This is a genomic window from Agrobacterium tumefaciens (genome assembly GCF_009649785.1).
In the GTDB taxonomy this organism is placed as follows: domain Bacteria; phylum Pseudomonadota; class Alphaproteobacteria; order Rhizobiales; family Rhizobiaceae; genus Agrobacterium; species Agrobacterium tumefaciens.
On the sequence record NZ_WJOK01000002.1, the window covers coordinates 114,244 to 168,919 of the forward strand.

Sequence of the window (54,676 nt, forward strand, 5' to 3'; positions counted from 1 at the left end):
GATCCCAGAAATGGGGTTTGCTGATGCCCGTGGAGACGTGCTTGCCGATCAGCTTGCCATGCGCGTCTTCGCCGTCAATTTCGTATCGCATCAGATCCTGGGTCACGATGACGTCGCCTTCCATGCCGATCACTTCGGTGATCTGCGTTATGCGGCGTGAGCCGTCGCGAAGGCGCTGGGCCTGAATGACGATATCGATAGAGCCCGAGATGATTTCGCGTACCGTCTTTGCCGGCAGGGTAAACCCGCCCATGGCAATCATCGATTCGATACGGCTGAGGCATTCCCGCGGCGTATTGGCGTGGAGCGTTCCCATCGATCCGTCATGGCCGGTGTTCATCGCCTGAAGAAGGTCGAAAACCTCCGGTCCACGCACTTCGCCGACGATGATACGTTCAGGCCGCATACGAAGGCAGTTCTTGATCAGATCACGCATGGTGATCTCGCCTTCACCTTCGATATTCGGCGGGCGCGTTTCCAGCCTCACCACATGCGGTTGCTGCAGTTGCAGTTCGGCGGTGTCCTCACAGGTGATGACGCGTTCATCCTTGTCGATGAAGCTCGTCAGGCAATTGAGAAGCGTGGTCTTGCCCGAGCCGGTACCACCAGAGATGACGACATTGCAGCGGACGCGGCCGATGATCTTGAGCAGGGTCGCGCCTTCAGGCGTGATCGCGCCGAAACGCACCAGCTGGTCTAGCGTGAGCTTGTCCTTCTTGAATTTTCGGATCGTAAGCGCCGGACCATCGATGGCGAGCGGTGGTGCGATGACGTTGACACGCGATCCATCGGGTAAGCGGGCGTCGCATATCGGGCTCGATTCGTCCACGCGTCGGCCGACCTGGCTGACGATGCGCTGGCAGATGGAAAGCAATTGACCATTGTCACGGAACCGTATGTCGGATTCGATGGTCTTGCCGCCGACTTCGATGAAGGTCTGGCCGGAACCGTTGACCATGATATCGGCAATATCATCGCGTGCGAGAAGCGGCTCCAGAGGGCCATAACCAAGAACGTCGTTGCAAATGTCTTCGAGCAGCTCTTCCTGCTCGGCGATGGACATGGCGAAATTCTTGATCGTGATGATGTCGTTGACGATATCACGAATTTCCTCGCGTGCGCTCTCCGCGTCGAGCTTGGCGAGCTGCGAAAGGTCGATCGTATCGATGAGCGCGGAAAAGACCTGGCCCTTGGTATTGTAATAATCTTCCGTGCGGGCACGCTTTTTCTGCGGCGATTGCATGGGAGATTGTGCCTGCCGCGTTGCAGGCGATTGGCCGGGCTCCAAAGTGTCGATCGCCAGAGATCGCGGCTCAGGTGTTGCCTTCACCTGCTGTATGGCAGGCGCGACAAAATCCGGCTTTATGGTTCTGGCTGGGCCTTCTGGCCCGCGTTTTCCGAACATCGGCGTTTCCGTCTAAAGGCCCAGAAAGGGAGCCTATTTGCGCTTGAGAATATTCTTGAGCTTGTCCAGACCGCCGCGCTTGTTTTTGCGCAGAATGGTACGGCCTGTAATGGTATGGGCAATTTGCGAGAACGTTTCCGCGATCTGGGATTTTTCGTCCATCTCGCTGATCATGCGACCGCTGTTGGCGGCATTTCCGAACAGCTGGGTGTCGAACGGAATGATGGCGACCGGCTCGATTTCCAGTGGGTCGAGAAAATCCGCAGGGGCGATCTCCGGGCGTTTCGGCATGCCGACCTGATTGAGAACGAGATGCGGTAACTTGTCGTTGGGTCTCAGTTTTATCAGCGCGTCGAACAGGTTCTTCGTATTGCGCAGGTTTGCGAGATCCGGAACCGCCGTAATGACCACCTCGTCGGCTTCCGCAAGCACCGCTCGCGTCCAGTCACACCATTGATGGGGAAGGTCGAGAACCGCGACGGGCGCACTGCGCTGCAGGACCTCAAGAATCGGCAGAAACGCCTGACGATCGAAATCATAGGTCCTGTCGAGGAGAGAGGGTGCGGCCAAAAGTGAGAGGTGGTCGGAACATTTCGTCAGCAGACGGTCGAGGAACACCTCGTCCAGCCGTTCCGGCGAAAACACCGCTTCCGCCATGCCCTGAGCGGGATCCTGATCGAAATCGATGTTGGCCGTGCCATAGGCAAGATCCATATCCGCCAGAATGGTTTCGGTGGAGAAGAGGGTGGAGATGCCGAAGGCGCAATTATGCGCGATCGTCGACGAGCCCACCCCGCCTTTGGCACCGATGAAGGCAATGTTGCGACCGAGCGGCTCCGCTTCCGGATCAACGAAGATCGTCGCGATCGAGGCCAATAGATCGGCCATGTTGATCGGTGCGACGAGATATTCGGAAATGCCGTTACGGATGAGATCGCGATAAAGCGTTATGTCGTTGTGCCGGCCAACGATGATGACACGGGTGGTGGGGTCGCAGACCTCTGCCAGAGGAGCGAGATCATCCAGCAGAGAAGACGGTGAGCTTGCTGTTTCGAGAACGATGAGGTTGGGCGTTGGTGAGGCGGAAAACATCGTCGCCGCCGCGTTGATGTCGCCCTTGGTTACCCGCAGGGTGACCTTGCTCATCCGCCTGTCACTGGACAAGGCATCCATCACGCGCTGCATGTTTTCGCTGACGCAGAAGGCATGGACGGATATGCGGGGCAAGGGCCGCAGGCGATCCATATCCGAGGCACGCGGCGCCGGCTGTTCGGCTTCCGCGTCGCCGCTTGACTTGATATCGTATTCTACAGCGCTCATTGTCTTTCCTGCCCTGACAATTGTTGGAACCGCGTCAATTTGGCGTCGCCGTGTTTTTGCCGCTGCGATAGGCGTCAATCACCACCGCTCGGCGCTCCGCGTCGATCGGACTCATGCCACGCGGGCCAACCAGATCCATGGGGTTGGCAACCTGTGCCGCGAGATTGCTCTGGGAGGCACATCCGAAATTGTACCAGTTCTTGTTGGCAAAGGTATTGTCGGAAAGGTCTTCGGGCCATTGACCGCATTGCCCGGTCATGGCGGTAACGGCCACATAACTCAGTCGAATGGGGGCGGCGTCGCCATTCGGGGATGCAGCGTAACGTGTTTCCATGATCTTGCCAGAAGGCACACCAGCGCCGGAAAGCGCGGAGCGGATTTGTCTCGCCATTTTTGAAGCCGCTGCCGAGTTGGCTGATCCCGATGGCATCTGGATGTTGACGATACCGGTCGACATCGAGGCGTAATTCTGGGCGAAACCACGGACATTATCCGCCATTGCCGTGGTCAGCCGGCTATCGCCTGCTGAAACCGGAATATCCAGCGAATGCTCGGCTTCCGAGAGGGTGATCGGATGGCGCGTGCGGTAGTCGTCAGGAATGGCGTTGGTCGTCATCGGGTCGCGTGCGCAACCCTGCAACAGGCCGGCGGCAAGCGCCACCATGGCGACGAGACCTGCCCGTCTGCCCGGCAGGCTTGAGGAAAAGGAAGAAGGGTTTTCCTGCATGACGTTTCCTGCCCGGACCGGGCTTGCTCTGAGGACGAGATTTCGTGCGTGTGTCGTCATTTGTAGATGAACCCCACTGATCCCTGATAGGGAGCCGCCTGAACCTGGTCCTTGCGGCCATAGACCTTGTTGACACGGTTCATGAAATACATGGCGGCATCGTTTTCCGGGTTGAAGTTGTCATCCGGCCGGGCGATCTGGTTGCGCGCAACAGGACGTACCAGATAGGGCGTTGCTATAATGACAAGCTCTGTCTCGTTGCGGATGAAATCCTTGCTGCGGAAAAGCGTGCCGAAGATCGGGACTTTGGAAATGCCGGGAAGTCCTGACATGGCCTGGCGAATATTGTCCTGGACAAGACCTGCGATCACAATCGAGCCACCGGACGGAAGTTCGACTGTTGTCGATGTCTCGCGTTTGCGGATCGACATGTAGGTGGAGCCTGGGATCGTGCGGCCCGCATTTCCGGTTACAACGTTGCCTTCATATGTCGGCTCGGAAACATTGGTCTCGATTTTAAGGCTGATCCGTCCCGGTGAAAGCACGACGGGCCTGAAGTTCAACGTGATGCCGTAGTCGACCGTGTTGGTGGTACGCGTTATGGTTGGCTGGCCCGTTTCCTTGTCGATGGTAACCTCCTGCTCTGCAGGCAGACGGAAATCGCCCCCCACGTAGAACTTGGCCTGTTCGCCGGAGATGGCGGTAAGACTTGGTTCGGCCAGAGTGCGCACGACACCCGCCTGTTCCATGGCGTTGAGATAGGAAGCAAAGTTGAGCGAGCCGGAGCCAATCGCGCCACTGGCTATTCGCGACGCACCGCTAATTGCATTTCCGAGATTGGACGGATTTGAAAATTCGAAACCGTTATTGCTTGTCGAGCTGCTGATGGAACCATTGAAGCCAAGCTGTTTCAGCACCTGCCGGCTAACTTCAGCTACGGTGACTTTCAGCGTCACCTGATCTTCGCCCTCAATCGTCAGCATATTGACGATCTGCGATGTCTGGCGGTTTTCGGCAAAAATCGCAGCGTCACCGCCGTTATTGCCGCCCGTCAGCGATATGTTGCGGGTAGTGGCTTCGCCGCCTTTCAGGAATGCTTCGGCAAGCTGGACAGCGCGTGCCGAATCCTGAGGTGTGCGCACTGATCCCGTGAGAACGATGTTGTCCGAAACGATCTCTACCTTGATGTCCGATTCGGGAATGAAACGACGGATATTGGCCTCAAGCCCGGAGATATCGCGCTCGACCTCAAGATCAAGACTGACGATTTCGCGCCCGCCATCTCCGAAAATGAAGATATTGGTCTGGCCCACCGTTTTTCCGAACAGATAGATGCGCTTGGACGTACGGGTTACGGCATCGGCAAGGCTCGGATCGGCGACGAGAATATCATGGGCATCCTCCGGCAGATCGATGACCAGTGCCTTGTTGAGACCGAGCTTCAGGCGCTTGCGAATGCCACTACCGCTTTCGGTGATCCGCACGATGCTCGCGCTTTGAGCCTCGGCTTCGCTGATACGCAAAAACGCGGGTGAGTGCTGACCCGGAATACCTGAAAAAGCCAGGCAAAATGCAAGGCTGCCCGCCATCGAGGAACGCAGGTGTTGTTTAATGCGCTTTGCCATGGAACCCCCGGTCATTGCGATGCTCCCTGTCCGGCTTTGACGATCGAACCGGATTTGATCACCTGAATCTCCGGCTGCCCGGAGCCGCCGTTGAGAAGGTAACCTGCTGAAAGCGTGTCGTTTTCCTGCGCATCGGCGACTGAGCGCAAAGCCAGCGTAAGGCGATCCGCCATCTGTTGCGCCACGGTGATGATTTTGGCCTGTTCGGGTGTGAGTTCGAGCGTTGCGGTTGCACCCACAACGGCTGAGGTGCCGTCCTCGCCTTCCTTGATCTGCTGGTCGATCGCCAGAACACGGACATTGTTCAAAACATTTTCAGTTAAAAAATGACCTGAATCGCCCTTGCGGACCATGATGACATCGACTCGGTCATTCGGCAGCACGAAACCGCCAGCACCTGTCGAGACGGAAATTTCCGTGGCGACGGCGCGTTTGCCGGCCGGCAAAAGCGAGGACATGATGCGGGTGCTGGAATCGACCACTTTTTCAGGCCGTACCGGCTCGCCCTGAAACAAAGGCAGCCGCACGACAGCGCCGGATAGTTCGGTTATGGCGTTCGGGTTTTTCGCTTCCGTTATGAAGCTGTCGATGACGTTACCAGTGGGCCAGGGCGTCCAGTGTACCGAACTATCGTTCAGGCGGCTGCCAACGGGTAGGTTGACCGAGGAAACGAGAACGTTAACCGTCGGTTCCTTCTCTATGATCGTTTCCGCTTTTTCGATGACCTGCTTCGCGCCGGAAATCTGCATGGCAACGATGCCGGCAAGACCGGCGGCGACCAGGGCAACGGAGAGAATGACGATACGCGACGGTTTCATGCTCGATCCTTGAGGGAATCAGATTCTTCTCCCGTCAGGATGGCCCGTCATTGGTATAATTATGGTTAATATTATGCTTGGATTTCTGGTTAACAAGCCTTTAACCTGCAGTGAACGCAGATTTCTCAGGAAAGACTTGCGATGGCGGCTTTCACAATTGGTGTTTCGCCATAGGTCAAAAGCCCGGCAATGGCGATGCCTATGCCATAGGGGATTTTCTTCGCAACCAGCAGGGAATCCGGAATGGGAATGCCGGCCGCCATGATTTCCTGCGAGCGCGATCGCAGAAGCAGGATTCCAAGCGTCAAGACACCGCCGATCAATGTCACTGCAAGTAGAAAGTCTACGAGAGAAATGTTGAAGCCGTACCACACTGCCGCTCCCGTCAACAGCTTGGCGTCGCCCCCGCCCATAACATTTGCAGCGAATAGGGTGAAACAGCCAAGAAAAACGGCCAATCCGGCAGCAAGACTCAAGCCGAAAGTGTGTAAATTCATTCCCGCCAGTGGCGCGACGAAAGCGAAAGAAAGCAAAAGCACGACAGCTATCACGTTGGGAATCGTCATGCTGAAGAGATCGTTAAGGGCAGCAAAACTCAGGCAAAGCGGAACGATGAGGAAAATCGCTGCGATAACCATAAGTAGAATTCCCTTGCGATTCGGTTTTGGTTCAATCCAAGAAAATACAGGTGATGTCCCAGCGGATCATCACCTGTATTGTACTGTCAGTAAAATCAAACGCCGCCGGTAGAAGCCTTGGAATTCGTAAACTGAGTACTGATGTAATCAAAGGTCGTCTTGAGTTTGCTGCCAACGGTTGTGGCGCCGCCAACGATAGCGACAGAAATAAGCGCAGCAATCAGGCCGTATTCAATTGCCGTTGCGCCGGACTCATCCTTCAGGAAGCGAGCGAAAATCTTGGTCATGGGTCTCTCCTAACTCTTGTGTTGTGTTCAGCACGCCGACAACTGTTTTCCGTTGTTCGGTTGCGTTCAAATTACAGGTGAGCGATTTCCAAGCGCTTAAAGAAGAGGATTAATCCAAAGTAAACGACAGGATGAGTTTCTCTTGGTAAACAAAACAAAAAAGTATTGTCTCTATTTTTATAGTTGCTGATAAACAAATATATTCCAGAGACTGTCAGTTTCTTATTTCCGGCAAAGTGTCCTCCCGGTGAGACATAGATGTTCAGTTTTGGTGCGGGACAGCGAGAGCCTCGAAAATATTGCCATGTCAGGCATGGTTACCGTTCACATTAGGGGCCTCTATCATTTAACGCTTCATTCACTAAAAACACGCATTCTGCTGCACAGTAAGTGCGGGTAGTGAGCAGGGGCGAAACGCGTGTCATCCGGAAAACTGGCGAAAATCGTGGTCGGCTTGTCCGTCATCCTATCGGGTTCGTTACAGCCTGTTTTTGCTCAGGAAGATATATTGCGCGTTTCGATGAACCACGCCCGTGTCCTTCGCCTCGACCGCCCGGTAAGCAAGGTTATTGTCGGCAACTCGAAAGTCGCCGATGCGACGGTGGCCGATGCCACCACGATCGTGCTGACCGGGCGCAGTTTCGGCACGACGAATCTTGTTCTTCTCGATGCCGAGGGCAATCCAATCGTCGATGAGCGCATTCTCGTCTCCATCGATGAGGGCAATACGGTTCGCGTTTTTCGACAAACGGAACGGACCGTGCTTTCCTGTACGCCGAATTGCGAACAGCATTCGCAAAACAGTGGCGACAAAGACGCCCAGCCTTAAGCGAACTACAACCCAATACCAGGTCTGAATATATCGGAATTCCGCGCGCGAGAATGGCTGGCATTTTGTCAAAGTGACAAAGGCTTAGTGCTCGTCCTGGGCAGTATTTTTATGGGAAAAATCGGGGTTGATCGCCAGCAAAACGAAAAACCGCAACATGTTCCCCTGCGTTTTGCAGGAGGACTGAATGTTGCTGTTTTTTCGTCTAAGTGTTTGATCTGGCTAAGATCAAAAATGGAATGGTGCCCAGAAGAGGACTCGAACCTCCACACCCTTGCGAGTACCAGCACCTGAAGCTGGCGCGTCTACCAATTCCGCCATCTGGGCGACGGAGAGCGATGTACGAGGGCAGCCGCCCGGTGTCAACAGACTTTTTGAACTTTTATGACGATCATTGATTTTAAAGGGAAAAAACTTGGTTAGACGCTGTTGAAACATGTTGCCGCGTCAATTGTCGAGCCCTTCATGCTTCGTCCTGTCGACGTGACCTAGGTCCCGTTCCGGGTCGATGACATCGCGGATTCTCTGTTTGAGCTCTTTTGGACCGGGGAAACCGCCATCGCGCTTGCGCTCCCATATGGTTTCACCATCAACGGTGATCTCGAACAGGCCACCCGTTGAGGGAATGAGGCTGACTTCGCCGATGTCAGAAGCGAAGGTTTGCAAAATCTCCTGCGCCATCCATCCCGCACGAAGCAGCCAGTTGCATTGTGTGCAGTAGCGGATGGTTATGCGGGGCTTGGTCTCGGCCATGATCACGTCTCCTTCAGCGCCCGATGACAATAATGCTCACGATAATGTCAACTATGACACTCATGTTTTTACCTGCGGCATGCTTGTTCTTATCATGCTGCTTTGCGAACAGATAAGCCATCGAAGGCTAAAACGCGGAGATCCCATGGCCCAGTTCGACAATAATCGTCAGCGTCTTTTCGTTCCGGCGGTCGCACCTCTTTATAATTCGACACATGATCTGGTGGAGACCGTTCTGCGCGTCGTGGCCGGGCTTCTTCTTGTCACCCACGGCTTCGGCAAGATCGCCAATCCGTTCGGGGCTGTCGGCATGGTGGAGAGCCTCGGCTTTTATCCGGGTGTATTCTGGTCACCTCTCCTGGCCGCCACCGAATTTTTCGGTGGAATTCTCGTGGCCATTGGGCTGTTCACGCGGCCGGCATCCTTTGCCGCAATGATCGTGCTTTTAGTAACGGTCTATTTTCACGGTATCGTAAAGGCGGAAGGTCTGGGTGGCGCGGAAAAATCAGTTCTCTGGGCAGCCATTTTCCTGTTCTTCGCTGTCCGTGGCGGCAACCGGCATTCCGTCGACGCGAAGCTGTCGCGGGAATTTTAAGATGCCACAGGCCGGCTTGTCCCCTTATTGCCTCGCTAACGATATCGCGCCTCTTGAAAATCCGTTTTTCTCGTGGTGAAGCTGAATTCGATCGGCGATACCGGCCGATCGAATTCCCCGTTGTCGGCAAGAGGCCCCATGCGCGTTGCAATTATCGAAAACATGGCGGGCACGCCGCATGGACAGATCGGCGTCGCTCTGGAAGAGGCAGGGGCTGACGTGCATGTCATCTGCGCCTATTCGGGTGAGCCTCTTCCTCTCGATGCAGCTGCACACGATGCGCTCGTCGTTTTGGGCGGGGAGCAGAACGCTCTTGACGACGTGCTTTATCCCTATCTTCCAGACCTCGCACTTTTGATGAAAGCGTTTGGCGATGCGGACAAGGCCGTGATGGGCGTCTGTCTCGGCAGCCAGTTGCTGGCGCGCGCCTATGGCGGAGAAAATATTCTGGCCGGCCCGCCCGAATTCGGCTGGGAAGACGTATCCCTCACGGAAGAGGGCGTGTCCGATCCGCTCTTGGCGGGGCTCGACAAGACATTTCCCATTTTTCAGTGGCATTGCGACACATTCACGCTTCCGCCCGAGGCAACGAGACTTGCGACCAATGGTGCAACGCGAAATCAGGCTTTTCGCGTTGGCCGCGCTGCCTATGGCACGCAATTTCATTTTGAGGCATCCACGGCCGTGGTCGACGGATGGTGTGAGGCATTCCCTGCTTCCGTAGAAAAAATGGCGCCCGGCTGGATGAACAATTACCGCGATCACCGTGGCGGGCGTGCCGATGTGGCCGATGCGACCGGTCTGGAAATTGCCCGTGCCTGGGTACGGCTTGTCTGATCTGGCAATTATCGGTTGCGAATATGGCCAAGGCCGCTCAGAATTGAGTGTGTTTCACCGACGTTTGCCAAGGAGGCACCAAGATCATGTATAAATTCGAAATCTATCAGGACAGGGCCGGGGAATATCGCTTCCGCTTCAAAGCATCCAACGGGGAAACGATGTTTTCCTCCGAAGGATACAAGGCCAAGGCATCGGCCATCCACGCCATCGAATCGATCAAGAAAAATTCCCCCGGCGCCGATACGGTCGATCTGAGCACGATGACCGCCTGAAGCTCTCCGTTTCGCGAAACCTCGAGGCATTCTCCTGCCAGAAATGACGGGCGCGTTGGAAGGTGTCGGCGTAAAGATAAGATTCAGTCTTTTTTGATAATCTTCCGTTAGCAATTGTATTTCGAGGTTCCCGGGCGGCGTCAGAGTGCCCCTGGATTGTTTTGCGTACGGGTTCTCATGCGTTCATCGGCTGTGCCAGCACTTCTCTTCGGTTGCCTTCTGCTTGGTGGCTGTACGTCCAGTTCCGGGCCGGAAAGCCTGATGGCCGGCCTGCCGTCGAAGGAAACCACGAGCTCGGTTACGCCATCCGCGCCGGTGCCGCAGGCAAGCGTGGGCAGCCAACCCATCACGGCCCAGCCGCGACAGGAAGTTCTGGCATGGGGCGGGCCGGTGCCCGAAGAGCCAAAGGCCTTTTCAGCCGTTACCCCACGGGCGCCCGTGCCGCAGAACGCGCTTGAAACCCGTTTGCCCTCACCGTCACAGGCAGGAATTGTACGACCGGCAGAGCGTCCGATGGAGCGTCCGGTACAATTGGCCATGGCTGCAGCCCCGGCGGCCAGTGCCGGTGCGCAGATCCGTTCGCGCATTTTCCGCTCCAGCTTCAGCGATGCCAAACCCATCAATTTCGGCAGGGTCCAGCCGCGCCATTTTCAGGTCCACGGGGTGGATGTCTCGCGCTGGCAGGCCAATATAGACTGGCCGCAGCTGCGCACACGCGGTGCCAACTTCGCCTTCATCAAGGCTACGGATGGCGGCGATCATCTTGACCCGATGTTCCGCACCAACTGGCAGCGTGCGAAGGAAGCGGGCATCCGTCGTGGCGCCTACCATTTCTTCTACTGGTGCCGGTCGGCCGGCGAGCAGGCGGATTGGTTCATTCGCAACGTACCGCGCGATCCGGATGCGCTGCCGCCGGTGATCGACGTGGAATATAACGGCGAATCGAGCTGCAAGATGCGCCATTCCCGTGAGCGTATTCTGGAAAAGATGCGCGTGTTCATGGATAAGCTGGAGCGCCATTACGGCCAGCGTCCGATTATCTATACGGCGCCCGATTTTTATAAGGACAATCTGACCGGCGAGTTCCAGGACTATCCCTTCTGGCTGCGCGCCGTTGCCCAGCATCCGTCCGTGGTCTATCCCGGCCGCAAGTGGTTGTTCTGGCAATATTCCGGCTCCGGCCTGTCGCATGGTGTCGATGGCCGCATCGATCTCAATGTCTTCAACGGCAATGAGGATGCCTGGCATCGCTGGGTAGACCGCCGCTCGAGTTGACGGGGCGGGCGTCAGCGCGAAAATTTTCGCGCGCCGGCAACGCAGAGCACCACCACGAGCGTGATGCCGATCATCGCAGGGCTGACCTCCTCGTGAAGCAGGGTTGCTGCAAGCACCAGCCCGAAGAACGGCTGCAGCAATTGCAGCTGGCCCACTGCGGCAATGCCGCCAAGCGCCAGCCCGCGATACCAGAAGATGAAGCCGATCAGCATGCTGAACAGCGAGACATAGGCAAGGCCGCCCCAGGCCTGCGGGTCGATGCCTGCGAGGGTTTGCGGCCCTGTGAAAAAGGCAAGCGGCAGCATCAGAGGCAGGGAGAGGACCAATGCCCATGAGATGACCTGCCAGCCCCCCAGTTTGCGGGAAAGGGCAGCACCCTCAGCATATCCCAGCCCACAGACGATAATCGCGCCCAGCATCAAGAGATCGCCGGCAAGTGAGGCTCCGAGCCCGGAGGCCAGCGAATTCGACAATGAAAAGCCGGCAACGAGGACGCTGCCCAGGCAGGAAAAGAACCAGAAGGCGGGCCGCGGGCGTTCTCCCCCACGCAGCACGGCAAAAACCGCGGTTGCGAGCGGCAAAAGCCCGACAAAGACGATGGAGTGGGCCGAGGTGATGTGCCGCAAGGCGAGGGCAGTCAACAGCGGGAAGCCAACCACCACGCCGAAGGACACGATGAAAAGGGATGCCATATCATCGCGCGCCGGGCGTTTTTGCCGGAACACAAAAAGCAAAGCGAGCGCCAGAAGGCCGGCTATGCTGGCGCGGGCGAGGGTCAGGAACACCGGATCGAAACCCGTTACCGCAACCCGCGTGGCGGGCAGCGAGCCGCTGAATATCACCACGCCGATAAGGCCGCTCAGCCAACCGCTTGTCGTCTTGTCCATGACCGTCTCCTGCAATTTCCCTTTCTTGATCCGGAACGGCTGGTGAAAACAGCGACAATAATATACAATTTCAAGAAACTGTTATGGTTGTTTGGACGGTACGGTTGGAGAGAAATGTGGACGGACACCTCGCGACGGGAACGCGCATAGAACAGGTGATGGCCAGCATGCGGCAACGCATCGCTTCGCGAAGCCTCGTTCCCGGCGCCAGATTGCCATCCGTTCGAGCGCTTGCGAAGGCCATGCAGGTCTCCACTTCAACCGTCGTCGAGGCCTATGACCGGCTGGTTGCCGATGGCACCATAAGCTCGCGACCGGGTTCGGGATTTTATGTGGCGGGTCCACTAGCGCCTCTGTCTCTGGCCGATATCGAGCCTCGGCTGGACAGGGCGGTGGATCCGCTCTGGGTGTCGCGCCAGGCGCTGGACGAGGGGGCGGCGCTTGCCAAGCCCGGCTGCGGCTGGCTTCCAGCGTCATGGATGCCGGAGCAAGCGCTACGGCGGGCGATGAGGGGGCTTGCCCGCGCGGATGCTTCCTTGCTGACGGATTATGCGAGCCCAATGGGGCTGTTGCCGCTACGCCAGCTTTTGTCCCGCAGACTTGCCGAACATGGCGTCCAGGCGGGCGCCAGCCAGATCATGCTCACCGATTCCGGCACGCAGGCGATCGATCTCCTGTGTCGTTTCCTGCTGCAGCCAGGGGATACGGTGATTGTCGATGATCCCTGCTATTTTAACTTCCGCGCTCTCTTGCGGGCGCATCGGGTGAAAACCGTTGGTGTGCCCTATACGCCGGCTGGACCGGACCTGCCGCTTTTCGAGCAGGCACTGAAAGAGCATCAGCCGCGCCTTTATATCACTAATTCCGCGATCCATAATCCGACAGGCGCAAGGCTTTCCGCCGTTTCTGCCCATCGCCTGCTGATGCTGGCCGAACAGGCGGGCCTCACCATCATCGAGGATGATATTTTTGCCGATTTTGAAACGCAGGCGGCACCACGGCTGGCTGCTTTCGATGGTCTGAACCGGGTCGTCCAGATCGGCAGTTTTTCAAAAACCCTGTCTGCTTCCGTGCGGTGCGGTTTCATCGCAGCGCCTCCGGCATGGGTGGAAGCCCTGACCGATCTCAAGATTGCCACTGCGTTTGGTGGAGCAAATTTTTCGGCTGCATTGATCCTGTCGCTTTTGACTGACGGTAGTTATCGCAAGCATGTCGAGGCTCTTCGACAGCGTCTCGCGGCGGCGGTGCCTGAGGCGGCGGCGCGTTTGAAAGCGCTTGGATGTGTGCCGTGGATCGAACCGCAGGCGGGCATGTTCTTATGGTGCCGCCTGCCGGAGGGGGTCGACGCCGCCGATGTTGCACGTCGGGCACTGGCGCAACAGGTGGTGCTGGCACCCGGCAATGTTTTCAGCTCCGCGCAGAACGCATCCGCTTTCATGCGTTTCAATGTGTCGCAAATGGCCGCTCCTCAGGTCATGGCGGTGCTGGCAGATGCCCTCAGGCAGAGCGCGTAATTGTCGCCCATATCGTGCTGGCCGAGGAGAATCGGAACAAAATCCCGTGAACGCCGTTTTCTTCTCAGAATGAAGAGGAGGAAATACCATGACATTCGATCCAAACAATCCGCGCCCGGACCGTGATCTTCGTCCGGAACTGAATATCAGCAATGAACCGCTTGCCCGCAAGTCTCCGTCCTGGATGCCATGGCTGGCGATTCTCGTTGTCGCATTGGTAGGCGTATTCGCCTGGTCGCAGATGAGCGGTCCGAACACCGATCCGGCCACGACATCCTCGACCATGCCGCCTGCGGCAACGCAACAGGCACCGGCGCCCGTGACTCCGACTGTCCCGGCAACACCGCCTGCCAACAATGCAGCACCGGCAAGCCCGAATACCGGCGGCACGCAGACGCAGCCGTAATGGGTTAGATAATCTGACAAAACCGCCTGCCTTCCGGCAGGCGGTTTTTTATTGCGCCAACTCTGCGGCGTTAGAGCTGATCCATCGCGGAGGGGTGGTTGGACAATCTGGACCAGCGGCTCATCGATTCCTCCGCCAGCACCGAAAGCGTAATGTTTCCGAAGCGAGACAGGAGAATGGTCTCCGCCTCGTTCATGGCGTCGAAAAGGGCAGCATTGACGGCCTGCTCTATGACGCAGTTAGGATTATCTCCTGCCAGCCCAATCGAGAACAATTCCGGCGCGCCAAGCGCCCGGTAAATATCGAGCAGCGTGATTTCGCTGAGCGGTCGCGCCAGAACCCAGCCACCGCCATGGCCTTTTTCCGACGACACGTAACCGTGCTCCCGCAAGCCCGCCATGGTTCTGCGCACCACCACCGGGTTCGTCTGCAACATCACCGCGATGCTTTCAGAGGTCGCCGCACCCTCGTGTTTCTCCATATGGATCAGAATATGCAGCACCCGTGAAAGGCGCGTGTCGTGTCTCATCGGTGAAATCCGCCTGTTTTTCGCGACATTACCAGTTAGCCTATGATGTAACAATATAAGTTGCGTGACTATTGACTCTAAAATTCATGTAACAATATAAGTGTCGTGAAACGAACGGGCGCTTCCGGCTCGGTGAACGATAGGTGCATCATGAAATACGACGTCATCATCATCGGCGGCAGCTATGCGGGCCTGTCCGCCGCCCTGCAGCTCGGGCGCGCGAGAAAAAACATCCTGGTGGTGGATGCGGGTGAGCGGAGAAATCGCTTCGCCAGCCATTCCCACGGTTTTCTCGGACAGGACGGCAAGGCGCCGGGCGACATCATCGCCGAGGCACGCCGCCAGATCGAGCGCTACCCGACGATACACTGGGCAAAGGGCAGGGTAACGAATGCCGAAGGATCATTCGATGACTTCGTTATCGAGATCGATGGCAATCGCCGCGAAAGGGCGGCCAGACTAATCCTTGCCACAGGCGTTACGGATGAACTGCCTGATATAGCCGGGCTGGAGGAACGCTGGGGCAGCGCCGTCTTCCATTGCCCCTATTGCCACGGATACGAACTGGATCAGCGCAGGATCGGCGTCATCGCGGCCTCACCGCTTGCCATCCACCATGCATTGATGCTTCCGGACTGGGGTGAAACGACCTTTTTTACCAATGGTATATTCGTTCCGGATGCCGAACAGAATGCGCTTTTGTCAGCCCGGGGCGTTCGGGTGGAAAAAGAGCGTATCAGAGAGATCGCAGGGCATGCGGATGTCGTTCTTGCGGATGGGCGTAGCATTGCTTTGGCCGGTCTTTTCACGCAACCGAAATTGCGGATTGCATCGGATTGGATCGAAAAGCTCGGCTGCACCGTGGAAGAAGGGCCGATGGGTTCAAGCATCGTGACGGATGCCATGAAACAGACGACAGTGCGCGGAATCTTCGCCTGCGGTGATGTGGCAAGGCCCGCGGGCTCGGTCGCTCTTTCCGTGGGCGATGGCGCCATGGCAGGGACTGCGGCTCACAGGTCGATCATGTTTCCGGAATGATCAGTGCGAAACAAGGCTTAGCCAGCGCCCCGGAGGCATTCCGAAGGCATTCTTGAAGTGGCGGGTAAAATGCGCCTGATCTGCAAAGCCGCAGGCAAACGCCGTTTCCGCAAGACCCGCACCCGCCCGCATCATGTCCTTGCATTTTTGCAGACGCCGCATGATGAGATAACGGTGCGGGCTCGTGCCAAACAGGGAGCGGAAGTGCCGAAAGAGCGTGAAGCGATCAAGCCCGCTTATTTGCTCCAGCTTCTCTGAGCTGACGGCAAGCGCGCTGTTCTCCAGCAGGTAATCGCGGCAACGGAAAACGGCGATTCGGTCAAGCCGCTTGATTGTTCTCTGGTTTCCGTTCGAATGCTTCCAGAGCAGATCCGACAGTCTCGATTGCCAGTCGGTCAGGAGCAGATTGTCCGGCTCGCCTTCGAGATTGCCGAGAGCCTCTATCAGGCATTGACGGAACTCATCGTCTTCGATGACGGGATTTTTTGCAAATGGCAGCGCGTGAAATCCGGTCGCCACCTCCATGGTTTTTTCCGGCGGAAGATAGAGCATACGGTAGCGCAGACCTTCGTCGGTGCCGGCACCACCATCGTGAACTTCGTCCGGATGCAGCACGATAACCTTTCCGGGCGTGCTGAAATGCGATGTGCCACGATAGGAAAAGGTCTGGACGCCAGAAAGCGTCACACCCAGAGCATAGGTGTCATGGCGATGGGGTGCATAGGCGTTGCCGTGAAAGCGCGCTTCGATGCGCTCGATCCCTTCGCTGGAAGGGGCCTGCACGATCCCCTCGAATTTGCACGAACGTTCAAGATCGCTCGTACCCTGAGGGGCTAGGGTCACTTCTCTTTCGTAACCACAGCCAGATTGAGTTCGCATGTTTGATACCAAGATCGCCGTCATCCTTCGTGATGACCTTGCCGTGTGGCAAAAACTGAACGTCACCGCATTTCTCATGTCCGGCATCGTCGCCCAGACCAGAGAGATCATCGGGGAACCATACCGCGACAGGGCGGGTAACGTCTACAATCCACTGTCCGTCCAGCCGATAGTCGTCATGGCCACGGATCAGGAGGCACTGCGCAAAATCCATCAGCGATCCCTGGAGCGCGAGGTCACGACATCGCTCTATATCGAGGAAATGTTCGCAACCGGTCATGATGTTGCCAACCGCCAGGTGTTTTCGGAATTTTCTCCCGACAATGCAAAGGTCGTCGGCATGGCGCTTAGGGCGGACAAGAAAATCGTCGACAAGATTACCAAGGGCGCGAAGCTGCATGCCTGAGCAGCTGCCGTGAATGTAAAAAGGGAGGCCGTGAGCCTCCCTTGTCAAATCAGCGACGATTTAGCGGCCGCTTATTCGTCGTTCATCTTCAGCGCAGCGATGAAAGCTTCCTGCGGAATCTCCACCTTGCCGAACTGGCGCATGCGCTTTTTGCCTTCCTTCTGCTTGTCCAGAAGTTTGCGTTTACGCGTCGCATCGCCACCGTAGCACTTTGCCGTCACGTCCTTGCGCAACGCGCGCACGGTTTCGCGGGCGATGACCTTGCCGCCAATGGCCGCCTGGATCGGGATCTGGAACATGTGCGGCGGAATGAGTTCCTTCAGCTTTTCGCACATGCCGCGTCCGCGCCGGTCAGCCGCCGAGCGGTGGACCAGCATGGAGAGTGCGTCCACCGGGTCGCCGTTCACGAGGATCGACATCTTGACGAGATCGCCTTCGCGATAGTCGATGATGTTGTAGTCGAACGAGGCGTAACCCTTCGAGATGGATTTCAGGCGGTCGTAGAAATCGAACACCACTTCGTTGAGCGGCAATTCATAGGTGATCATCGCGCGGTTGCCGACATAGGTCAGCTCCGTCTGCAGGCCGCGCCGGTCCTGACAGAGTTTCAGAATACCACCGAGATATTCGTCGGGCGTCAGGATCGTCGCCTTGATCCAAGGTTCGCGGATTTCCTTGATCTTCACGACATCAGGCATATCCGCCGGGTTGTGCAGTTCTTTCTCGGTGCCATCCGTCAGCGTCATTTCATAGACGACCGAAGGTGCTGTGGCGACGAGATCGAGATTGAACTCACGCTCGAGGCGTTCCTGAATGATTTCAAGATGCAGCAGACCGAGGAAGCCGCAACGGAAACCAAAGCCGAGAGCGGCAGACGATTCCATTTCGAAGGAGAAGGAGGCGTCGTTGAGGCGAAGCTTGCCCACTGCCGCGCGCAGATCTTCGAAGTCGGCTGCATCAACAGGGAAGAGGCCGCAGAAAACCACGGGCTGCGCTGGCTTGAAGCCGGGCAGGGCCTGCGCCGTCGGGCGCTTGTCGTCGGTAATGGTATCGCCAACACGCGTATCGGCGACTTCCTTGATCGAGGCGGTGATGAAACCGATCTCGCCGGGGCCGAGGCTGTCGACATTGACCATCTTCGGGGTAAGTACGCCAACGCGCTCGACGCCGTATTTCGCGCCGGAACCCATCATGCGGATCTGCTGGCCCTTGGTCAGCACGCCGTCGATGACGCGCACCAGAACCATGACGCCCAAATAGGTGTCGTACCAGCTGTCGACGAGCAGTGCCTTGAGCGGCCCGTTCTCGCCGACTTCGCTCTTCGGCGGTGGCAGGCGGTTGACGATGGCTTCGAGAACATCGGGGATGCCAAGCCCGGTCTTGGCCGAAATCAACACAGCTTCGGAAGCGTCGATGCCGATTACTTCCTCAATCTGTTCCTTGATGCGGTCGGGCTCCGCGGCCGGCAGGTCGATCTTGTTCAAGACCGTCACCAGCTCGTGATTATTGTCGATTGCCTGATAAACGTTGGCCAGCGTCTGGGCTTCCACACCCTGAGATGCGTCCACCACCAGCAGCGAACCTTCGCAGGCCGAAAGCGAGCGGGACACTTCATAGGCAAAGTCGACGTGACCGGGCGTGTCGATGAGGTTCAGCACATAGGTTTCGCCGTTATTCGCCTTGTAGTGCAGGCGCACGGTCTGGGCCTTGATGGTGATGCCGCGCTCGCGTTCGATATCCATCGAATCGAGAACCTGTTCCGACATATCGCGCTCGGCAAGGCCGCCTGTCGACTGGATCAACCGGTCGGCCAGCGTCGATTTGCCGTGATCGATGTGGGCAACGATCGAGAAGTTGCGGATATGGTCCAGGGGCGTGCGGGTCGAATTTGTGCTCATGCCCCGCGCTATAGCAGGGGCTTCTCATGCCGCAAAGCGGGAATTTGGTTAAAAGCCCTTTAAAATGGGCTTTTCAGATCGCAAACTGCTCCGGCCAGTCGCGGCGGGTGGCCACTTGTCCTTCGGTTCTAAGCTTGGCCACGGCAGCAAGGTCGATATCGGCGATCAGCAACTTGCTGTGTGTCACCGCATCGCTTTCGCTTTCCGCGACGATACCCGATGCCGGCATGCCATAGTCGGATGGCACGTAAAGTGCTGCGCGGCCACGATTTTCATCGACGGCGGGAGACCATGGAGCCTCACCCGCCGTGGGGGAGGAAAGGACGGCATATTGGTTTTCCAGCGCCCGCGCCTGCGCGCCGATACGCACCCGGTAGGCGCCGGCCAGCGTATCGGTGCAACTGGGAGCGAGAACCAGTTCGACGCCAAGCTCGGCCAGCTTCCGGCCAAGCATCGGGAACTCGTTGTCGTAACAGATGAGGATGCCGAGCCTGCCGATCGGCGTCTCGAAGGCTTTCAGGCCCTCGATGCCGGCATGTATGTTCCATTGCTCCCGCTCGAAGCGCGTCATGATCTGCTTGTCCTGATACCCGATCAGTCCGTTGGGGCCGAACAGCCATGCGCGGTTGCGGAACTTGCCGTCCTTGTCTTTCACTGGCGCGCTGCCCGGCTGAAACAGGATTTGATGTTGCCGCGCCAGCTCTTCGCAAAGCTCGACCCATGAGGGGATGAGCGGCTGTATCTCTTCGATGGAGCGGTGCAGGTCCGAGCGCGCATCCGGCGGCAACTGCCCGGTCAGCGTCATGGCCGAATATTCCGGCAACAGCAGCAGCTCGGCGCCTTTTTCTTTCGCCTCGCGCACGACGGCGGAAAGATGGGCGGCATAGCCTTCCCATGTCTCGATGAGTTCGATGGCATATTGGCTGGCGGCGAGTTTCGTCATCTGTTTTCCTCTCCGGCAGCAATGGTCTTCATCCAGAAGGACAGGGGCTTTGGGCTTTCGGTGCTCTCGTCTAGATCCCGCCAGGTGAAGCTGGTGTGCAATTCCGGGTGATGGCGATAGCCGCGATTTTCCCAGAAGGTATTCAGCGGCACGTAATCCAACGGCCGGCGCGGGTGGTCGGCGGGGCGCTCGACCGCGCAGAAGGTGCAGCAGTTGAAGCCGAGCTTGCTCGCATGCGCCTCCCGCTCCACAAAGAACCGCACCCCGATGCCATGCCCGCGATAGCTGGGCAGAAGCACGCTTTCGCCGAAGTAAAATATCCGGTCCGGATCGTAACCCGCCTTCAGGAAGGGCGCCTTCACCTCGTCGGTCTCGGCCGCCATCGGCATGCCGGTGGACATGCCCACCACGTGTGCGCCATCCAGCGCCAGCACGAAAACCGCGCCTTTCGTGTCGGCATAGGTGGCGAGATATTTGCGCTCGTAATCCAGCGATCCGTCATAGAGATAGGGAAAGGCGCGAAACACTTCGATCCGCAGGCGCGCAAGGTCATCGAAATAGGGCGCGGCCTCGATGCCGGAAAGAGACTTGATTTCGACGGTCATGGGCATTTTCACTTTCGGTTGCACTGGTTATACCGTCATGGAAACCCTGCGCAAGCATTGAACGGAGAAGACAATGACCGCCACTGAGACCATCCGCGCCTATTACGATGCCTTCAACCGTCAGGACATGGATGCCTTTCTGGCGCTTCTTCACGACGAGGTGGTACATGACATCAATCAGGGCGAGCGTCAGACCGGAAAGCCGGCTTTTGCGTCCTTCATGCAGCACATGAACCGCTGCTATAAGGAAAACCTCACCGACATGGTCATCATGGCGAGCGAGGACGGTAAGCGCGCCTCTGCGGAATTCATCGTGAACGGCGAATATCTCGCAACCGATGAAGGCCTGCCGGAAGCCGATGGCCAGACATACGTCCTGCCGGCTGGTGCATTCTTTGACCTGAAGGATGGAAAAGTTAGTCGAGTAACGAACTACTATAACCTGAACGATTGGATCGCCCAGGTCGGTGCCTGATGCATCTTTGCCGCGCGCAGAATCCGCGGTAACAAGCGATCGCAATTTCCATTATAGTAGATATTGACTCCATCATGTGAGAATGTATTCTGGCATGATGGAAAACGAAGATCATATTCTCGAACGCTCTATCGGCGACCGCATCAAGACGTTGCGCGCTGAAAATGGTTTGACCCTGGACCGGCTCGCCGCCGAATCCGGCGTCAGCCGCGCCATGATTTCCCGCATCGAACGTGGCGAGGCGAGCCCCACGGCCTCGCTTCTTGCCCGCATCTGCGCAGCGCTAGGCCTGTCGCTCTCCGGCTTTTTCGCCGAAGACGAAGAGGCTGTTTCACCGCTGGTGAAAAAGCGTGACCAGCAGCTCTGGAAAGACCCGGAGACCGGTTATGTGCGCCGTGCCATCTCCCCGCCACGCGTCGGTTCCGATGTCGATATTGTCGAGGTCGAGTTCCCGGCGGGCGCACGGGTCGGTTTCCCGCCGCATGCGGCAAGCCGCGGAATGACGCAATATGTCTGGCTTTTCGAAGGTGTGCTGGAGATGACGAGCGGTGGAGACGTGCACCGGCTGGAACCCGGCGATTGCCTTTTCATGCCGGTGGGTGAGGGACATGTCTTCCACAATCCCTCAGAAAAACCTGCCCGTTATGCCGTCGTGCTGGATCAAAGACAGCGCTGATTTTCCCCGACAGGAGTTATTAATGGCCACCATCCGCGTATTGAACCGGGCAGAGACGATCAATGCCTTGACCGAACTTTGTGACGTTATCGCCGACTGCGTTAATGGCGGCGCGTCTGTCGGTTTCATGCTGCCTTTCTCCCCAAAAGATGCCGAGCCGTTCTGGCAGGATGTAGCCGATGCCGTGGAAGCAGGCGGCACCATTCATGTGGTGGCGGAAGTAAACGATAAAGTGGTGGGCACGGTGCAGGTCGGTCTGGCCTCCAAGCCCAACCAGCCACATCGCGGTGATCTGATGAAGCTTCTTGTGCATCGGTCGGCACGCGGGCTGGGACTTGCACGAAAGCTCATGGAAAAGGTGGAGCAGGAAGCGGCAAAACGTGGCCGTACCCTTTTGGTGCTGGATACGGCCACGGGTAGCGATGCGGAGGCAATTTATCCCCGTCTTGGCTGGGAACGCGTCGGCGTCATCCCCGACTATGCGCTTTTTCCCGACGGGCGTTATTGCGGCACGACCCTGTTTTACAAAAGGATCGGCTAGGTTCTTCTGGTTATTGACCCGGCTTCAGCGTGCGGTTGAAGGCGGTGACGATCATCATTTCCAGCTGTGCATGAATATCTTTACGGTCGCGGGGCCCGGCCGGTTCGCAGATCGGATCGCGCTCGCCAACGGATTTGAGAAACGCGTCGGCATCCGGCTTGCAAAGGGGCAGGAAGCTAAAATGGTTGGCCTCGTCAACCTGTTGGTAAGTAGAGGCAGGCACTTGTGCTGCAAGCTCGTCGGCAAGGACAGCGGGCGGTATTTTACCTTCGCTGCCAAGATTGATGAAGGTCAGCGGAATATCGATTTGTCTAAGGCTGTCCGGCTGGAACGCCAGCGCCAGACCCGGATCGACCAACACGGCGGAACGGATGCGTGGATCGCGGTTCTGCTGCTCGAAACGGGTCTTGTCGATGGTTCTGAGATCGACCTTCGGTACGCTGACCGGCTCGTTATTGACATAGGCCCGGCCGCCGGCAAACCACTGGCAATCCATCATTGCTGCATTCTCTTCACAATAGCGCACATAGGCGTCAAGATCGGCGCGTGCACCTGCAATCTCCATCGCCGCGCTACCGCCCAGCGAAAAGCCGAGAACACCGATGCGTTGCGCATCGATCGCACCCGACCACGTGGCGTCCGTCGTCAAGGCCGTGACGATTGTGGATAGATCGTTGGTCCGCTCCCAGATTTTCGGCGTGTCGGCAGGCGTCGAGTCACCACTGGTCGTGCCGGGATGATTGGTTCCGGCGACGATGAAACCTTCGCTGGCGAGTTTCGCGGCGATCCAGGCCATGCCTTCAGCGCGCGAGCCGGACCCGTGCGAAATCAACACGAGGGGGAAATGGCCGTCCTTGATGGTCGCGTCCTTCCGAACCGCCGTTCCCTGAAAGATACGGTTCTCGGAGGAAAGCGCCGGTATGCCGTCTCCGCCTTTGGCCGGATACCAGATCGTAACGTCAAGGTTTGTGTCGCGAGCCTTGGAAGAAACTGGGATGCTGGTAAGCCCGACATCCTCTGCGGCAAATGCCTGCGGGGAAAAAGCCGCGCACATCAGAAGTGCGACAAGGGTGTTTTTCAGTGTCATGAGAGCCTCTCCGTTTGACAAGGTGGATGCTCCCGTTTTCCTTCTAGGGTGAATAAATGCGTCCTTGATCGCGTTAAAGGTCGTGCCGAAACGCGATCTGGTCCATGAATGGGTGGTAATTCATCGCTTCGGGATCGTTATCCGTGCTTTTCATTCCATTGCCTTTTGTCGTCGCACTTCTGCTGGTCGTCATGTTCATCGTCTTCTTTCGAGGCGCAGAGGATATGCGAACCAACCGGGCGTTTCTGGCGCTCATCGCGCTTTGCGCCGTGCAGTCCGTTCTTGTCGGCTTGCGCTGGGGATATGGTGTGAGCGAAGCGCGTTATGTTTTGCCTGTTCTGGCTGCCTGCCTGCCGCCTCTCGTCTACATCGCCTTTCGCGGACTGATGGGCGTTGGAGTTGAAAGCAGGAGGGCGATGTTTGCCAGTCTTGTGCTTTCACCTTTCTTCGTCGTCTTTCTGGAGTTCGTCCTTCCTGTTGCGATCGATTTTGCGCTGATCGTGATTTTTGTCGGGCACGCCATTGCCTTGCTTCTCTTGGCAAGAAAAGGGCCGGATGGGCTGGACGAAGCGCAATTTGCCAGCGTCGCATCTGCGCATAAGGCGCTCATTGTCGCCGCGGTCGCTCTCTGCGTTTCCGCGTTCTTCGATCTTCTGGTGTTTTTCGATTTCGAGTGGGCGCATGGAGAAAATGTCGCCGCACTTGTTAGCAATGCCAATCTTCTCGGGCTTCTGCTGATCGGTCTCATGGCTGCACTTGCCGGCAAAAGCAAAGCGCCGCAAACGGCTGCCCAGCCTGCTGCGGAGTTGTCTTCACCGGCGCCTTCACAACAGGACCGGGACGTTGTCGAAAGGCTTGATCGCTTGATGGAGACCCACACGCTCTACCGCGATGAGAACCTAAACCTGTCACGGCTCGCAAAACGTCTCGGTCTGCCGAGCCGGCAAATCTCGGGCGCGATCAATCGCTCGCTCGGCGTTAACGTCTCGCAATATGTCAACCAGCTGCGCATCCGCGAAGCCTGCCGGCTGCTGGAGGAGACGGATCAGTCGGTCACTGCGATCATGCTGTCTTCCGGCTTTCAGACCAAATCCAACTTCAACCGGGAATTTCGCCGCGTCACCGGCATGAGCCCGATGGACTGGCGTGAACGCGAGGTGTGGAAGCTGGTGTCGAATACAAAAACGGCCACCCGGCAGATGCCGGATGGCCGTTTGAAGATCCTGAAATGAGGATCAGAGCGTGCCGTTGCGCTGCTGGATCATCATATAGGTGTCATAGGTATATTCGGCGATCTGTGCCCAGAGATAGGCGTCCTTCTTGAACGCCTGCTGGCTTTCGTAGATCTTCTTGAAGCTCTCGTTCTTGGCCGAAATCTCGGCATAGGTGTCCTGCGCCGCCTTGTGGCAGACATCGAGGATTTCCTGGCTGAACGGCCGCAGGATGGCGCCCTGCGCCACGAGTTCCTTCAGAGCCTTCGGATTGCGCGCGTCATAACGCTCCAGCATGCTGGCGCTGCCGGCGGCGCAGGCGTCTTTCAGAATACGCTTGTAGTTCTCCGGCAACTCGTTGAACTTCTGCAGGTTCACGAAAGCATGAACGGCTGGGCCACCTTCCCACCATGCGGGGTAGTAGTAATATTTCGCAACCTTGTAGAAGCCGAGCTTCTGGTCGTCATAGGGACCGACGAATTCGGTTGCATCGATGGTGCCCTTTTCCAGTGCAGCGTAAACATCGCCGCCGGCGATCTGCTGCGGTGTCACGCCAACCTTCTGCATCACCTGGCCGGTCAGGCCCGCAATGCGCATTTTCAAGCCCTTCAGGTCATCGATGGTGTTGATTTCCTTGCGGAACCAGCCGCCCATCTGGGCGCCGGTATTGCCGAGCAGGATCGAGTAGATATTGTGCTGGGCAAGAAACTCATTGAGCAACTCGTTGCCGCCCGCCTGGTTGAACCATGCATTCGTCTGGCGTGCATTGAGACCGAAGGGAACCGAGGTCCCGAGCGCGAAGGTCGGGTCCTTGCCGACATAGTAGTATGAGCAGGTATGCGCCATTTCGACGGTTCCGGCCGTCACCGCATCCGCTGCCTGCAGCGCCGGCACGATTTCGCCACCGGCGAAATGCTGGATGACGAAGTTGCCGCCGGATGCTTCCTTGACATGATCGGCGACGATCTGGCCGGCACCGAATAGAATGTCGAGGCCCTTGGTGAATGACGACGTCATGCGCCAGGTGATTTTGGGGTTTTCCTGCGCAATGGCCGGAGCGGCCAGCACGGTTGCGGTAACACCGGCACCAACAGCGCCCGCCTTGCGAATAAATGATCTGCGATCCATGTCGATAAGCCCTGATATGTCTGCATATTACAGGCGAACCGTACGGTACGCCTCCCACTGGCTACTAAACATTTATCCTCGCGGCCATCAAGGGGAATATTTGAACTTGCCGGGCCTGCTATCATCGCCCGGATGGGGCTACGGATGCATGCGTTTTAACGCCGGATCATCCATTGCAGGATTATAAAACAGCGAAAGCGTCAGGCTTTTTGCGATACGTTCCGCAGTTTCCATGAACCAGCTATGGGCTTGTGGGCTCGGCGCGATATCGTCAAGGGTGGCCGAAAAAAGCGCCAGCCATTGCGGGAACAGTTCCGCCGACATGCCTTTTACGCCAAGATGCGCCTGCACCGGCTTGCCGCCGTAGCCGCCATTCTTGAAGGCGACGGCGGCCCAGAACTGTTTCATCCTGGCCATATGCTCCGGCCAGCGCCCGGAAAGCCGCGCATCGAAGACAGGGCCCAGCGTGGGATGTTCCAGAACGCGGGCGTAAAATGTCTCGACCAGCAGGTCGACGAAACCGGCGTCGATGCCGATAGCCGCCATGGCCTTTTCCGCCCTGTTCTGAATTTCCGCGTTGTGGGCGGCCTTTGCCGCGATCTGGTCCTGCATTGTGCTTCCTTTTGCGGCAGAACCTACGTGGCTCTTCGACACTCCGCAATGCGACCCTTTGGCATATTAGAATAATTCTAAAAGGCTTGATTGTGACGTGATCAGGATGTATTTAGAATTATTCTAAAGAGGTTCCAGTCATGTTCCGCAGTCTTTTTTCCCTGTCCAAACGCCCGTTCTCCTCGCTTGGCGAACAGGAAATCCTCGCACTTGCCATCTCGTCCGAAGAAGACGATTCCCGCATCTACCGCTCCTATGCCGATCATCTGCGCGCGCAATATCCGCAATCCGCAAAAATCTTCGATGATATGGCCGAGGTGGAGCAGCAGCATCGAAACGTGCTGATCGACATGCACCGCAGGCGATTTGGGGAAACGATCCCCCTGATCCGCCGTGAGCATGTGCGTGGCTTTTACGAGCGCACGCCGGACTGGCTGGTGAAGAACCTGTCGCTTGACAAAATTCGTGCGCAGGCGGAATTGATGGAGGCCCAGGCGATCCGTTTTTACGATGAGGCTGTCAAGCGCACCAGCGATGCCTCGACCCGCAAGCTGCTCGGCGATCTGGCCGAGGCGGAGCGTGGTCACGAAGACATCGCGCAGATGCTGGAAGAGAAACATCTCGACGAAAACGGCAAGACAGAAGAGGCGGAAACCGCAAAGCGGCAATTTCTTCTGACCTTTGTGCAGCCGGGTCTTGCGGGACTGATGGATGGTTCCGTATCGACGCTGGCACCGATCTTCGCAGCCGCCTTCGCCACGCAAGATACGTGGCAAACCTTCCTGATCGGCCTTTCGGCCTCCGTTGGCGCGGGTATTTCCATGGGCTTCACCGAGGCGGCCCATGATGATGGCAAGCTTTCCGGTCGTGGCTCTCCGGTAAAGCGCGGTCTCGCCTCAGGCATCATGACGGCCGTTGGCGGCCTTGGCCATGCGCTGCCCTATCTCATTCCGCATTTCTGGACAGCAACGGCCATCGCCGCGGTCGTCGTCTTCGTGGAACTCTGGGCCATCGCCTTTATTCAGAACCGCTTCATGGAAACGCCGTTCCTGCGGGCAGTGTTTCAGGTAGTGCTCGGCGGTTCGCTGGTGCTGGCCGCCGGTATCATCATCGGCAACGCCTAGTGAATAATAAAGCCCGCAGCGTTTGCTGCGGGCTTTCTGCATTGAGCCTATAATATCTGCCGATCAGCGCAATGCGCCGACCAGAACGTCGCGGCCATCCTCGATGGAAACCCAGCGGCCCGAATTGAAGGACGCCTGCCGCTTCAGATAAGTGTAGTTGGTGTCGGTCCAGAGCTTCACGTCGTCGGTGAGATTGTCGAGAATATAATCGCCATCGGTGGTGCGGAGCGTCAGCACGGCGTGGCCCTCGCCATCAGGCTTGCGCACGACAGTAATTAGCAGGTCAGCAACGGAAAACCCACGCTCGATCAGCTTCTTGCGCTTCAGCAGCACGAAGTCCTCACAATCGCCAGCGGTCGTGGGATATTCCCAGACTTCTTCCTTGCCGTAGATTTCCATGTCGGTCATGGCGACGATCGAGGTGTTGACGGATGTGTTGATCTCGCGAACCACACCCCAGCCATACTCGGTGACGCGTGGCGGCGGCGTCAGCTTGCTTCGAATGTTGCACTCGCTCGCGTATTTCTGACAGAACTCATAATGGCCGATCGGCTGGGATGTGATCCCACCCGTCACCATGGAAGGGCTTCCCTTGGTTTCCGCCACGGCGGCGGCAGCAGTCAATAGCCCGGCGGCAACTGCAAACAGCAGCGCACGCGCCAGCGGTGCGTTCATCATGAAACCCGTCCCTTAATTCTTAACGAAAAGTTAAGAGGGTTGGGGGTCAGGAGTCAATCACTAGCCATCGGCGGCGCGCAAGACTCGTTAAATATGGTTAAGATCGTTGCGCAAATGCCTATGTTGCAAGGGCTTTGACGGCAGCCAGCATCCTGTCGATATCCTGCGGCCGGGACAGCCGGTGGTCGCCATCGCGGATCAGCGTCAAGACGACGTCGTCGGCAGGAAGATGTTCGAGGAGCTTCAGCGCATGCTGATAGGGAACATCGGGATCGCGCATTCCCTGCAGGATGTGAACCGGGCAGCCCGTGGTAATGATGCCGGTGAGGACGCGGTTCTGCTGCCCGTCTTCCATCAGCGCGCGCGTAAAGATGTTTGGCTCGGGGCTGTATTCCGAATGTTCCTCGAAATAACCTTTTTCTTCAAGCGACCGTTTTTCCGCATCCGTGAGGCTCGGCTCTATCAGGTCCGCCGTGAAATCGGGGGCTGGCGCAATGAGGACCAGACCAGCGACGGACGGCGTGCCGCCGGCCTTGCGCAGTTCCTCAACCATGCGCAGCGCAATCCATCCACCCATCGACGAACCAATAAGGACGACGCGCGATGGCGCCTTTTCGCGCACGACGGCAAGTGCCTCTTCCAGCCATCTTGAAATCGTGCCCTTTTTGAAGTCACCGCCGGAAGCGCCGTGCCCGGAATAATCGAGCCGCAGGCACGCAATGCCGTTTTCCGCCGCAAAGCGGTCGAGTTCCACCGCCTTGGTTCCCGTCATGTCGGAACGGTAACCGCCGAGCCAGACAAGCGTGGGTGCATCTTCTCGTGAAGTTGACGGGCGGTGAAGGACGGCGATGTCGCGGGCGTCGTCGCCCATGCCTACACGCAGGAATTCAGCGGCTTGTTCTGTCATGTATATGCAATTCTCCTGAATTTCGCGCAACAAAGGCGGCGTATTTGCAAAAACCGTGACAACAGGTGATCTTTTCGGGCAGATATGCTATTGACTTCGCCACGGCAATAACGACATTTCCGCCGCTTGTACCAAACAAGCTGTTTTTTGCCGATGTGATCCAGAAACAGATCAGGAGAATACGACCATTCGCAGACCTTTCAAAGCCGATGCCCCCGTCAAGGAGGGCCCGCGCTCCAACCGGGAAATCCGGGTTCCCAGAGTTCAGCTTATTGATGAAGAGGGCCAGAACCTCGGTAGCATGCCGACGGACCAGGCTTTGAAAATGGCGGAGGATGCCGGTCTCGATCTCGTTGAGATTTCGCCGAACGCTGAACCGCCGGTATGCAAGATCCTCGATCTCGGCAAGCTTAAATACTCGACCCAGAAAAAAGCCGCTGAAGCGCGCAAGAAACAGAAGATCGTCGAGGTCAAGGAAATCAAGATGCGCCCCAACATCGACACGCATGACTATGACGTGAAGATGAAGGCGATGAACCGTTTCTTTGACGAAGGTGACAAGGTGAAGGTGACGCTGAAGTTCCGCGGCCGCGAAATGGCCCACCAGGAACTCGGCATGAAGCTTCTCCTCCAGGTGAAGGAAGATACCCAGGCGATTGCCAAGGTTGAAGCCGAGCCGAAGCTGGAAGGCCGTCAGATGATGATGGTTCTCGCGCCGAAATAACTCTTTCGCGCACGCCGCCCGGGCGGCATGAAGCACCACCGCAAGGGGAAGTTCGTATTCCCCGTTGCGCTTTTAACCGACTGCGGTTATAAGCGCGCGTCCGAACGGTCCGGCAGGGCATGCCGAGGCCGTTCCTGAATAGCTTGAAATAGGCCTCGTCTGCCTGTTTCGATACAAAAACACGGAGTAGCAAAATGCCCAAGATGAAGACGAAGTCCGCTGCAAAAAAGCGGTTCAAGATCACCGCCACCGGCAAGGTTGTTGCAGCCGCCGCCGGTAAGCGCCACGGCATGATCAAGCGTACCAACAAGTTCATTCGCGACGCGCGTGGAACCATGGTTCTCGCCGAAGCTGACGGCAAAAAAGTCGTCAAGAACTACCTGCCGAACGGTCTCTGAGACTTTTCCGCACTTTTGGACACTTTAAGGAGATCATGACATGGCACGCGTAAAACGTGGCGTAACTTCCCGCGCCAAGCACACCAAGACACTCAAGGCAGCCAAGGGCTTCTACGGCCGCCGCAAGAACACCATCCGCGCAGCTAAGGCTGCCGTGGATCGTTCCAAGCAGTACGCTTACCGCGACCGCAAGGTCAACAAGCGCAACTTCCGCGCTCTGTGGATCCAGCGTATCAACGCTGCTGTTCGCGAATTCGGCCTGACCTACGGCCGCTTCATCGACGGCCTGAACAAGGCTGGCATCGAAGTTGACCGCAAGGTTCTGTCCGACATGGCTATCCATGAGCCGGCAGCATTCGGCGTGCTCGTCGAGACCGCGAAGAAGGCTCTTGAGTACCTCAAGGAAGCTGGTACGACCAACGAGTTTGAAACCGCTGTAAAGTAATTACGGCGCGGACAATCTGTTGTTCATTTGAAACCCGCGCCGGTCCTCCGGCGCGGGTTTTTCGTTTTCAGTTTCTGATACAGCTCTATCGGCGTTTTTTAATTTAGAAATTTAGAAGAGTTGGAGTATTCACGCCGTTTGAAGCGAAATCCTTGGTGGACGGAAATGCTGGTCAATAAAATTGAGGTTGTGGAAGCAGAAGGCTTTCGCGTTCATCTCGACGATGACGACATCGCAACCCTGATGCGCGTCCTCCTGAAAAGTGACCGGCGCATTCAAAAGGTCGAGCTCTCGCAATTGACGGTGTGGATCAAACGGCAGGGCACGGAACGTGTGACCTGGTGGATGAAAATGCAGAAGCTGCTGTCAAAACTTCTGCCTTATGCTTTTCTTCGCCCTTCTGAACCGCTGGACGGCGCCGGCCTCATGCAGCGAGAGCTGGAAACGTTGCAGCAGTTCCAGCAAGGCGGTTTCCCGGTTCCGCCGCTGATCTACTCGTCGCGCACAGCAATGGTGTTGGGAGATGTCGGTCCGACGCTCATGGAGCGGATGGATGCGCTAAAGGCGTCCGATCCGGTGCAACATGACGCCTTGCTTGTGAAATCCGCAGAAGCGCTTGGCGAGCTGCATGCGGCGGGCCTCTGCCACGGCCGCCCGCATGTGCGTGACTTCTTTATAAAAGACGACCGTATCGGTTTCATGGATTTCGAGGAGCGCCCTCAGGAGGCCATGCCGCTGGAGACGGCGCAGGCGCGCGATATCTGGCTGCTGTTTTTGCAGGTCGCGACCCGCGCCTGCGATGCGCCTAAAACCTGCGACGCCGCCTTTGCCCGCTGGCGTGAAAACGCCCCGCCGCGGGCGCTTGAAGAATTGTGCCGTCTGATCGGCATTCTGGGGCGATTTTTACCGCTTGCCCGGTTGATCGGGCGCGTGCGGATGGGTAGTGATCTGCGACGCTTTATCATGGCGACCGACTATCTGATGAATGCTGTGAACCCCGAAGCCGCTGTTAAAAATACCGGCAAGGCAGGAAAAGATGACTGAACTTGATACCTTGAAATCGCAACTGATGTCGGAGATCGCCGCCGCCGCTGATGAGCCGGCCATCGAAGCCGTGCGCGTCTCCGCGCTTGGCAAGAAGGGCTCGGTTTCGGAGCTTCTGAAGACGCTGGGGTCGATGACGCCGGAAGAGCGCCAGACCCGGGGCGCTGCCATCAACCAGCTCAAGACCGAAATCACCGACCTGATCGGTGAACGCAAGAGTGGCCTGAAAGATGCCGCGATTGCCGCCCGCCTGAAGGCGGAAACGCTTGATGTCAGCCTGCCGGTCCGCCAGTCTCCGACCGAGCGCGGCCGCATTCATCCGATCAGCCAGATCGTCGATGAAATCACCGCGATCTTTGCGGATATGGGCTTCTCGATCGCCGAAGGTCCGGATATCGAAACGGACTATTACAACTTCACGGCGCTGAATTTCCCTGAAGGCCATCCGGCCCGCGAAATGCATGACACCTTCTTCTTCCAGCCGGATGAAAACGGCGAGCGCAAGGTGCTGCGCACGCACACCTCGCCGGTGCAGATCCGCACCATGGAAAGCCAGAAGCCGCCGATCCGCATCGTCATTCCGGGCAAGACCTATCGTCAGGATTCCGATGCCACCCATTCGCCGATGTTCCATCAGGTGGAAGGTCTGGTGATCGACAAGAAGGCCCATGTTGGCAATCTGCGCTGGGTACTTGAAGAGTTCTGCAAGACCTTCTTTGAGGTGGATAGCGTTGTCATGCGCTTCCGCCCGTCGTTCTTCCCCTTCACGGAGCCGAGCTTCGAGGTGGATATTCAGTGCGACCGCTCCGGCCCGATCGTCAAGTTCGGCGAAGGCAACGACTGGATGGAAATCCTTGGCTGCGGCATGGTGCACCCGAATGTGCTGCGCGCCGGCGGTCTGGACCCGGATGAATATCAGGGCTTTGCCTGGGGCATGGGCCTCGACCGCATCGCCATGCTGAAATACGGCATGCCGGACCTGCGTGACTTCTTCAACGCCGATGTCCGCTGGATGAACCACTACGGCTTCCGCCCGCTCGACATGCCGACGCTGTTCGGCGGTTTGAGCGTTTAATCCGGTTAGCCAAGGAGCAAAGACATGAAATTCACTCTTTCCTGGCTGAAAGAGCATCTCGAAACGGATGCGACGCTGGACGAGATTTGCGAACGGTTGACGGCGATCGGGCTTGAGGTCGAGGACGTCGACGACAAGGCGGCCTATAAGCCTTTCGTCATTGCCAAGGTCGTCTCCGCCGAAAAACATCCCGAGGCCGACCGCCTCAAGGTGTTGATGGTGGATGCCGGTGACGGCAAGCCGGTGCAGATCGTCTGCGGCGCACCGAATGCGCGCGCCGGCCTCGTCGGTGCGCTGGCGCGTCCTGGCGTTTACGTTCCGGGCATCGATGTCACGCTTGCCGTCGGCAAGATACGCGGTGTCGAAAGCCACGGCATGATGTGCTCCGAAAAAGAGCTGAACATTTCCGACGATCACGACGGCATCATCGATCTGCCGGAAGACGCGCCGGTCGGCACTTCTTTCGCGACCTATGCCGGACTTGACGATCCGGTCATCGAGATCAATCTGACGCCAAACCGCCCGGATTGCACCTCGATCTATGGCATCGCCCGCGATCTCGCCGCTTCCGGTCTCGGCAAGCTCAAGACCAAGCCAGCGCCGTCCTTCAAGGTCGAAGGCTCAACCCCGGTCGACGTGAAGCTGGAGCTGGATGACGCGGCGCTCTGCCCCGGCTTTTCGCTGCGCATCGTGCGCGGTGTGAAGAACGGCCCGAGCCCGAAGTGGATGCAGCAGCGTCTGATGGCGATCGGCCTGCGTCCCATCAATGCGCTCGTGGACATCACCAACTACATGACCTTCGATCAGGGCCGGCCGATGCACGTCTTCGATGCCGCCAAGGTCAAAGGTGATCTGACGGTCCGCCGTGCGAAGGAGGGTGAGACGATCCTCGCGCTTGATCAGCGCGAATACAAGCTCGGCCCGAACAATGTCGTCATCGCCGATGAAAAAGGCCTTGAGTCGATCGGTGGCGTCATGGGTGGCGAACATTCCGGCTGCGACGAAAACACGGTCGATGTGCTGATCGAATCCGCTCTCTGGGATCCGATTAACATTGCCAAGACCGGTCGCTCGCTCGGCATCATTACCGATGCGCGTTATCGCTTCGAGCGCGGCGTCGATCCGGAATATATGGTTCCGGGTCTGGAACGCACCACCGAACTGGTTCTGGAACTCTGCGGCGGCGTTGCCGGCGAAGCCAAGGTCGTCGGTTACAAGGGGCATCAGCCCAAGGTCGTTGATTTTCCGCTCTCGGAAGTGAAGCGTCTGACCGGCCTAGAAGTTTCGGCGGAAAAAAACCTGGCCATTCTCAAGGGTCTCGGTTTCGGCATCGAGGGAACGGGCGAGCGTGTTTCCGTCACCGTGCCGTCCTGGCGCCCGGATGTCGACGGCAAGGCCGATCTGGTGGAAGAGGTCATGCGCATTCATGGCGTCGACAACATCAAGCCGGAACCGCTGGAGAGCTTCGGTGCCGTCAACGGCCGCATCTTGACGACGCTGCAGGTGCGCACCCGCACCGCGCGCCGTGCGCTTGCCAGCCGTGGCATGCTGGAGGCCGTCACGTGGTCCTTCATCCCGGAAGCTCACGCGAAGCTTTTCGGTGGCGGTTCGCCCGCTCTGAAACTGGCCAACCCCATCGCGGCCGATATGTCGGATATGCGTCCTTCGCTTCTGCCGGGCCTTCTGACCGCAGCACAGCGCAATGCCGACAAGGGCCATGGCGATGTGGCAATCTTCGAGGTCTCCGGCACCTATGAGGGTGACACGCCAGACACCCAGCGCCGTGTTGCCGGCGGTGTACGCCGTGGCACGGCCTCGCTCGCAGGCAGCGGCCGCATGTGGTCCAATGCCACAAAGGGCGGCGGCAAGCCGGTGGATGTCTATGACGCCAAGGCCGATGCGCTTTCGGTGCTTGAAGCCTGCGGCCTGCCGATGGCCAATGTGCAGATCGAGGCCGGCGCTCCCGGCTGGTATCACCCTGGCCGCTCCGGCACCATCAAGATGGGTCCGAAGGTCGTGCTCGGCTATTTCGGTGAATTCCACCCGAAGACTCTGTCAGAGCTGGATGTTTCCGGTGTCTATAGCGGTTTCGAGATCTATCTCGACGCCATGCCGGAGCCGAAGAAGAAGGCGACCCGCACAAAGCCGGCCCTTGAGCTTTCGCCCTTCCAGGCGGTCAAGCGCGACTTCGCCTTCGTGGTCGACAAGTCGGTCGAGGCAGGCGCCATCATCAAGGCTGCAACAAGCGCTGATCGGAAGCTGATCACCGGCGTCAATGTCTTTGACGTCTTCGAAGGTGCATCGCTTGGTGAAAGCCGAAAGTCCATCGCCATTGAAGTTCAGATCCAGCCGGTCGACAAGACGCTGACGGACGAGGATTTCGAGGCGCTGACCGCAAAGATCGTCGGTAATGTCGAGAAATCGACGGGCGGCGTGCTGAGAGCGTAAAGCTCTGTTTCCATGAATTGAAAAAGCCGAGGCAGTCGCCTCGGCTTTTTTTGTTTTTAGCGGTTCGCCATCTGGGACATACGCTCGGGATATCGTTGGCCGGCAACCTTTGCTGGAGAAAGCAACGCGCCAAGGCTGGCGACTTCTTCTGCCGTCAGCGATACATCCGCTGCCGCCACGTTTGTCTCAAGATTGGCGATTTTTGTCGTACCGGGGATCGGAACGATAAAGTCACCCTGCGCCAGAACCCAGGCCAGCGCCAGTTGCCCGGCGGTAACACCCTTTTCGGCAGCCATGTCTTCCAGAAGCTTGATGAGCGCCAGATTGGCATCGAAGTTTTCACTTTGGAAGCGCGGCAGGCCGCGGCGGAAATCGTCGGATGCAAGTCCGTCGAGCGACTTCAGCGCGCCCGTCAGGGCACCACGCCCGAGCGGGCTGAAGGGGACGAAACCGATACCGAGTTCGCGGCATGTTTCCAGCACGCCGTTTTCCTCCACATCGCGGGTCCACAACGAATATTCGCTCTGTATGGCAGCGATCGGGTGAGTGGAGTGCGCCTTGCGAAGTGTTTCGGCACTCGCTTCCGAAAGGCCCAGATGTTTCACCTTGCCCTGCCGGACCAGTTCCGCCATGGCGCCGACCGTATCTTCGATTGGAACATCCGGATCGACGCGATGCTGATAGAACAAGTCGATGGTGTCGACGCCTAGGCGTTTGAGAGAGGCTTCGGCGACGGCGCGCACATTTTCCGGGCGGCTGTCGGTACCCACCATCATCTGGCCTGCGGGTTTGCTGGCGTCGATTTTGAAACCGAACTTGGTAGCAATGACCACCTTGTCGCGATAGGGCTTCAAACCCTTGCCGACGAGGATTTCATTGTTGTAGGGCCCATAGACCTCTGCCGTGTCAAAAAAAGTGACACCGAGTTCGACGGCGCGGTGCAGCGTCGCTATTGCACTATTTTCGTCGCCGGTCGGGCTATAGGCATGGGTCATGCCCATGCAGCCGAGGCCAAGCGCCGAAACGGAAAGGTTGTTTCCGAGAGTTCTTTTTTTCATCTGTTCGTCCTTCCATGAGGAACCGCCCGTTGTCAGGGGCGTGGTGAGAAGATAGCGCCCTAAGACGGCAAAAATAATCGCTGCAAATCGTTGCGGGTTGTTCTATTATTTAGAACAATGAACCGTGTGCAACTCTCTCAACTCGCTGTCCTCGCTGCCGTTGCCGAAGGCCGCAGCTTTCGTAAAGCTGCCGCCGAACTTGCCATTGCGCCTTCCGCCGTCAGCCATGCAGTATCGTCGCTCGAAGCGAGCCTTGGCCTGCGCCTGCTGCATCGTACCACCCGCAGCGTTTCGCCGACAGAGGAGGGCAGGCGGCTTCTCGAGACGCTTGGGCCGGCCCTTGCTGAAATCGATGCCGTCATCGATACGCTTGCCGAGCATGGCGGAAGGCCGGCCGGACCGTTGCGGATAACCCTGCCAAGACTTGCGGCGGAGGACCTGATCATGCCCCGGCTTGGCGAGTTCCTGCGGCTATATCCAGATATCTCGCTGGAGATTTCGACCGATGACCGCTTCGAGGATATTGTCGCGAAAGGTTTCGATGCCGGCCTGCGGCTCGGCGAGAATCTTGAAGCGGATATGATTGCCGTGAAGGCGAGCGGCCCATGGCGTGGCGCGATTGTCGGCGCGCCCACCTATTTCGAAGAAAATCTGCCGCCCCGTGAGCCGAGGGATTTGATGCGGCATCGCTGTATTCTCCGTCGCTTCTCCAGTGGTCTGCTCTACCGCTGGGAGCTGGAAAAGGACGGCAGACCTTTGGTGGTCGATGTGCAGGGGCCGCTCATCCTGTCGGACCAGAGCCTTATTCGCCGGGCGGCGATCGACGGCGCGGGTCTGGCTTTCGTTTTCGAACAGCGCGTAGAAGACGACATCAAGGAAGGCAGGCTGGTCCGGGTGCTGGAGGACTGGTGTGCGCCCTTCGATGGTTTTTATATCTATTACCCCTCGCGCCGGCAGATGCGCCCGGCGCTAAGGGCTTTCGTGGATTTCTTCCGCTTCAGAGGGTGATCAGAACTTGATGCGATAGCGGATATGGCCGTCGCTTTTGACGTAGCTGTCGTAAAGCTTCTGGGCACGGTGATTGTGCTCGTCCGTGTTCCAGTAAAGCCGGGACCAGCCGTTTTCCTTGCATATGGCAATGAGGTCATCCATCAGCGCCCGGCCTGTTCCCTTGCCGCGGATCGCGCCGTCAACGAACAGGTCTTCCAGATAGCAGTCGGGCGTTTTCACCCAGGTGGAATCATGGAAGTGATGGATGGCGAAACCGGCCATCCTGTCGCCCAGAAGAGCCACGCGCATTGAAACGCGTGATGCCGGATCGAGGACACGCGCCCATGTATGGTCCGTAACTTCCTCGGCAAGGTGTACGTTATAGAAGGCGAGATAGTCGTGCCACAGGCGCAGCCATTCCGCCCGGTCTTCCGGCTCCGCGTCGCGAATTACAAGGTCCATGTCACGCGCCCGCCTTGTCGAGCAGCGTCATCATCTCATCCGTCAGCTTGAGATTGACGGCGCGTTTGAAGCTTTCGAGTTGCGGCAGGCTGGTGGCGCTGGCAATCGGTGCCGTTACGGCCTTCTTCCGCAATAGCCACGCCAGCGCGATATCGGCAAGCTTGGCTCCGGTTTCCACGGCAACCGCATCCATGGCGCCCAGAACGGCAAGGCCGCGGGCGTTGACATATTCACCCACCCGGTAGCTGCGGGCGACGCCCTCGGTATCCGCCTTGGCGCGATATTTCCCGGTGAGGAACCCTGCCGCGAGGCTATAATAATTGATGACACCAATTTCCTGGGCGACGCAAAGATCGGCAAGCGGGCCTTCGAAATCCGCACGGTTGTAGAGATTATATTCCGGCTGCAGCACATCGTAACGGGGCAGATCGTTCTTCGCGGCCGTGTCCAGCGCTTCCTGAAGCTGGCTCACCGAATAGTTGGAGCACCCGATGGCGCGTATCTTTCCCTGTTCCTTCAGCTTTGCAAAGGCTGCAAGCGTTTCCTCCAGCGGCACATCCGCGTCCGGCTTATGGGCGAGGTAGAGATCGATATAGTCGGTTTGCAGGCGCTTCAGCGAGGCGTCGACAGCCTCTGCGATCCATTTGGCGCTAAGGCCTGTCTTCTGACCGCGATTGTCGAAACCGACCTTGGTAACGATCACCGCGTCCTCACGCTTGACGCTCGACTGTTTCAGCCATTTTCCGATGATTGCTTCCGACTCGCCGCCCTCATGCCCGTCCACCCAGGCGGAATAGACGTCTGCCGTGTCGATGGCGTTGAACCCGGCGTCGAAAAATGCATCGAGCAGGGCAAAGGAAGTCTTCTCGTCCGCTGTCCAGCCGAACACGTTGCCGCCGAAGACGATCGGGGCGATGGAGAGGCCGGTGCGGCCAAGGCTTCGTTTTTCCACGGGGAATGCTCCTGTTGCTGTCTTTGGCGGCAAGGTTATCAACTGCTTGCCGGCATAACCATTCAATTCCTTTGATGGCATTCATCAGGCAACGGGCAAAAGCGGGTGAGATCAGGCCTGAAAGCCGCGATAGTGGCTGGGCGGGAGGTGATTGTGCTGTTGCCACACGCGCCGCAAATGCCGGGCGGAGGCAAAGCCCGCCCGCTCGGCAATGGCTTCCATATCCAGACGGCTGTTTGCAAGGATGTCGCGGGCAAGATTGACACGCATCAGGTTGACGTAGTCGATGACGCTGATGCCGGTATGCTCGCGAAACAGGCGGGACAGGTGCCTCTCGCTCAGTGCGGCAATATCGGCCAGCCGTTCCAGCGACCAGTCCTGAGCCGGTTCAGTCATCACCCGGTCCTGCACCCGGTGAATGGCGGGGTGAATGTGGTTGCGGCCGGTAAGCCAGGGGGAGATTTGCGGATCATTGCCGCTGCGCCTGAGATAAACGACCATGTTTTTGGCAATGCGCGCCGCGACCGCAGGCGATGTCAGTCGGGAAACGACATGCAGCATGAGGTCGGTGCCAGTGGAAATACCGGCGCTGGAGAAGCGGTTGCCATCCTCCACGAAAAGACGGTTTTCGGCCACCTGCGACAGCGGTGCGGTGCGGCGCAGCGCTTCGATGCAATCCGCATGTGTCGTACAGCTCCGCCCGTCGAAAAGTCCTGCTTCGCCCGCCAGCAGTGCGCCGGAGCAAATGGAAATGACTGTGGTGTCCGCGCGCACTGCGCGGCGCAACCATGCCACCAGGGCCTGCCGCTCCCGTCGCATCTCCGGCGCGTTGTCGAATCGGGAGATGCTGCCGGAAATCAGCAGGAAAGCATTGTCCGGCAGGCTCTCGGGCAAGGCCTCCAGCCCGCAAAGCCCAAGGCCGATGGAGGATTGCTGCTGGTCATGTTCCGCGATGTAACGGCAGTCGAAATGGATGTCCCGCTGTTCCGCGTTGGCATAACGGATCACCTCCAGCGGGCCGGCAATATCGAGCAACAGCGCGTGTGGCGGGACAAGCGTATAAAAGGGAATGGTCCGCGTGCCGCCATTGTCCATCAGGCGGCCTTTCTTACCGTTTCGAGAACGTCGCCGACGGTTGCGATGCGCGCAAAGCGACCGGCCAGCACCAGCTCGGTTCGGGTGCGAATATCATCAGGGCTGAACACGGTGCCCGAGGCGTGCGTCATTGGAAAGGTAAGCGTCGCCTCGGTGACGTAATCGACGGTGTAACCGAGGTCCGATGCATGCCGTGTGGTCGTTTCGCAGCACTGTTCGGTGCGGATGCCGGATACGATCAGCCGGCTGATACCCTTTTGCGTCAGCCAGATATCGAGGCCGGTGCCGGCGAAAGCAGAGTGGCGGTTCTTGCGAAAGGTGACGTCAGGGGTAATGCGCACACCTTCCAGCGCGCGAATATAGCCGCTCTCCTCTGCAAAGGCCCGGTCGCCATCGACATGAAAGATTTGCACGACGGGAATGCCCGATGCCTTGGCGCCGTCGATCAGTGCCTGCTGTTTTTCCAGATAGGCGGGAAGTTCGCTTTCCTCGAAATAGGGGGTATGCCGGAAGGATTCCTGAACGTCGATGACAAGGAGTGCTGTGTGAGAAGAGGACATTTCATGATTCTCCATTGGGTTCATGTATAGCATAATTCACCTTTGAAAGGCTGGATAAAAGCATGGAAACCGACAAAGGAAGGACGAATCCAGCCATAGCGTTTGCAGTTACGTTTCGTGCGACTTGCCAGGCGTCGCGACAATGGTAAGTTTCCCGGAATTACAGAGTGGGAGAATGAGATGCTGCGCTTCGGAATAATTTCAACGGCGAAAATCGCTCAGGATCACGTCATTCCGGCGATTCAGGATGCGCGGAACTGTGTGGTGAGCGCCATCGCCAGCCGCGATCATGCCAAGGCGCGTGCGGTTGCAGATCGTTTTTCCGTCCCGCATGCCTTCGGCTCCTATGAGGAAATGCTTGCATCCGATGTGATCGATGCCGTCTATATTCCGCTTCCCACCTCGCAACATGTGGAATGGACCATAAAAGCTGCCAATGCCGGCAAACACGTGCTGTGTGAAAAGCCGATCGCACTCAAGGCTGAACAGATCGACGCCATCATCGCGGCGCGGGATGACAATGGCGTCGTCGTGTCGGAGGCTTTCATGGTCACCTATTCTCCTGTTTGGGCCAAGGTGAAGGAATTGCTGGCATCAGGTGCAATCGGAACGCTGAAGCATGTGCAGGGCGCTTTCAGCTACTTCAATCGCGATCCCGGCAATATGCGCAATATTCCCGAACTGGGCGGCGGGGCCTTGCCGGATATCGGCGTCTACCCGACCATCGTCACCCGTTTTGCCACGGGTGCCGAGCCGAAGCGCGTACAGGCGAGCGTCGAGCGTGATAAGGAATTCGGCACCGATATCTATTCCAGCGTCAGGGCCGATTTCGGCGGCTTCGAACTGAGCTTTTATCTGGCAACCCAGCTTGCCGCCCGCCAGCTGATGGTTTTCCATGGCACGGACGGGTACATCGAGATCAAATCTCCCTTCAATGCAAATCGCTGGGGCGCGGAGGAAATCGAGTTGACCAACCAGGGCCATAACCAGTCGCAAGTCTTCCGGTTTCAGGATAGTCGCCAGTACAAGCTGGAGGCGGAGGCCTTTGCCCGCGCGGTGAAAGGTGAGGGCGAGGTCGTCACCCTGGAAAGCTCGAGGAAGAACCAGCTTTTCATCGATGCCATCTACCGTGCGGCGGAAAAGGACGGTTGGGAGACGGTTTAATCCTGATCCGCACGCTGCTTTTGAAGCCGCCTATAGCCGTAAAGCGCCAGCACCAATGCCGCGAGTGCCGAAAAAGCAAGCGGGACCAGCGGCTGCACGAGTGGATTGCGCCATTGCAGCAGGGCGAACAGCCCGACGCCAACCATGCGGGAGATAAGCGTGACGGCGTTCAACAGAAAGCCGTTCAGCTCATTGCGGCCATCGCCATTCGAATGGTTTAGCCTCCAACTCGTCGCAAGCCCTGCCAAAGCGCCCGGAAGACGGGCGGCAAGCGGGTCGATGCCGATATAAAAAATCAGCAGAAAAGAGATGGAAAGGTCTACAGCCAGTCCGTAAACCTCGGTCAGGGCGAAGTGGCGAAGCCGCAAGGCCGTGTGCTTTAAAGCGTCGGCTGGGTGGAGCGCGGACGTTGCAGCACGAGAAGGCCGATGACCACACTCACAACGCCGAAATTATAACCCGCAAGCGCCAGGAGCAGCGACATCAGCGGCACGGCGGTTGCAGAAATCGCCAGTGCGACACCATAGGCGCCGATAACCATCAGGCAGATGAAAATGATGCTGAATACCGAACGCAACGCAACTGCGGTTACGCCGAGCAATGTGGCGGTAAGAAAAATCATGAATGCCGCCTCCTCTTTGGTTGCCGGGTCTGGGATAAGACGTAGCGTCCTCTTCCCTAACGAACCCTTGTTTTCTCCTCCCTCACCCATTTTCCTAACTCGTTAGTTGAGGATATGGTTTCACCGCCGTTAAAATAGACCCGGCCAGTACCGGCATTTCCGAATCGACGGGTTTTGGTTACAAACGGGCATGAGCGATATTTTCTCCAATGCCGCATTGAGCAATCTTGCCGAGTTCTCGGTTTCCGAACTGTCGGGTTCCATCAAGCGAACGGTGGAGACGGCTTTCGATCAGGTGAGGGTGCGCGGCGAGATTTCCGGCTACCGGGGTCCGCATTCTTCGGGTCACGCCTATTTCTCCCTGAAGGACGATCGCGCCCGCATCGATGCGGTTATCTGGAAGGGTACTTTCTCGCGGCTGAAGTTCCGCCCGGAAGAGGGCATGGAGGTCATCGCCACCGGCAAGGTCACCACCTTTCCCGGCTCCTCGAAATATCAGATCGTCATAGAAAGCCTGGAGCCGGCCGGCGCGGGCGCGCTGATGGCTTTGCTGGAGGACCGCCGCCGGCGTCTGGCGGCGGAGGGGCTGTTCGATGCGGAACGCAAACGCCGCCTGCCGTTCATGCCGCGTGTCATCGGTGTTGTCACATCGCCCACGGGCGCAGTCATTCGCGATATTCTCCACCGGATTTCGGATCGCTTTCCGGTCCATGTCGTCGTCTGGCCGGTCAAGGTGCAGGGGGAAGGCTCGGGTGAGGAAGTGGCGAACGCCATTCGCGGTTTCAATGCGCTTCAGCCCGGCGGTGAGATTGCACGCCCCGACGTGCTGATCGTCGCCCGTGGAGGCGGCAGTCTGGAAGATCTCTGGAGCTTCAACGACGAAATCGTCGTGCGCGCCGCTGCCGAGAGCGAAATCCCGCTGATTTCCGCTGTGGGGCATGAGACGGATACGACCCTGATCGACTACGCCGCCGACGTGCGCGCACCGACACCGACGGGTGCCGCCGAAATGGCCGTGCCGGTGCGTGCGGAACTGGAGGCGCAGCTCTCCGGACTTGCAGCGCGCCTTTCCGGCTCGGTATCACGCCAAATGGACAATCGCCGACAGGGCGTGCGTGCTCTGGTGCGTGCGCTGCCATCGCTTGACCAGCTTCTGGCTCTGCCGCGCCGTCGTTTCGACGAGGCCGCAAGCGGTTTGGGTCGCGGGCTTGAAATGACGACGCTGAACAAGCGCCGCGCGTTCGAACGCTCTGCTTCGGGTCTGAGGCCGGAAATCCTGCTGAATGGTCTGCGGCAGCATCGCCAGCGTGTTACGGAACGCATGCAGAGGGCCGAGGCGCTTGTGGAGCGCCGCCTGTTGCAGGCGCAGTCGAGAATTTCCTCGACCGATTCCGCGCTGCGTTCGCTGCCCGCCCGCTTGCTCGGCCAGTTGGAGCGGCAGAAGGAACGGGTCGTCACCGCAACGCGACGTGCCGATACCGCCGTGCTTCACCGCATGGCGCAGAACCGCTCGGGCCTTGCCGCCCATGACCGCATCCTGCAGTCGCTGTCCTACAAGAATGTGCTGAACCGCGGTTATGCTGTCATCCGCGACGAGGAGAACCGGCCCCTGACCCGGGCTGCTGCCATCGCGTCCGGCGCTGTGGTGTCAATGGAGTTCGCCGACGGTCGCGTGGCCGCCCTGACGACAGGCGAGGCTACTCCATCATCTGACGTTCCCACGCCTGCTGCTCCCAAAAAGAAGCCGGTGAAACCGGCCTCTTCCGACCCGGGAAATCAGGGCAGTCTGTTCTGATCAGATCGACGCCGCATCTGAAAAACGACGGCTGACGGTGAAGGTCTTTTCAATATAGGGATGCAGCTCCATGCCAAGGCCGGCACCCGGCGGCACGGTGATCATGCCGTTTTTAACTTCCGGCAATGCGGTAACGAGATCGCGGTACCAGGTCTTGTAGAAGGCGCGCACGCTTTCCTGAACCAGCGCGTTCGGTGCGTTGAGCGACAGATGCGTGGAGGCGCAGAGTACCACCGGGCCGGTGCAATCATGCGGCGCAACCGGCAGATGCCAGGCTTCGGCCATGGAAGCGATCTTGCGCGCTTCGGAAAGTCCACCACACCAGCTGATGTCAAGCATCACCACGCCGGCAGCGCCAGTTTCCAGAAGATCTCGGAAAGCCCAGCGCGAGCCGAGCGTCTCCGATGCGGAAATCGGCGCGGGTGAAACGGCGGCATAACGCGTCAGGCTGGAAAGGCTGTCCATCTTGATCGGATCTTCGTGCCAGAAGGTCTGGTAAGGGGTGAGCGCCTTGGCGATCTGCATGGCTGGCAGAAGCTGCCACATGGAGTGAAACTCCACCATGATATCCATCTTGTCGCCGACTGCCTTGCGAATTTTCTCGAACGGCTCGAGCGCGCTTTTCAGGTCAGGCATCGAGATATATTGGCCGCGCGTCTTTTCCGCCGCCGCATCGAAAGGCCAGATCTTCATGGCCGTGATGCCGTCTTCCAGCAGCGAATGGGCAAGCTCGTCCGCCCGGTGCAGGAAGCCGTTCAGATCGTCATAATCCTTGCCGCCGGACAGGCCGTAATTGGCCGTCTGCTGGCCGGTCGCCTTCTTGATATATTCCGTGCCCGCGCAGGTATTGTAGGTGCGGATTTCCCTGCGGCTGAAGCCGCCAAGCAATTGCGCAATAGGCTGGTTGGTGGCCTTGCCGAAAATATCCCAAAGCGCGATATCGAAGGCCGAATTGCCGCGTACTTCCGCCCCCGATGAACGGAAGCCGAGATAACCGACGAGGTCCTGTGCCAGAAGGTCGATCTGCAGCGGATCGCGGCCGATCACGCGGGGTGCGATATATTCGTGCACATAGGTTTCAACCGTCTCGGCGCCGTAGAAGGTTTCACCAAGTCCGGTAATGCCCTCATCCGTGTGGACCAGAACCCAGAGCAGGTTTGCCCGTTCCGCCACGCGGACGGTTTCGAGTTTCGTAATTTTCATGAAGTGTCTCCTCCAGAGGCAGGCAGTTTTCGGTCTGGAACTGCGTTTGAAAAATCAGGCGATGCCGGCGGCCAGAAGCGCATGCACGCTTTCATCGAAATGCCGCGCCATAAGTGTCGAGGCCGTTTGCGGGTCGCCCGCGGCAATGGCCTGTCCGATGGCCATATGAAGTTCAGTCGCGGCATGACGCTGCGCGTCGGATTTGCGGCTCTTCCAGCCGATCGGCCATGTCTGGCGCGTCACATTCTGAAAGGCGCCGAGAATGAGTTCGAAAACCGGGTTCTTGGAGGCTCTGGCAACGGCAAGGTGAAAGGCAAGGTCGTGTTCCATGACCCTGTCACTATTACCGAAGTCCCGCTCCATATTGTTGGCGTGGTCGAGAATGGTGAGTGCCTCCGCATCCGTTCGCCGCAGCGCCGCCAATGTCACGGTTCTGACTTCGATGGTGCGGCGCACGTCGTAAATCTGCTGGATGTTGATCTGCTCGGTGTGAATGCCATGTTCGAACATCAGCGACATCGCGCCATGATCCAGCGTCGCCACCGTGGCGCGCTTGCCGACGCTGACATCGATCAGCCGCATGGCCGACAAGGACCGGAAAGCCTCGCGAACCACGGTGCGCGAGACACCGAGCTGCTGCGAAAGCGAAAGCTCGCTGGGCAGCTTCGCTCCGGGGGCAAGTTCGTTTTCGCGAATGTGGCGCGTGATTGCGCCAATCGCGCTGCTGACGAGATCGGTTTCCTGCGAAATGGGCTTATACAATCGTTCCTCCAACCTGTAGGACAGGTTAACGGAAAATTGCTTATAGGATTCTTAGCGCCAAAACAAGCGCCATCACCTGCGCGATTGCTGGTTCCTGTCCGCTTTTTAGGGAACTAAGCTTCAAACCCCTGTAGAAACCGCTTCACAAGCTTGTTCAGCGCCGTGCGTTCTTCTTCGCTGAGCTGTGCGACCAGCCGTTGCTGGTTCTCGACATGGGCGCTGACCGCGTCCTCGACAATGGCAAATCCCCGCTCCGTCAATGATATCAACACGCTGCGCCGATCCTGCGGGTTGTGGATGCGCTCCACCAGACCCGCTTTTTCCAGCTGGTCGATCCGGTTGGTCATCGTGCCGGAGCTTACCATTGTCATGGCCAGCAGATCACCGGGCGAAAGCCGGTAGGGCGCGCCCGCGCGCCGTAATGTCGCCAGCACATCAAAAGCGGAAGAGGAGAGGCCGTGTTTCAGCAGCACCGCCTCCACCTCGCGACCGAGATGCGTGGTTAGCCGTTTCAAGCGCCCAAGCAGCCCCATTGGCTCGACATCAAGATCGGGCCTCTCCTTGCGCCATTGCGCCAGAATGTGATCGACGTGATCAATCGGTTCTTTGCTCATCACCAAGGTATAACAACTGATATCTTGACGTCAAGATAAAATTGGCTAAGTTGTATTTATCTTGATGTAGAGATTCTTGAAATGAAGAAAAACACCACCTATGCCGCCGATGTGCTGGTGACGGCACTTGCCCCCGCCATCTGGGGGACGACCTACTTCGTCACCACCGAATTCCTGCCGCATGGATATCCATTCCATGTTGCGATGCTGCGCGCCTTGCCGGCCGGCATATTGCTGTTGCTTCTCGTCAGAAAACTACCGGAGGGCATCTGGTGGCCACGCAGCCTTATTCTAGGTGCGCTGAATTTCTCGTTTTTCTGGGCGATGCTTTTCGTTTCGGCTTACCGGCTGCCGGGTGGTGTAGCCGCGACTGTGGGTGCGATCCAACCCCTGATCGTGATCGGCCTTTCGCGGCTGTTTCTCGCCGCGCCGGTCCGGCCGCTGGCCATTGTCGCTGGTCTTCTGGGTATGTTAGGCGTCGCACTTCTGGTTTTGGCGCCGGGTGCTGCCGCGTTGGATGCCGTCGGCGTGGCTGCGGGTCTTGCAGGCGCCGTATCCATGGCCTTTGGAACCGTGCTCACCCGCAAATGGCGACCGCCGGTGTCGAACCTCACCTTTACGGCCTGGCAATTGACGGCTGGAGGCATTCTGCTTCTGCCGGTCGCATATTTCCTGGAACCGGCCCTGCCTGCACCTACCGCGGCCAATATTCTCGGCATGGCCTATCTCGGCATTATTGGCGCCGCCTTGACCTATTTTCTGTGGTTCCGGGGTCTCGCCCGCATCGAACCCTCGGCTGCAGCCTCGCTCGGTTTCCTAAGCCCTGTCGTTGCGACCCTGCTCGGCTGGCTGGCGCTCGGCCAAAGCCTCACGCCAGCGCAAATCGTCGGCTTCGTTGCAGTGCTTTTCAGCATCTGGCTCAGTCAGCGGAGCCAGCTGCCGAAATAGCTCAGGCCCATTCGCCCTTGCGCATCACCGGAACTGTGGAGCCATCCGGCTTCACGCCATCGATATCCACCTTATCGGAACCGATCATCCAGTCGATGTGGATCAGGCTGGAATTGCCGCCTTGCGCCTTGATCTGGTCCTGCGACAACGAAGCACCATCAACGAAGCATTTCGAATAGCATTGGCCGAGCGCAATGTGGCAGGAAGCGTTTTCGTCGAACAGCGTGTTGTAGAACAGGATGCCACTTGCCGAAATCGGCGAGGAATGCGGCACCAGTGCCACTTCACCCAGACGCCGCGCACCCTCGTCGGTATCGAGTACCTTGTTCAGCACGGCTTCGCCCTTCGAAGCCTTGGCTTCCACGATGCGGCCGCCTTCGAACTTCACCTGGATATCGTCGATCAGCGTTCCCTGATGTGAAAGCGGCTTGGTGCTGGACACGTAACCATCCACGCGCAGCGCATGCGGTGTGGTGAACACTTCTTCCGTCGGAATGTTCGGGTTGCAGGTGACGCCGTTCTTGGCGGTGGAGGCGCCCCCATGCCATTCGTGGCCGTCCGCCAGGCCGATTTTCACGTCCGTGCCGGGACCGGTGAAATGCAGCGACGAGAAACGTTCACCGTTCAGCCATGCCGAACGCTTGGCGAGATTGGCGTTATGCTCCGCCCATGCCGCGACCGGATCGGCGAGATCTACACGCGAAGCGGCGAAGATGGCGTCCGCGAGCTTGCGAACCGCTTCGTCTTCCGTCAAACCGGGAAAGACCTGTTTTGCCCAGGACGGGTTTGGATAGGAGATGATGTTCCAGTTGATATCGAAGTTGGAAATCTTCTCAAGCGCCGGCTTATAGGCCGTGGAATTGGCCTTGTTGGCGCGCGCCACCTTGGCGGGATCCTGTTCGGCCAGCAGCATGGGGTTGTCGCCGGCAATCGCAAGCCGCGCCGCGCCATTGGCATAGGCCTTGGCCATGCCGTCATAGAGCCAGCCGGAAGCCCGGTCGAAATTGGCGTCACTGGCGTGGCGGTAGCGGGAAAGCGTGGTTTCTTCGTCGGAGTAGAAGGTGGTGACCAGCCCGCCGCCGGCAAGATAGGCGTGTTTGGTCAAAAACCGCACCAGCGGCAACGCCGCCAGCGGAGCGGTGATCACCAGATCCTGATCCTTCTGCAATTGCAGGCCGACCTTGACGGCGACTTCAGCCAGTTTCTCGAGTTTGACGGGATCGATGGGGGAAACAGTCATGATCTGCCTTCGTATATTTCAATCGGAGGCGCCGACCATAGCCCATTCGCTTCGAAAGCCAAATGCTTTCAAAGCTGTGTCGAGACGTCAATCGGCCACCAAAGGTGCGACAACGGCTTTCAGCGCGGCCTGCGCGTCGCCGGGGGAAAGCCTTACCTGCAAACCGCGCTGGCCACCATTCATGTAGACATAGGAATGGGTCATGGCTCCAGTCTCTATGGCGGTCGGAACCTGTTTTTTCTGTCCAAAAGGGCTGATGCCGCCCACATGATAACCGGTTGCCCGCTCCGCATCGGCGGGCTTCATCATGCTGGCAGATTTCCCCCCGAAGGCGGCGGCGAGCTTCTTCATGCTCACTTCCCGGTCGGACGGGACGACGACGCAGACCGGCTTGCCATCCAGCTCAGCCATCAATGTTTTCAGAACCAGATGTGGCGGTTCGCCGATAGCTTCGGCCGCCTGCAGGCCGATCCGGTCGGCATTCGGGTCGTAGTCATAGGTAACTGTGGTGAAGTTCACACCGGCCTTGGTCAGCATCTGCGTAGCGCGGGTTGTCTTGGACATGGTGGCCTGCGCTCACGCAAAGAGGGACTGATAGGTTTCCGGCTTGAAACCGACGGTTATCGCCTCCTTGGCCTCCAGCACCGGTCGCTTGATCATGGAGGGCTGCTCCAGCATCAGGCCAATGGCCTTTTCGCGGGTAAGATCGGCTTTCTGGCTATCGTCCAGTTTTTTGAAGGTAGTGCCGGCCCGGTTCAGAACCGTTTCCCAGCCCGCGGCATCGCACCATGTTTCGAGATGGGCCTGGTCGATACCTGCCGTCTTGTAGTCATGGAAAGAATAGTCGACACCGTTGGCTTCCAGCCAGCTTCTGGCCTTTTTCATCGTGTCGCAGTTCTTGATGCCGTAAATGGTGACCGTCATGTTGCCTGCCTCTTTGTCTTGAACTTCCGGCATAACAAATAATGCGCCGTATTCAACCCGCAGCCTGAAGCACGGAATTCGAGCCATGCAAAAATGCAGTGTCTGACATCCAAACGAGCGCGAGCAAAGCTGCATGGCTTCCCTGCTACATCATGAGTTGTAGCAGAGGACAAAAATGCCCATTATCTGGGCATCAAAGATGGAGAGAAAAATGCGTCAGGTTGCAAAGACATCGCGTAACTTCTTTGGCGAAACTTTCGCCGTTCTCGGTGCCGCACTTTCGGTTTCGGCCGCTGTCCGCGCGCATCGCAAGCCGGCCCGCGCCGACCTCGAAGCGCTTGGCATCGACGGCAAGGCTTTCGACAAGGTTCAGCTCTAAGCTGATTATCGTTTGCAGCGAGGCGACATCGCCTCGCTCGTGCGTATATGTTGGCGGGCCTTAGCGTTCCGCCTGCTTTCGGTTCGGCCGTTTTCTCGGACCGATCAGTTTATCCGGTAAATGCAGCTGGCTTTCGAGCGGCTCGTAACGATCTGCTTTTGCGGAGAGTGCGAAGCGTCCAAGGGATTCATGTCGCGTTTCGCCATTATGGCTGAAAACAAGCTCGAAATTACCCGCAAGCCAGCTATAGGGTTTTCCTGCCGGCATCGGCTCTATCTTCCCGCAGCCATAAATCATCGTGATATGCGGCGTGTAAGATGGTGCCGCGATATAGGGAAGGTTTGCCTGTCGAAGCGCGCGTTGCAGCAGCTTCACCAGAGCGTTGATCTCCGGCAGATCACCACCGTTTCGCAGCACCAGACTATTGCGACTGCCGAAAAGCGCGCTTGCGTCCAGGGTGACCGGAACAGGCCGCGCGTTTACAGCACCCATTGCTGCCTTCAGCCTGCTTGTCAGTCCGTGAGGGATTGTCTCGAAACATCCCAAACACAGCAGGGTTATGTGCAGAAGCTCGGCGGGATATGCCTCGCGGGTTGTCCGCCCCTTGGCATGATGCGACGCATCGACAAAAATTCTTTCCGCCAATTGCCGTGGTGGCTTCAGCAGTAGCAGGAGCTTGTTTCGAAAGCGCGGATTAATGCGCCGTATTTTCTGCGGCTCCAGCCCATCAAAACAAAGCTGCCTTAAGGCTCTTTCGTCCGCCAACTCGCACTCCATGACGATGCTCCACAGCCTTATGCCAAGGCCGGAAACCTATCATTGCGCGGTGATAAAATAAAGAACAAAAGAGGAACAAAAGGCGGAATTGCTCCGCCTTCGTTTTACTCCCATTCGATCGTGCCGGGCGGCTTGCTCGTCACGTCATAGACGACACGGTTGATGCCGCGGACTTCGTTGATGATGCGGGTCGCGGCGCGGCCGAGGAAATTCATGTCGTAGGGGTAGAAATCCGCCGTCATGCCATCCACGGAGGTCACGGCGCGGAGCGCACAGACGAAGTCATAGGTGCGGTAGTCACCCATGACGCCCACGGTCTGCACCGGCAGGAGCACTGCGAAGGCCTGCCAGATGGTGTCGTAAAGACCCGCCTTGCGGATTTCGTCGAGATAGATCGCATCTGCCTTGCGCAGAATATCGAGCTTCTCGCGGGTGACCGCACCGGGGCAACGGATCGCCAGACCCGGGCCGGGGAAGGGATGGCGCCCGATGAAGCTTTCCGGCAGGCCAAGTTCACGGCCAAGCGCACGCACCTCGTCCTTGAAGAGCTCGCGCAGCGGCTCCACCAGCTGCATGTTCATGCGCTCGGGAAGGCCACCGACATTGTGGTGGCTCTTGATGGTGACGGAAGGACCGCCGGAGAAGGAAACGCTCTCGATGACGTCAGGGTAAAGCGTGCCCTGCGCGAGGAAATTCGGAGCACCCTTGCCGTCTGCTGCGATCTTGGCAGCTTCCGCCTCGAAGACCTCGATGAACAAACGGCCGATAGTCTTGCGCTTCACTTCCGGGTCGGAGACGCCAGAAAGCTGGCCCAGGAACATGTCTGCGGCATCCACATGTACCAGCGGAATATTGTAATGATCGCGGAACATGCCGACGACCTGCTCGCTTTCGCCAAGCCGCATCAGGCCATGATCAACGTAAACGCAGGTCAGCTGGTCACCGATCGCCTCATGGATGAGGATCGCCGCAACCGAGGAATCGACGCCGCCGGAGAGTGCGCAGAGCACGCGCCCGGTGCCGACCTGATCGCGGATCTTGCGGATCATCTCGGCGCGATAGGCTGCCATCGTCCAATCGGATTTGAGACCGACGATCTTGTGCACGAAGTTGGAGAGCAGCTTGCCGCCATCTGGCGTATGCACCACTTCCGGGTGGAACATGGTGGTGTAATAGTGGCGTGTCTCGTCGGCAGCTATGGCGAAGGGTGCGTTCTCGGAGGTTGCGATAACCTCGAAACCCTCCGGCAGTTTCGTCACGCGGTCGCCGTGGCTCATCCAGACGGGATAGCTCTTGCCCTGTTCCCAGAAACCGTCGAACAGAGGGCTTGCCTTTTTGATGTCGATATCGGCGCGCCCGAATTCCGCCGCGTGACCGCCCTCGACAACGCCGCCGAGCTGGGTGCAGAGCGTCTGCTGGCCGTAGCAGATGCCGAGGATCGGAACCTTGCTGTCGAACACCGCCTGCGGCGCACGCGGGCTGCCTTCCGCCGTGACAGATGCGGGGCCGCCGGAGAAGATCACGCCCTTGGGCTGGAGCTTCTCAAACGCCTCTGCGGCATTCTGAAACGGGTGGATTTCGCAATAGACCCCGGCTTCGCGAATGCGGCGCGCAATCAGCTGCGTCACCTGGCTGCCGAAATCGATGATGAGAATGCTGTCGGGATGGGCTATCTGGGTCATGGCGAGCCTTTAAAGAAAATGGCGGCTTTAGGCAACCCGGAAGCGGGCATCTAACAGCGGAAATTTACTAAAATCGCGAGGTTCAAAGGGTGATCGCACCATCTTCGATAGCGCGGCAAAGCCTGTCAACGGCGTCTGCGAGCTTTTCATCGATGATATGCAAGTATTCCGTCCAGTCGTCCACATGGTTCACATCTTCCCTGCCATCGGAAATACCGCGCAGGCCGATGAGCGGCACGCCGAAGCGCTGGCAGGCCCGGAGCACGGCATAGGTTTCCATTTCCACCATATCGGCATCGATCGACCCATAGGTGGCACCAGAGACGACGTTGGCGCCCGTGGAAAGTCGCGCCTCGGCAATATCGGGTATGCGCAGGGGCAAGGCCACCTCGGCCGGCAGATCGAGAAACGGCGTGCGACCCTTTTCAAAACCGAAGGCTGAGGCATCCATGTCGCGATAGGCAACAGAAATCGCCTGATAGATGCCAGTCTGGTCGAGCGTCCGCGAGCCGGCGGAGCCGAGCGAAACGACAAGATCAGGCAGATGGTCCGCCGCATTGAGACCGGCAAGAATTGCCGTGACCGAAATCGCTGCCTCGACCGGGCCGACGCCGGTCATCAAGGGCGCGATGCGCGCCTGCAGGTGGGGGCCGTATTCGGCGGAAGCCGCCATCACGAAAAGTATGGATTTGTCTGCAACATGCAAAAGCCGGTAGCTCATCCGGTAATATCCTCGCGGCCCTTCACCACCATCATCGTGCCTGTCATGGAGGCGATGAGCTTCGCCGGCCCGTCGGAAAGGGCGTAAGCGCGGCCATCGGCAACGATCAGGTTGTTGCCCGGCTTGATGATTTCGCCACGAAACAGGAACCGCTCGCCGCGCCCGGGCGACATGAGGTTGACCTTGAACTCGATTGTCAGCAGCGAGGCTTCCGGCTCTATGATCGTATAGGCGGCATAGGTGCAGGCGGTATCCAGGCCCGCGGCAATGACACCGGCATGCAATATGCCGTGTTGCTGTGTCAGCTTTTCATGAAACGGCAGCTCGATTTCCACCAGACGGTGTTCGATGCGGCTTATCTGCGCACCGATTGCCTGCACCACACCCTGCCGCGCAAAGCTTCTTTCTATCCGCTGACGAAAATCGCCGGGATCCGTGATCTCCATTGGCTTACCTGCCTGCTTTTTTCCTCACCGCAAACTGACATGGCGTGTGGCGGCGGGCAAGGCAAGTGCCGCAGGAGCAATTAGTTCAGCACGGCGATGCTGGCATTCAGCAGCGTGGCAAAGGCGACCCAAAGGGCGTAGGGCACGAAAAGCCACATGGAGATGCGGTCGCGACTGTAGGTGAGCGCAATGAAAGCCAGAATGCAGATCAGCATAGGCACGATGATGACGAGCGCGCCTGTCGGGCTTTGCATGCCGAAAAAGATGGGCGACCACAGGAAATTCAGCACCAGCTGCGTGAACCAGAGACGCATGCGCGTGCCCGCCGGTCTCACGATCCATGTTCGCGCGCCTGTAATGCCGATCATCACGTAGAGCGTTGTCCAAACAGGGCCGAATATCCAGTTGGGCGGGTTGAATGGCGGCTTCTGAAGCGACTGGTACCATTCGCCCGGCACGTTGTTGATGCCGATGAGCGCACCCAGCGCAACAACCACAACCACGAAAATGATATACACGGACAGGTTTTTCATGACGCCTCAAATGCTTTTTGGTCTTTTTTGTTCCGGTGCATTTTCAGTATTTTAGCCCGAAATACGCACGATATGCTGGTCCCACGCCACGTCGCTGCGAATAGCCTCGAAAAATCCGTCGTAGGAAGAAACCGCAATGCCCTTTGTGGCGGGGGCAACGCCCGCAGCCTCACGAACGGTCGTCTCGGATACAACACGCCCGGTTTTCGCATCCAGCGTCACGGCCGCGTTGCCATTGGGTGAGGTCAGGCCCACCAGGCCATCGCGCCGGTTGACGGCGATGGCACCGACATAATTGGCAAGGCGCACCGTCGTTTGCTCTGGTAGATCGACGAAGGCAAGGTCCTCGCCCTTCGAGAAATGGCCAACAAGCGGCGGAAGATCGTTGCGCGGTCCTCCATATTGGCAGGCGAACCAGACACGCCCGTCATCGCCGAGATCGACATGGCGGGTGGAAAGCTGTCGCAACTGGTCTGGCATCGTATGTTTCTGGATCAACTGGCCGCTGGCGGCGTCCAGAAGCACGAGCGACGGCTGCATGCTGTCGACATTGAGTTTGGTTCGGCCGAAATCCGGGTGGGTCTCGATGCCGCCATTGGCGATCACGATCAGCCTGCCATCGTCGCTCACGGTCATGTCATGGGTGCCAATGCCGTGGGCGTCGTATTCACCGATGCGGGCAAATCC

General features: G+C 58.1%; 63 protein-coding genes and 1 tRNA gene (2 of these 64 running past the window's edge). 25 read left to right on the top strand and 39 right to left on the bottom strand.

What is annotated here, in order from left to right:
• From GH784_RS02425 to GH784_RS02455, 7 genes are all read right to left on the bottom strand, one after another.
• Positions 1-1,405, bottom strand: partial view of a CpaF family protein gene (locus GH784_RS02425; protein WP_003514561.1) — the 5' portion only. 68 nt of this gene lie to the left of the window's left edge; the window shows 1,405 of its 1,473 coding nt (coding positions 1-1,405); its start codon is at positions 1,403-1,405; the stop codon falls past the left edge of the window.
• 33 nt (positions 1,406-1,438) lie between these two features.
• Entirely contained in the window at positions 1,439-2,725 is a 1,287-nt protein-coding gene (locus GH784_RS02430) for an AAA family ATPase (protein ID WP_003514563.1), read from the bottom strand.
• A gap of 34 nt (positions 2,726-2,759) precedes the next feature.
• Positions 2,760-3,452 carry a CpaD family pilus assembly protein gene (locus GH784_RS02435; RefSeq protein ID WP_003514564.1) on the bottom strand — a complete coding sequence of 231 codons (693 nt, stop codon included), beginning with the start codon at positions 3,450-3,452 and terminating at the stop codon, positions 2,760-2,762.
• A 56-nt stretch (positions 3,453-3,508) separates the two neighbouring features.
• Positions 3,509-5,092, bottom strand: a complete 1,584-nt coding sequence (locus GH784_RS02440) for a type II and III secretion system protein family protein (RefSeq protein ID WP_065703651.1) — start codon at positions 5,090-5,092, stop codon at positions 3,509-3,511.
• Positions 5,089-5,895: a Flp pilus assembly protein CpaB gene (gene cpaB, locus GH784_RS02445; protein ID WP_003514566.1), complete on the bottom strand. Its 807-nt coding sequence runs from the start codon at positions 5,893-5,895 to the stop codon at positions 5,089-5,091. Before cpaB ends, GH784_RS02440 begins: the two co-directional genes overlap by 4 nt.
• Positions 5,896-6,020: 125 nt before the next feature.
• Complete coding sequence (locus GH784_RS02450; protein ID WP_065703653.1) at positions 6,021-6,533, bottom strand: A24 family peptidase; 513 nt, start codon at positions 6,531-6,533, stop codon at positions 6,021-6,023.
• A 95-nt stretch (positions 6,534-6,628) separates the two neighbouring features.
• The gene (locus GH784_RS02455) at positions 6,629-6,820 is read right to left on the bottom strand and encodes a Flp family type IVb pilin (protein ID WP_065703655.1); all 192 of its coding nucleotides are present in this window, start codon (positions 6,818-6,820) and stop codon (positions 6,629-6,631) included.
• Positions 6,821-7,265: 445 nt separating this feature from the next.
• Between GH784_RS02455 and GH784_RS02460 the strand changes: the two genes are divergently transcribed.
• Positions 7,266-7,649, top strand: coding sequence for a pilus assembly protein N-terminal domain-containing protein (locus GH784_RS02460; RefSeq protein ID WP_046205577.1), 384 nt, complete (start codon positions 7,266-7,268; stop codon positions 7,647-7,649).
• 240 nt (positions 7,650-7,889) lie between these two features.
• Here GH784_RS02460 and GH784_RS02465 read toward each other — a convergent pair.
• Positions 7,890-7,976, bottom strand: a tRNA-Leu gene (locus GH784_RS02465).
• 120 nt (positions 7,977-8,096) lie between these two features.
• Positions 8,097-8,402, bottom strand: a complete 306-nt coding sequence (locus GH784_RS02470) for an Rdx family protein (RefSeq protein WP_003514570.1) — start codon at positions 8,400-8,402, stop codon at positions 8,097-8,099.
• 145 nt (positions 8,403-8,547) lie between these two features.
• On the opposite strand from GH784_RS02470, the gene GH784_RS02475 reads away from it, so the two are divergent.
• The 4 genes from GH784_RS02475 (at position 8,548) to GH784_RS02490 (ending at position 11,384) form a co-directional block, all read left to right on the top strand.
• A complete protein-coding gene (locus GH784_RS02475; protein ID WP_003514571.1) occupies positions 8,548-8,997 on the top strand; it encodes a DoxX family protein in 450 nt (149 codons plus the stop codon).
• Positions 8,998-9,135: 138 nt separating this feature from the next.
• On the top strand, positions 9,136-9,834 hold the full coding sequence (locus GH784_RS02480; RefSeq protein WP_065703894.1) for a type 1 glutamine amidotransferase: 699 nt from the start codon (positions 9,136-9,138) through the stop codon (positions 9,832-9,834).
• An 86-nt stretch (positions 9,835-9,920) separates the two neighbouring features.
• Positions 9,921-10,109: a YegP family protein gene (locus GH784_RS02485; protein ID WP_003514584.1), complete on the top strand. Its 189-nt coding sequence runs from the start codon at positions 9,921-9,923 to the stop codon at positions 10,107-10,109.
• Between the two features lie 177 nt (positions 10,110-10,286).
• Positions 10,287-11,384 (top strand): glycoside hydrolase family 25 protein, encoded by a 1,098-nt coding sequence (locus tag GH784_RS02490; RefSeq protein ID WP_065703657.1) that lies wholly within the window; start codon positions 10,287-10,289, stop codon positions 11,382-11,384.
• A gap of 11 nt (positions 11,385-11,395) precedes the next feature.
• On the opposite strand, the gene GH784_RS02495 is transcribed toward GH784_RS02490, so the two are convergent.
• Entirely contained in the window at positions 11,396-12,271 is an 876-nt protein-coding gene (locus tag GH784_RS02495; RefSeq protein WP_013635303.1) for a DMT family transporter, read from the bottom strand.
• Between the two features lie 116 nt (positions 12,272-12,387).
• On the opposite strand from GH784_RS02495, the gene GH784_RS02500 reads away from it, so the two are divergent.
• Positions 12,388-13,785 (top strand): aminotransferase-like domain-containing protein, encoded by a 1,398-nt coding sequence (locus GH784_RS02500; RefSeq protein ID WP_065703659.1) that lies wholly within the window; start codon positions 12,388-12,390, stop codon positions 13,783-13,785.
• Between the two features lie 88 nt (positions 13,786-13,873).
• A complete protein-coding gene (locus GH784_RS02505) occupies positions 13,874-14,191 on the top strand; it encodes a hypothetical protein (protein ID WP_003514590.1) in 318 nt (105 codons plus the stop codon).
• A gap of 70 nt (positions 14,192-14,261) precedes the next feature.
• Here the strand turns inward: GH784_RS02505 and GH784_RS02510 are convergent, their stop codons facing one another.
• The gene (locus tag GH784_RS02510; protein WP_065703661.1) at positions 14,262-14,720 is read right to left on the bottom strand and encodes an Rrf2 family transcriptional regulator; all 459 of its coding nucleotides are present in this window, start codon (positions 14,718-14,720) and stop codon (positions 14,262-14,264) included.
• A 150-nt stretch (positions 14,721-14,870) separates the two neighbouring features.
• On the opposite strand from GH784_RS02510, the gene GH784_RS02515 reads away from it, so the two are divergent.
• A complete protein-coding gene (locus tag GH784_RS02515; RefSeq protein ID WP_065703663.1) occupies positions 14,871-15,758 on the top strand; it encodes an NAD(P)/FAD-dependent oxidoreductase in 888 nt (295 codons plus the stop codon).
• Here the strand turns inward: GH784_RS02515 and GH784_RS02520 are convergent, their stop codons facing one another.
• A complete protein-coding gene (locus tag GH784_RS02520; protein WP_065703665.1) occupies positions 15,759-16,541 on the bottom strand; it encodes an AraC family transcriptional regulator in 783 nt (260 codons plus the stop codon).
• 94 nt (positions 16,542-16,635) lie between these two features.
• On the opposite strand from GH784_RS02520, the gene GH784_RS02525 reads away from it, so the two are divergent.
• Complete coding sequence (locus GH784_RS02525) at positions 16,636-17,043, top strand: DUF2000 family protein (protein WP_065703666.1); 408 nt, start codon at positions 16,636-16,638, stop codon at positions 17,041-17,043.
• Positions 17,044-17,114: 71 nt separating this feature from the next.
• On the opposite strand, the gene lepA is transcribed toward GH784_RS02525, so the two are convergent.
• From lepA to GH784_RS02540, 3 genes are all read right to left on the bottom strand, one after another.
• Entirely contained in the window at positions 17,115-18,953 is a 1,839-nt protein-coding gene (gene lepA, locus GH784_RS02530) for a translation elongation factor 4 (RefSeq protein WP_025592156.1), read from the bottom strand.
• Positions 18,954-19,014: 61 nt separating this feature from the next.
• On the bottom strand, positions 19,015-19,884 hold the full coding sequence (locus tag GH784_RS02535) for a carbon-nitrogen hydrolase family protein (protein WP_065703668.1): 870 nt from the start codon (positions 19,882-19,884) through the stop codon (positions 19,015-19,017).
• Positions 19,881-20,489, bottom strand: a complete 609-nt coding sequence (locus GH784_RS02540; RefSeq protein WP_065703670.1) for an acetyltransferase — start codon at positions 20,487-20,489, stop codon at positions 19,881-19,883. The genes GH784_RS02535 and GH784_RS02540 overlap by 4 nt, the downstream gene beginning before the upstream one ends.
• 73 nt (positions 20,490-20,562) lie before the next feature.
• Between GH784_RS02540 and GH784_RS02545 the strand changes: the two genes are divergently transcribed.
• The 3 genes from GH784_RS02545 to GH784_RS02555 all read left to right on the top strand — a co-directional run bounded on the left by GH784_RS02545 (position 20,563) and on the right by GH784_RS02555 (position 22,181).
• The gene (locus GH784_RS02545) at positions 20,563-20,964 is read left to right on the top strand and encodes a ketosteroid isomerase-related protein (RefSeq protein ID WP_003514602.1); all 402 of its coding nucleotides are present in this window, start codon (positions 20,563-20,565) and stop codon (positions 20,962-20,964) included.
• A gap of 94 nt (positions 20,965-21,058) precedes the next feature.
• Entirely contained in the window at positions 21,059-21,640 is a 582-nt protein-coding gene (locus GH784_RS02550) for a helix-turn-helix domain-containing protein (RefSeq protein ID WP_065703672.1), read from the top strand.
• A gap of 22 nt (positions 21,641-21,662) precedes the next feature.
• A complete protein-coding gene (locus GH784_RS02555; protein WP_065703674.1) occupies positions 21,663-22,181 on the top strand; it encodes a GNAT family N-acetyltransferase in 519 nt (172 codons plus the stop codon).
• Positions 22,182-22,191: 10 nt separating this feature from the next.
• On the opposite strand, the gene GH784_RS02560 is transcribed toward GH784_RS02555, so the two are convergent.
• On the bottom strand, positions 22,192-23,268 hold the full coding sequence (locus GH784_RS02560) for an alpha/beta hydrolase family protein (protein WP_065703676.1): 1,077 nt from the start codon (positions 23,266-23,268) through the stop codon (positions 22,192-22,194).
• Positions 23,269-23,411: 143 nt separating this feature from the next.
• Between GH784_RS02560 and GH784_RS02565 the strand changes: the two genes are divergently transcribed.
• Positions 23,412-24,500 (top strand): helix-turn-helix transcriptional regulator, encoded by a 1,089-nt coding sequence (locus tag GH784_RS02565; protein ID WP_065703678.1) that lies wholly within the window; start codon positions 23,412-23,414, stop codon positions 24,498-24,500.
• Between the two features lie 3 nt (positions 24,501-24,503).
• Here the strand turns inward: GH784_RS02565 and GH784_RS02570 are convergent, their stop codons facing one another.
• Together GH784_RS02570 and GH784_RS02575 are read right to left on the bottom strand one after the other, a co-directional pair.
• Positions 24,504-25,607 (bottom strand): TRAP transporter substrate-binding protein, encoded by a 1,104-nt coding sequence (locus GH784_RS02570; RefSeq protein WP_003514611.1) that lies wholly within the window; start codon positions 25,605-25,607, stop codon positions 24,504-24,506.
• Between the two features lie 138 nt (positions 25,608-25,745).
• On the bottom strand, positions 25,746-26,219 hold the full coding sequence (locus GH784_RS02575; RefSeq protein WP_065703680.1) for a group III truncated hemoglobin: 474 nt from the start codon (positions 26,217-26,219) through the stop codon (positions 25,746-25,748).
• Positions 26,220-26,359: 140 nt separating this feature from the next.
• Between GH784_RS02575 and mbfA the strand changes: the two genes are divergently transcribed.
• Positions 26,360-27,343 carry an iron exporter MbfA gene (mbfA, locus tag GH784_RS02580; RefSeq protein WP_003514615.1) on the top strand — a complete coding sequence of 328 codons (984 nt, stop codon included), beginning with the start codon at positions 26,360-26,362 and terminating at the stop codon, positions 27,341-27,343.
• Between the two features lie 63 nt (positions 27,344-27,406).
• Here the strand turns inward: mbfA and GH784_RS02585 are convergent, their stop codons facing one another.
• Together GH784_RS02585 and GH784_RS02590 are read right to left on the bottom strand one after the other, a co-directional pair.
• On the bottom strand, positions 27,407-28,021 hold the full coding sequence (locus GH784_RS02585) for a transglutaminase-like cysteine peptidase (protein WP_065703682.1): 615 nt from the start codon (positions 28,019-28,021) through the stop codon (positions 27,407-27,409).
• Between the two features lie 118 nt (positions 28,022-28,139).
• Positions 28,140-28,928 (bottom strand): alpha/beta hydrolase, encoded by a 789-nt coding sequence (locus GH784_RS02590; protein ID WP_065703684.1) that lies wholly within the window; start codon positions 28,926-28,928, stop codon positions 28,140-28,142.
• 187 nt (positions 28,929-29,115) lie between these two features.
• On the opposite strand from GH784_RS02590, the gene infC reads away from it, so the two are divergent.
• From infC to pheT, 6 genes are all read left to right on the top strand, one after another.
• A complete protein-coding gene (gene infC / locus GH784_RS02595; RefSeq protein ID WP_060641871.1) occupies positions 29,116-29,652 on the top strand; it encodes a translation initiation factor IF-3 in 537 nt (178 codons plus the stop codon).
• 194 nt (positions 29,653-29,846) lie between these two features.
• Positions 29,847-30,050 (top strand): 50S ribosomal protein L35, encoded by a 204-nt coding sequence (gene rpmI / locus GH784_RS02600; protein ID WP_003493355.1) that lies wholly within the window; start codon positions 29,847-29,849, stop codon positions 30,048-30,050.
• A 40-nt stretch (positions 30,051-30,090) separates the two neighbouring features.
• Positions 30,091-30,495 carry a 50S ribosomal protein L20 gene (gene rplT, locus GH784_RS02605; RefSeq protein WP_003514622.1) on the top strand — a complete coding sequence of 135 codons (405 nt, stop codon included), beginning with the start codon at positions 30,091-30,093 and terminating at the stop codon, positions 30,493-30,495.
• A gap of 165 nt (positions 30,496-30,660) precedes the next feature.
• The gene (locus GH784_RS02610) at positions 30,661-31,539 is read left to right on the top strand and encodes a lipopolysaccharide kinase InaA family protein (protein WP_065703687.1); all 879 of its coding nucleotides are present in this window, start codon (positions 30,661-30,663) and stop codon (positions 31,537-31,539) included.
• Positions 31,532-32,614, top strand: a complete 1,083-nt coding sequence (pheS, locus tag GH784_RS02615) for a phenylalanine--tRNA ligase subunit alpha (protein WP_003514626.1) — start codon at positions 31,532-31,534, stop codon at positions 32,612-32,614. Before GH784_RS02610 ends, pheS begins: the two co-directional genes overlap by 8 nt.
• Positions 32,615-32,638: 24 nt before the next feature.
• Positions 32,639-35,062, top strand: coding sequence for a phenylalanine--tRNA ligase subunit beta (gene pheT / locus GH784_RS02620; protein WP_065703688.1), 2,424 nt, complete (start codon positions 32,639-32,641; stop codon positions 35,060-35,062).
• A gap of 56 nt (positions 35,063-35,118) precedes the next feature.
• Here pheT and GH784_RS02625 read toward each other — a convergent pair whose 3' ends face one another.
• Positions 35,119-36,120, bottom strand: a complete 1,002-nt coding sequence (locus tag GH784_RS02625) for an aldo/keto reductase (RefSeq protein WP_013635323.1) — start codon at positions 36,118-36,120, stop codon at positions 35,119-35,121.
• 117 nt (positions 36,121-36,237) lie between these two features.
• On the opposite strand from GH784_RS02625, the gene GH784_RS02630 reads away from it, so the two are divergent.
• Entirely contained in the window at positions 36,238-37,128 is an 891-nt protein-coding gene (locus tag GH784_RS02630; RefSeq protein ID WP_025592183.1) for a LysR family transcriptional regulator, read from the top strand.
• On the opposite strand, the gene GH784_RS02635 is transcribed toward GH784_RS02630, so the two are convergent.
• The 4 genes from GH784_RS02635 to GH784_RS02650 form a co-directional block, all read right to left on the bottom strand.
• On the bottom strand, positions 37,129-37,572 hold the full coding sequence (locus GH784_RS02635; RefSeq protein WP_065703690.1) for a GNAT family N-acetyltransferase: 444 nt from the start codon (positions 37,570-37,572) through the stop codon (positions 37,129-37,131).
• Between the two features lies 1 nt (position 37,573).
• Complete coding sequence (locus GH784_RS02640; RefSeq protein ID WP_065703896.1) at positions 37,574-38,524, bottom strand: aldo/keto reductase; 951 nt, start codon at positions 38,522-38,524, stop codon at positions 37,574-37,576.
• Positions 38,525-38,635: 111 nt separating this feature from the next.
• The gene (locus GH784_RS02645) at positions 38,636-39,619 is read right to left on the bottom strand and encodes a GlxA family transcriptional regulator (protein WP_065703692.1); all 984 of its coding nucleotides are present in this window, start codon (positions 39,617-39,619) and stop codon (positions 38,636-38,638) included.
• The gene (locus GH784_RS02650; protein WP_065703693.1) at positions 39,619-40,179 is read right to left on the bottom strand and encodes an isochorismatase family protein; all 561 of its coding nucleotides are present in this window, start codon (positions 40,177-40,179) and stop codon (positions 39,619-39,621) included. The genes GH784_RS02645 and GH784_RS02650 overlap by 1 nt, the downstream gene beginning before the upstream one ends.
• A gap of 180 nt (positions 40,180-40,359) precedes the next feature.
• Here GH784_RS02650 and GH784_RS02655 point away from each other — a divergent pair, with 180 nt between their 5' ends.
• On the top strand, positions 40,360-41,343 hold the full coding sequence (locus tag GH784_RS02655) for a Gfo/Idh/MocA family protein (protein WP_065703695.1): 984 nt from the start codon (positions 40,360-40,362) through the stop codon (positions 41,341-41,343).
• Here GH784_RS02655 and GH784_RS02660 read toward each other — a convergent pair.
• Positions 41,340-41,711, bottom strand: a complete 372-nt coding sequence (locus GH784_RS02660; protein WP_013635327.1) for a hypothetical protein — start codon at positions 41,709-41,711, stop codon at positions 41,340-41,342. The two genes, GH784_RS02655 and GH784_RS02660, sit on opposite strands and share 4 nt — an antisense overlap.
• Positions 41,712-41,722: 11 nt before the next feature.
• On the bottom strand, positions 41,723-41,965 hold the full coding sequence (locus GH784_RS02665; protein ID WP_038489554.1) for a hypothetical protein: 243 nt from the start codon (positions 41,963-41,965) through the stop codon (positions 41,723-41,725).
• A gap of 190 nt (positions 41,966-42,155) precedes the next feature.
• On the opposite strand from GH784_RS02665, the gene xseA reads away from it, so the two are divergent.
• The gene (xseA, locus tag GH784_RS02670; protein WP_025592194.1) at positions 42,156-43,760 is read left to right on the top strand and encodes an exodeoxyribonuclease VII large subunit; all 1,605 of its coding nucleotides are present in this window, start codon (positions 42,156-42,158) and stop codon (positions 43,758-43,760) included.
• On the opposite strand, the gene GH784_RS02675 is transcribed toward xseA, so the two are convergent.
• From GH784_RS02675 to GH784_RS02685, 3 genes are all read right to left on the bottom strand, one after another.
• On the bottom strand, positions 43,761-44,963 hold the full coding sequence (locus GH784_RS02675; protein WP_065703697.1) for a mandelate racemase/muconate lactonizing enzyme family protein: 1,203 nt from the start codon (positions 44,961-44,963) through the stop codon (positions 43,761-43,763). It abuts the gene before it with no gap.
• A 54-nt stretch (positions 44,964-45,017) separates the two neighbouring features.
• Positions 45,018-45,725 (bottom strand): FadR/GntR family transcriptional regulator, encoded by a 708-nt coding sequence (locus GH784_RS02680; RefSeq protein WP_065703699.1) that lies wholly within the window; start codon positions 45,723-45,725, stop codon positions 45,018-45,020.
• Positions 45,726-45,838: 113 nt separating this feature from the next.
• Positions 45,839-46,339, bottom strand: coding sequence for a MarR family winged helix-turn-helix transcriptional regulator (locus GH784_RS02685; protein WP_013635330.1), 501 nt, complete (start codon positions 46,337-46,339; stop codon positions 45,839-45,841).
• A gap of 81 nt (positions 46,340-46,420) precedes the next feature.
• Here GH784_RS02685 and pecM point away from each other — a divergent pair, with 81 nt between their 5' ends.
• Positions 46,421-47,287 (top strand): 4-hydroxybenzaldehyde efflux transporter PecM, encoded by an 867-nt coding sequence (gene pecM / locus GH784_RS02690; RefSeq protein WP_065703701.1) that lies wholly within the window; start codon positions 46,421-46,423, stop codon positions 47,285-47,287.
• 1 nt (position 47,288) lies between these two features.
• Here pecM and GH784_RS02695 read toward each other — a convergent pair whose 3' ends face one another.
• The 3 genes from GH784_RS02695 to GH784_RS02705 all read right to left on the bottom strand — a co-directional run bounded on the left by GH784_RS02695 (position 47,289) and on the right by GH784_RS02705 (position 49,451).
• On the bottom strand, positions 47,289-48,527 hold the full coding sequence (locus GH784_RS02695; RefSeq protein WP_065703703.1) for an aminopeptidase: 1,239 nt from the start codon (positions 48,525-48,527) through the stop codon (positions 47,289-47,291).
• Between the two features lie 87 nt (positions 48,528-48,614).
• Positions 48,615-49,091, bottom strand: coding sequence for a Cys-tRNA(Pro) deacylase (gene ybaK / locus GH784_RS02700; protein WP_065688399.1), 477 nt, complete (start codon positions 49,089-49,091; stop codon positions 48,615-48,617).
• 12 nt (positions 49,092-49,103) lie between these two features.
• Positions 49,104-49,451 (bottom strand): ArsC family reductase, encoded by a 348-nt coding sequence (locus tag GH784_RS02705; RefSeq protein WP_038492648.1) that lies wholly within the window; start codon positions 49,449-49,451, stop codon positions 49,104-49,106.
• A gap of 211 nt (positions 49,452-49,662) precedes the next feature.
• On the opposite strand from GH784_RS02705, the gene GH784_RS27085 reads away from it, so the two are divergent.
• A complete protein-coding gene (locus tag GH784_RS27085; RefSeq protein ID WP_003503889.1) occupies positions 49,663-49,830 on the top strand; it encodes a hypothetical protein in 168 nt (55 codons plus the stop codon).
• Between the two features lie 60 nt (positions 49,831-49,890).
• On the opposite strand, the gene GH784_RS02715 is transcribed toward GH784_RS27085, so the two are convergent.
• The 6 genes from GH784_RS02715 to GH784_RS02740 all read right to left on the bottom strand — a co-directional run.
• Positions 49,891-50,607, bottom strand: coding sequence for a 2'-5' RNA ligase family protein (locus tag GH784_RS02715; protein WP_065703704.1), 717 nt, complete (start codon positions 50,605-50,607; stop codon positions 49,891-49,893).
• A 104-nt stretch (positions 50,608-50,711) separates the two neighbouring features.
• Positions 50,712-52,289: a glutamine-hydrolyzing GMP synthase gene (gene guaA, locus GH784_RS02720; RefSeq protein ID WP_003514664.1), complete on the bottom strand. Its 1,578-nt coding sequence runs from the start codon at positions 52,287-52,289 to the stop codon at positions 50,712-50,714.
• 82 nt (positions 52,290-52,371) lie between these two features.
• Positions 52,372-53,010, bottom strand: a complete 639-nt coding sequence (locus tag GH784_RS02725) for a 5'-methylthioadenosine/S-adenosylhomocysteine nucleosidase (RefSeq protein ID WP_065703706.1) — start codon at positions 53,008-53,010, stop codon at positions 52,372-52,374.
• Positions 53,007-53,456: a PaaI family thioesterase gene (locus tag GH784_RS02730; protein ID WP_003514669.1), complete on the bottom strand. Its 450-nt coding sequence runs from the start codon at positions 53,454-53,456 to the stop codon at positions 53,007-53,009. Before GH784_RS02730 ends, GH784_RS02725 begins: the two co-directional genes overlap by 4 nt.
• Positions 53,457-53,536: 80 nt before the next feature.
• Positions 53,537-53,989, bottom strand: coding sequence for a TspO/MBR family protein (locus GH784_RS02735; protein ID WP_013635337.1), 453 nt, complete (start codon positions 53,987-53,989; stop codon positions 53,537-53,539).
• A gap of 51 nt (positions 53,990-54,040) precedes the next feature.
• A protein-coding gene (locus tag GH784_RS02740) for a DUF1513 domain-containing protein (RefSeq protein ID WP_112493086.1) crosses the window boundary here: on the bottom strand, positions 54,041-54,676 show its 3' portion. The gene runs 459 nt beyond the window's last position; the window shows 636 of its 1,095 coding nt (coding positions 460-1,095); its start codon lies off the right edge, out of view; it ends in the stop codon at positions 54,041-54,043.

Excerpts from the sequence above, each read along its gene's own strand:
- GH784_RS02430 (WP_003514563.1), bottom strand. The coding sequence starts at position 2,725 with ATGAGCGCTGTAGAATACGATATCAAGTCAAGCGGCGACGCGGAAGCC.
- GH784_RS02435 (WP_003514564.1), bottom strand. The coding sequence starts at position 3,452 with ATGCAGGAAAACCCTTCTTCCTTTTCCTCAAGCCTGCCGGGCAGACGG.
- GH784_RS02440 (WP_065703651.1), bottom strand. The coding sequence starts at position 5,092 with ATGACCGGGGGTTCCATGGCAAAGCGCATTAAACAACACCTGCGTTCC.
- cpaB (WP_003514566.1), bottom strand. The coding sequence starts at position 5,895 with ATGAAACCGTCGCGTATCGTCATTCTCTCCGTTGCCCTGGTCGCCGCC.
- GH784_RS02450 (WP_065703653.1), bottom strand. The coding sequence starts at position 6,533 with ATGGTTATCGCAGCGATTTTCCTCATCGTTCCGCTTTGCCTGAGTTTT.
- GH784_RS02455 (WP_065703655.1), bottom strand. The coding sequence starts at position 6,820 with ATGACCAAGATTTTCGCTCGCTTCCTGAAGGATGAGTCCGGCGCAACG.
- GH784_RS02470 (WP_003514570.1), bottom strand. The coding sequence starts at position 8,402 with ATGGCCGAGACCAAGCCCCGCATAACCATCCGCTACTGCACACAATGC.
- GH784_RS02475 (WP_003514571.1), top strand. The coding sequence starts at position 8,548 with ATGGCCCAGTTCGACAATAATCGTCAGCGTCTTTTCGTTCCGGCGGTC.
- GH784_RS02480 (WP_065703894.1), top strand. The coding sequence starts at position 9,136 with ATGCGCGTTGCAATTATCGAAAACATGGCGGGCACGCCGCATGGACAG.
- GH784_RS02485 (WP_003514584.1), top strand. The coding sequence starts at position 9,921 with ATGTATAAATTCGAAATCTATCAGGACAGGGCCGGGGAATATCGCTTC.
- GH784_RS02490 (WP_065703657.1), top strand. The coding sequence starts at position 10,287 with ATGCGTTCATCGGCTGTGCCAGCACTTCTCTTCGGTTGCCTTCTGCTT.
- GH784_RS02495 (WP_013635303.1), bottom strand. The coding sequence starts at position 12,271 with ATGGACAAGACGACAAGCGGTTGGCTGAGCGGCCTTATCGGCGTGGTG.
- GH784_RS02505 (WP_003514590.1), top strand. The coding sequence starts at position 13,874 with ATGACATTCGATCCAAACAATCCGCGCCCGGACCGTGATCTTCGTCCG.
- GH784_RS02510 (WP_065703661.1), bottom strand. The coding sequence starts at position 14,720 with ATGAGACACGACACGCGCCTTTCACGGGTGCTGCATATTCTGATCCAT.
- GH784_RS02515 (WP_065703663.1), top strand. The coding sequence starts at position 14,871 with ATGAAATACGACGTCATCATCATCGGCGGCAGCTATGCGGGCCTGTCC.
- GH784_RS02525 (WP_065703666.1), top strand. The coding sequence starts at position 16,636 with ATGTTTGATACCAAGATCGCCGTCATCCTTCGTGATGACCTTGCCGTG.
- GH784_RS02535 (WP_065703668.1), bottom strand. The coding sequence starts at position 19,884 with ATGACGAAACTCGCCGCCAGCCAATATGCCATCGAACTCATCGAGACA.
- GH784_RS02540 (WP_065703670.1), bottom strand. The coding sequence starts at position 20,489 with ATGACCGTCGAAATCAAGTCTCTTTCCGGCATCGAGGCCGCGCCCTAT.
- GH784_RS02545 (WP_003514602.1), top strand. The coding sequence starts at position 20,563 with ATGACCGCCACTGAGACCATCCGCGCCTATTACGATGCCTTCAACCGT.
- GH784_RS02550 (WP_065703672.1), top strand. The coding sequence starts at position 21,059 with ATGATGGAAAACGAAGATCATATTCTCGAACGCTCTATCGGCGACCGC.
- GH784_RS02555 (WP_065703674.1), top strand. The coding sequence starts at position 21,663 with ATGGCCACCATCCGCGTATTGAACCGGGCAGAGACGATCAATGCCTTG.
- GH784_RS02560 (WP_065703676.1), bottom strand. The coding sequence starts at position 23,268 with ATGACACTGAAAAACACCCTTGTCGCACTTCTGATGTGCGCGGCTTTT.
- GH784_RS02570 (WP_003514611.1), bottom strand. The coding sequence starts at position 25,607 with ATGGATCGCAGATCATTTATTCGCAAGGCGGGCGCTGTTGGTGCCGGT.
- GH784_RS02575 (WP_065703680.1), bottom strand. The coding sequence starts at position 26,219 with ATGCAGGACCAGATCGCGGCAAAGGCCGCCCACAACGCGGAAATTCAG.
- mbfA (WP_003514615.1), top strand. The coding sequence starts at position 26,360 with ATGTTCCGCAGTCTTTTTTCCCTGTCCAAACGCCCGTTCTCCTCGCTT.
- GH784_RS02585 (WP_065703682.1), bottom strand. The coding sequence starts at position 28,021 with ATGATGAACGCACCGCTGGCGCGTGCGCTGCTGTTTGCAGTTGCCGCC.
- GH784_RS02590 (WP_065703684.1), bottom strand. The coding sequence starts at position 28,928 with ATGACAGAACAAGCCGCTGAATTCCTGCGTGTAGGCATGGGCGACGAC.
- rpmI (WP_003493355.1), top strand. The coding sequence starts at position 29,847 with ATGCCCAAGATGAAGACGAAGTCCGCTGCAAAAAAGCGGTTCAAGATC.
- rplT (WP_003514622.1), top strand. The coding sequence starts at position 30,091 with ATGGCACGCGTAAAACGTGGCGTAACTTCCCGCGCCAAGCACACCAAG.
- GH784_RS02610 (WP_065703687.1), top strand. The coding sequence starts at position 30,661 with ATGCTGGTCAATAAAATTGAGGTTGTGGAAGCAGAAGGCTTTCGCGTT.
- pheS (WP_003514626.1), top strand. The coding sequence starts at position 31,532 with ATGACTGAACTTGATACCTTGAAATCGCAACTGATGTCGGAGATCGCC.
- pheT (WP_065703688.1), top strand. The coding sequence starts at position 32,639 with ATGAAATTCACTCTTTCCTGGCTGAAAGAGCATCTCGAAACGGATGCG.
- GH784_RS02625 (WP_013635323.1), bottom strand. The coding sequence starts at position 36,120 with ATGAAAAAAAGAACTCTCGGAAACAACCTTTCCGTTTCGGCGCTTGGC.
- GH784_RS02630 (WP_025592183.1), top strand. The coding sequence starts at position 36,238 with ATGAACCGTGTGCAACTCTCTCAACTCGCTGTCCTCGCTGCCGTTGCC.
- GH784_RS02635 (WP_065703690.1), bottom strand. The coding sequence starts at position 37,572 with ATGGACCTTGTAATTCGCGACGCGGAGCCGGAAGACCGGGCGGAATGG.
- GH784_RS02645 (WP_065703692.1), bottom strand. The coding sequence starts at position 39,619 with ATGGACAATGGCGGCACGCGGACCATTCCCTTTTATACGCTTGTCCCG.
- GH784_RS02650 (WP_065703693.1), bottom strand. The coding sequence starts at position 40,179 with ATGTCCTCTTCTCACACAGCACTCCTTGTCATCGACGTTCAGGAATCC.
- GH784_RS02655 (WP_065703695.1), top strand. The coding sequence starts at position 40,360 with ATGCTGCGCTTCGGAATAATTTCAACGGCGAAAATCGCTCAGGATCAC.
- GH784_RS02665 (WP_038489554.1), bottom strand. The coding sequence starts at position 41,965 with ATGATTTTTCTTACCGCCACATTGCTCGGCGTAACCGCAGTTGCGTTG.
- xseA (WP_025592194.1), top strand. The coding sequence starts at position 42,156 with ATGAGCGATATTTTCTCCAATGCCGCATTGAGCAATCTTGCCGAGTTC.
- GH784_RS02675 (WP_065703697.1), bottom strand. The coding sequence starts at position 44,963 with ATGAAAATTACGAAACTCGAAACCGTCCGCGTGGCGGAACGGGCAAAC.
- GH784_RS02685 (WP_013635330.1), bottom strand. The coding sequence starts at position 46,339 with ATGAGCAAAGAACCGATTGATCACGTCGATCACATTCTGGCGCAATGG.
- pecM (WP_065703701.1), top strand. The coding sequence starts at position 46,421 with ATGAAGAAAAACACCACCTATGCCGCCGATGTGCTGGTGACGGCACTT.
- GH784_RS02695 (WP_065703703.1), bottom strand. The coding sequence starts at position 48,527 with ATGACTGTTTCCCCCATCGATCCCGTCAAACTCGAGAAACTGGCTGAA.
- ybaK (WP_065688399.1), bottom strand. The coding sequence starts at position 49,091 with ATGTCCAAGACAACCCGCGCTACGCAGATGCTGACCAAGGCCGGTGTG.
- GH784_RS02705 (WP_038492648.1), bottom strand. The coding sequence starts at position 49,451 with ATGACGGTCACCATTTACGGCATCAAGAACTGCGACACGATGAAAAAG.
- GH784_RS27085 (WP_003503889.1), top strand. The coding sequence starts at position 49,663 with ATGCGTCAGGTTGCAAAGACATCGCGTAACTTCTTTGGCGAAACTTTC.
- GH784_RS02715 (WP_065703704.1), bottom strand. The coding sequence starts at position 50,607 with ATGGAGTGCGAGTTGGCGGACGAAAGAGCCTTAAGGCAGCTTTGTTTT.
- guaA (WP_003514664.1), bottom strand. The coding sequence starts at position 52,289 with ATGACCCAGATAGCCCATCCCGACAGCATTCTCATCATCGATTTCGGC.
- GH784_RS02725 (WP_065703706.1), bottom strand. The coding sequence starts at position 53,010 with ATGAGCTACCGGCTTTTGCATGTTGCAGACAAATCCATACTTTTCGTG.
- GH784_RS02730 (WP_003514669.1), bottom strand. The coding sequence starts at position 53,456 with ATGGAGATCACGGATCCCGGCGATTTTCGTCAGCGGATAGAAAGAAGC.
- GH784_RS02735 (WP_013635337.1), bottom strand. The coding sequence starts at position 53,989 with ATGAAAAACCTGTCCGTGTATATCATTTTCGTGGTTGTGGTTGTTGCG.